Here is a 57,384-nt window from a genome sequence, read left to right as displayed (position 1 = left end):
GGCATGCCATTGACGAAACCTACTCCCGGGGTGGGAACTGCCGGGGTGGCCGCACGCGCATCTCATGGGCTCCCGCAGTGAGAACATTCTCGCGACCGTACCGGGCGAGGCGAGTAGGGCGAAGTGATTTGAGGCGCCCGCCTGGCCGGGCTGCTCCACGTCGGCACCACTCGATCCTCGCCGATGCGGGGAAGCCTCGTTTCATCCCGACTGCTCGCCGGCTGATTCGCGCTGCCGCCACACGCTTCAACGCGTGGTGACAGTGCGAGGCAGGAGCAGGACCACCGCCGCACCGACCGCCGCGAAGACGGCCCCAAGCGCGAACACGACGGTGAAGGCACCCTCGCCCGGCAGGGCCGAGCCGGCAACCGAGTGGGCGCTGAGGATCGCGATGGCGACCTGGGTCCCGATGACACCGCCGACTGTGCGGACGACGGTGTTGAGGCCGTTGGCGGTGGCTATCGCATGTCCTGGAGCGAAGCGGACCACGAGCGACGGCAGTGCCGCGAAGCTGAGGGCGGCGCCCGTTCCCAGCAGTACGGAATCGGCGAGCACCTGAACCGGCGTGGCATGCCAGCGTGCCAGCGCCAGGCTCCCGGCAAGTATGAGCAGCAGCCCTCCGAGCAAGGGGGCGCGGTGGCCGAACGTCCGCTCCAGCACCACTACAAGGGGTGCCACCAGGACCTGCAGAAGTGCCGAGGGGAGCATGAGCAGGCCGGCGGCGGTGACGGTGAAGCCGAATCCCGACGCGGCGCCTTCGGGCCCGTGCGCCGGCAGCTGGGCGAGCGTCGGCACGAGGAGGAAGAAGATCAGAGCCGCGGCGTAGAAGAGTGCCGCGGCGCAGTGGGTCAGCAGCATCGGCCGGTCGAGGAACACGCTCGGTTCGAGCAGGGGGTGCGGCGTGCGCTTCTCGGCCACCGCCAGGGCGGCCAGAAACACGGCAGCGGCGACGAAGAGGCCGAGCACGGGGGCGGAGAGCCATCCGGCGTGCGAGCCCTGGGTGATCGCGAGGAGAAGGGCCACCAGGGCGAGCGAGAGCAGGACAGTGCCCGCCACGTCCTGGGGTTCCTCCCGGCGCGCTGTGTCGTCGGGGGTCCACCGGGCCACCAGCAGGAAGGCCACCGCGATGACGCCGGCGAGCACGGCGAACATCCACCTCCATGACGCGTGGTCGATCAGGAGGCCGCCGATGACGAAGCCCAGCCCGGTGCCCGCGCCGATCATCGCGGACACCATCCCAAGGCCGCGGCCGATCCGCCGCGGGGGAAGCAGGGCGCTGATGAGGCCGAAGGACAGGGGAAGCGCGGCCGCTCCGGCGCCCTGCATCGCTCGCGCCAGGAGCAGGACCGGGAAGTTCCATGCGAGGGCCGCCAGCACGGTGCCGGCGCCGAAGACGGCGAGTGAGGCGAGCAGGACGCGGCGCTTGCCGCGCCGGTCACCGAAGCGGGCGAGCACCGGAGTGAGTACGGCGCCGGAGAGCAGGTAGAGGGTGAATACCCACGCGGCCCAGTCGCCGCTCACGCGGAAGTGCCGCTGGAACGTGGGCAGGGCCGGAGCGACCAGGGTCTGCAGCAGCCCGTAGGCCAGCACCGCGACGGAGAGCGCGGCAACCACACGGCCGGCGGGCGGGCCGCTGCCCGGGCCGGTGTCCGGGCGATCACCCGTGGGCGAGACCGGGGGAAGGGCAGTGGTTCGGTCTTCCTGGGACATTGAAGGACCTCTGGTAGGGGACGGGCGACCGGCAGGGCCGTCACCGCGCCGAGGAGAACTCGGCGCGACAACGGTGGTCAGCTCCGCGAGCGAGGGAGCGAGGGAGCGAGCGACTGGCAGAGCGGTCCGATCGGCGGAGTCACTGGCCGTGGGGAGCAAGCTCGTCCAGGGTCTGTACGCGCTGGACGATCTCCCACTTGCCGTTCACCTTGCGGAGCTTGTCGGTGTAGGTGCCGGTGGCGTAGACGGCGTGCTCCGTCTCGGTCTCCGCGACCCAGTACCAGGAACGCGCGGTGGCCGTCGTGCCGTTGACCTCGATCATGGCGGGTCCGGTCATGTGCCGCTTGCCCTTGGTGAAGCCCTTCTCGGCCAAGTCGATGAACATGGCCTTGATCTCGCTCCGGCCGTCGGCGGAGCCGAACGGGCTCCGGTATTCGCCGTCCTTGGCGTACAGGTTGGCGTAACTGTCGGCGTCCCTGAGATCGATGGACATCTGGTGACGGTCTATCACCTCGCGGATGGCGAATCGATCGTTGGGGCGGTCGCTCTCCGTGGCGGTGGCGTTCCCACCCAGGAACACGCCGGCGGCCGCAGCACCGGCAAGGACACCGATGACGGGGGCGGCCGCCCTCCGGATGGTCTTCATGTCGACCCCTCACGAGTTAGTCAAAGAACTTGATAGTCACAACTATGACTAACTCGATCGTATTCCGGCCTGGAGGGTGGCGTCCAGCGCCGGAGGAGCCGAGGGAGTCGGTGAGCGCGAAGCCGTGGGACGGGCGCCCCGCCGCGGACGACACGCTGCCGGACGGCAGGCACCCGTTGACGTCGCACAAGCGGCGGATGCCCTCCGCGGGCCGGTCGGCCGGGGGTGTCGTCGATCCGGGCACGGGCTTCCGGCAGCCACGGCGGCGGCAGAAAGTTGCACCGACGGCACCCGGCCGTCCGCGAGTCGCCCGCCGGTCGTCCGGTCAGCTCAGGGGAATGCGGCCCGCGACCCCGGCCACCCTCTCTGCGCCCACTATTATTACGGATGGTGACAGTCAATAACGCTTACGAGGGGAGTGCCGTAGTGCGGCGCAGCGAACGGAAGCAAAAGGATCCGGACCTCGGGAATCTGTCCACGCGCCTGCTCTTCTCGATCCAGAAGGAGCTCTTCGAGACGCTGGCCCAGCAGGGTCACCCTCAGCTACGACCACAGCACGGGGCCGTGCTGGGCTTTCTCGACGAGGAGGGCACCCGGGCGACGGAACTGTCCCGGCAGTCGGGCACTCACAAGCAGGTCATCGGCAACCTGGTCGATGAGCTGGAGGCCCTGGAGTACGTGGAGCGCCGGCCCGACCCCCGGGACCGGCGGGCCAAGCTGATCGTCCCCACCCGGCGGGGCCGGGACCAGATGGAGAAGTCGGACGCGATCATGGCCGCCATCGAGCAGCGGCACGCAGAGGCGATCGGCGAGCGGAAGTACGCGGTGTTCAAGGGCGCCTTCCGGGAGATCACCGCCCAGCAGCTGGCACAGTTCGACGAGGTCGCGGCCAGCAGGCGGCAACCGCGGAAGGGCACCGGCCGCTGATCCCGCCCCGCAGCGGGACCACTTCGAAGGCGACCGCCAGCGGCACGAGAGACGATCACGTCGGGGCGGTGACCGCGGATGACGCGGGCGAGGTCGCGGCGCAACGCAATGCCGAACTCGACCGTGCCGTCGGGGTGGTCCAGGAACTCGACCTGGTCCACCCCGACGATCCCGGCGGCGGCGACCTGCTCGGCCGACCGCACCGTGGCAGTGCGCTCGGGAGGCATGGACTCGATTCCAGCCTCACCACCTGCGACGACCACCGTCTTGCCTTGTGCGACCCGACGGGCGATCGCCGACGAGGCCGCGAACTCCAGGTCGTCCGGATGAGCCACCACCGCAAGCCCCCGGCACCAGTCGTCCGGCACCGGCTGCCGGAGCGTCCGAGCAGTGGTCATATCCGTGACAGTCACGATCCTTACTATATACATACTCGATCGAGCTGTCGCTCCGACCCCTCGGCGATCCTCGACGGTGAGGCGGGGGTGCCGGGCTCTGCGGGGGACAGGGCCCGGCACCCGGTGAGCTCCTGCGGCGCGGTACGGGGGACAGCGCCGCGGGAGCGGTTCCGAGGCCGGACGGGTCAGCCGTTCTTGGAGTAGGCGGAGGACAGCTGACCGACCAGCGTGGCGAAGGGCATGTCCAGCGCCCCATAGACCTCGTAGGCCTTCGGGTCGGCGTTGTCGGCGAGGATCTCGACCATCGTGGTGGCGTAGTCGGTGACAATGACGCCCGCCTGCTGCATGCGCAGCAGACCCGCCGTGCGCTTGGTCTCGCTGAAGGTGCCGGAGGCGTCGATGACCGCGTAGGCGTCATAGCCGGCGGCCGTGGCGGAGATCGCCGGGAAGGCGAGGCACACCTCGATGGAGATGCCCGCGATGATCAGCTTCTTGCGGCCGGTGGCCTCGACGGCCTGGCGCACGCGCGGGTCGCCCCAGGCGTTGACCGTGCTGCGGTCGATCACCGCAAGGTCCGCCGGGAGCGCCTCGACCAGATCCGGTACCAGTGGCCCCCACAGGCCGTCCGCCCCGGTGGTGGTCACCACGGTGGGGATGTCCAGCACCTGTGCGGCCTTGGCCAGGGCTGCGACGTTGTGCTTGAGCGTGGCGACGCCGATGTCGCGCACACCGGTGAGCAGGCCGATCTGGTGATCGACGAGGAGCAGGGCGGCGTTGTCGCGGGTCAGAGGCTCGTGGAAGCGACTGGTTCCGCGGAGGTTCTCACTCATGGGGGTCTCCTGTGCAGGGCGGTCACCCCGCCCACGATTTCGTCATAAGTTTGATAGTCAAGAATCTTGACCAGCTGCAGCCTATTCCAGCCTCGGCGGGAAAGACAAGGTCACGCCGTAGGAGACCCCCCAAGCCGCCCGGCACCCGCTTCCTGGCAGCCCGGAAAAGAGCGCGAGTGCGCGAGGTGGGCCCCGCTTGGTCCTGGCAGGTAGCCCCCACCGGGCCCGGTGACCACCCCTGCGGCGCGAGGCTGCCGCAGCCGGGGGCACGGAACGGCAGCCCGGTGCCCTCCCCCTCCAGGGGCCTGAGACGGAGCCCCCTCGTTACGGGGAACACCGGGCCGGCAGCGCTCGAGGTCTCTGCCCCCGGCAAGCGGTCCTGACCGCGGGAGGCCCGGCGCCGCGAAGCTGCCGCAGCCCCGGGCAGGGGGGCGGCCCCCCGGTGGCTCCCCGCAGAGGTCTGGGCGCGTAGCCCCAGTTACGGGAGGGGGCGTCACCACGGCGCCAAGCTGCCGCAGCCGGAGGCAGGGGGCGACACTCGAGGCCTTTGACCCGGCAGGGTTCCTGACTGCGGGAGACCCCGGGGCGCGGGGCGGTGGCACCCGTACCGCCCGAGAGGGGGCTGGGAGCGGAGCCCCCAGTCATGGGAAGGGATGGGTGGGGGAAAGAACCCCGGCTACGCCAGCACGTTGCCGCGGCGCGAGAGCAGGAAGCGCTTGAACGCTGCCACCGGTGGTGTGTCCGGGTGGCCGTCCAGCCAGGCCACGCCGATCTCGCGGACCGCCCGCGGCGCCGTGACCGTCAGTTCGACCACGCCCGGGCGGGCCACCGCGGGCGGCGGGAGGAGGGCGACTCCCAGGCCCGCCGCCACCAGTCCGCGCAGCGTCTCCGCCTCCTCACCCTCGAACGCGACGCGCGGTGTGAAGCCCGCCTGCGCGCACAGGTCGTCGGTGATGCGGCGCAGCCCGTAACCCGGTTCGAGCGTGACGAAGGCCTCCTCCGCGGCCTCCGCCAGGCGGACGCGCTTGCGCGCGGCCAGGCGGTGGTCGTCCGGGACGACGAGCCGCAGGCGCTGTTCGTCGAGGCGGCGCGCGACCAGGTCGGGCGCGTCCGGGACCGGCGAGGTCAGGCACAGGTCGAGTTCTCCGGCCCGGAGCCGTTCGATCATGGCCTCGCCGTAGTTCTGGACCAGGGTGAAGCGGATCCCCGGGTGGTCGGCGCGGAAGGCGCGGATCAGGCCCGGCACCGTCTCGGAGCCCATCGTGTGGAGGAATCCGAAAGCGACCTTGCCCGCACGCGGGTCGGCGTCCGCCCGGACCGACTCGGCCGCCCGCTCGATCTCGGACAGCGCCCGCTCCACCGAGGTGAGAAAGGCGCGGCCGGCCGGAGTCAGCGACACCGTGCGGCCCTTGCGCGCGAACAACGTGACGCCCAGATCCTGTTCGAGCCGGACCATGGCGCGCGAGAGCGTCGACTGCGGCACGCCCATCTCCTGCGCGGCCCGTGTCACATGCTCCTCCCGCGCGACGCCCGCGAAGTACGCGAGCCGTGGCGCGAGCAGCAGCGCTGTGTCTTCTCCGTATCCTTCGTAACTGCCTCGTGACAGGCGAGCCCCTGAACTGTGGTCATGCACCATGGGAACGATTATCCCCGTTTCATGCATTGGACGCATGAAAAAGAGCGGCCTACCTTCGACATATGCCTCCTGCCAGTACCAAGGCGCCCACCACCGTGGGCGCCGCCTCGCCGTCCCTCGTCACCGACACCGACACCCGGCTCTCGCCCGGCGCGCCCGGCTACCGCCGCATGAGCTTCGCGCTCTTCGCCGCCGGAATGGCGACCTTCGCCCTTCTCTACTCCACGCAGGCACTGCTCCCCGCCGTCTCCGCGGACTTCGGCGTGACCGCCGGCGCCGCCAGCTGGACGGTGTCCGCCGCGACGGGCGCACTGGCCCTGTGCGTCCTGCCGCTGAGCGCCCTGTCCGAGCGCTTCGGCCGGCGCACGGTGATGACGGTGTCGCTCGCGGTGGCGGTCGTCCTCGGCCTGCTGGTGCCGTTCGCGCCGAACCTGGAGTGGCTGGTGGCGCTGCGCGCCCTGCAGGGCGCGGCACTGGCGGGACTGCCGGCCTCGGCGATGGCGTACCTCGCGGAGGAGGTCAGGCCCAAGGCGCTGGTGGCGGCGATCGGCCTGTTCGTCGCGGGCAACAGCATCGGCGGCATGAGCGGCCGCATCCTCACCGGCTGGGTGGCGCAGCTCGCGGACTGGCGGGTCGCGCTCGCCGCGGTCGGCCTGATGGCACTGGGGTGCGCGCTCGTCTTCCGGGCGCTGCTTCCCCGGGCCCGGCACTTCACGCCCGGTTCCCTCAGCCCCCTCGCCCTGGCGAGGACGGTCCGCGGCCACCTGTCCGACCCGCTGCTGATGCGGCTGTACGCGATCGGCGCGCTCTTCATGACCGTCTTCGGCGCGGTCTACACGGTGATCGGCTACCGGCTGGTGGAGGCTCCCTTCCATCTTCCCCAGGGCGTGATCGGCTCGATCTTCCTGGTCTACCTCGTCGGCACGGTCTCGTCCGCCGCCGCCGGGAAGCTGGTCGCGCGGCTGGGCCGGCGCGGCGCGCTGTACCTCGCGGTCACCACGACGGCCGCCGGTCTGCTGCTCTCGCTCGCCGACTCGCTGGCCGCCGTGCTGCTCGGCCTGGTCCTGATCACCGCCGGGTTCTTCGCCGGCCACGCCGTCGCGTCGTCCTCGGTGAGCCGTACGGCGAAGACGGGCCGCGCCCAGGCGTCGGCGCTGTACCAGTCCGCCTACTACCTGGGCAGCAGCATGGGCGGCACGCTCGGCGCGGTCGCCTTCCACGCCGGCGGCTGGTCCGGCACGGTGGCCCTCGGACTGCTGGCGGTGTTCGGCGTCGTGTCGGTCACGCTGTACGGGACGCACGCCGCGCGGGCGCAGCAGCGGCGGCTCGCGGCGGCCGCGTAACGGCGCAGGCCACACCTTTCGGGTACCGGCCGGAGCACGGCGCGAATACGTCGCGAATACGTCCCACGTCCGTGCAACTACCGCCCCCCTTCGCGTGTCTCAACCGGCAGACCATCCCAACCGGAAGGCATGCGAAGGGGAGTTGGGGGACATGAGAGGCAAAATAGGACGTACGGGAGTGCTGCTCGGGTTGACCGGCATGCTGCTCCCGCTCGGCGTGGCGCTCGGCAGCGGCACCGCGTACGCCGCGTCGTGCACCACGTCGACGGGTCCGTACCAGAAGCAGGTCGAGAAGTTCCTCGGCCGCCCGGTCGACGGGCGCCAGTCGGCAGCCGACTGCAAGGCCATCCGCGCCTTCCAGGCCAAGCACGGCATCACACCCACGATCGGTTACGCGGGCCCGATCACCTGGCGCACGATGAGCACGATGCTCGCGCAGCGCGCGGCGGGGAACAACCCGAACAAGGCGGGCAGGTGCCCGACGAACAAGGGCCGTATCGCGTGCGTCGACCTGACCCGGCAGCTCAGCTGGATCCAGGACGGCAGGACGCTCACGTACGGGCCCGTGCCGGTGCGCACCGGAAAGAACGGCACCGAGACGCGCACCGGCGCGAAGAAGATCTACTGGCGCAACATCAACCACTGGTCGACGCTCTACAAGGTGTGGATGCCGTACTCCCAGTTCTTCGACGGCGGACAGGCGTTCCACTCCACGACGAAGTCCATGTGGAACCCGCCCGGCTCCGGCGGCTGCGTGAACATGCGCCCCGCGGACGCGAAGGCATACTGGAACCTGCTGAAGAACGGCGACGACGTCTACGTGTACGGGCGCAAGCCCGGCACCTGAGCCCGTCGGCCACACGCCCCTCCACGGTCCCACGGGAGCGGCCCGGCCGCTCCCGTGTTCGCCGGGTCGGACCTGATTGTCAGTGGGCTGCGGTAGCTTTCGAAACCGCTGGTACCGATGGGTGACAGGGATGGACCCGATGAGTGACCTCGCTGCGCAGGATCTCGACGCACGGCTGGAGCAGCACCGCAGGGAGCTGACCGGCTACTGCTACCGCATGCTGGGCTCGTCCTTCGAGGCCGAGGACGCGGTCCAGGACACGATGGTCCGCGCCTGGCGGAACATCGAGAAGTTCGAGGGCCGCTCCTCCCTGCGTTCCTGGCTCTACCGCATCGCGACCAACGTCTGCCTGGACATGCTGAGCGCGGGCAACCGCCGGGCGCGGCCGATGGACCTGACGGCCCCCACCCCGGTCGCCCAGGCCCGGCTCAACGCCCGTCCGGAGATCACCTGGCTGGAGCCGGTGCCGGACGGGCGCGTGCTGCCGTCGGTCGCGGACCCGGCGGAGACGGCCGTGGAGCGGGAGACGATCCGGCTGGCGTTCGTCGCGGCGCTCCAGCACCTGCCGCCCAAGCAGCGTGCCGTGCTGATCCTGCGCGAGGTGCTCGCCTGGAAGGCGAGCGAGGTGGCCGAGCTGCTGGGCACCACGGTGGCCTCGGTGAACAGCGCCCTCCAGAGGGCCCGCGCCACGCTCGCCGAGCAGGAGCCGACGGCCTCGGACGCGGCCGCCCCGCTCGACGAAGAGCAGCAGGACCTGCTCAACCGCTATGTCGCGGCCTTCGAGGGGTACGACATGAAGGCCCTGACGGCGCTGCTCCACGAGGACGCGACGATGTCCATGCCGCCGTACGACCTGTGGCTGCGCGGGCACGACGACATAGTGGGCTGGATGCTGGGCGTCGGCGAGGTCTGCCGCGGCTCCCGGCTCGTCCCGACCGTGGCGAACGGCGTCCCGGCGTTCGCGCACTACCACCCGAGCCAGGACGGCGAGGGCTACGAGCCGTGGGCGCTGATCGTCCTGGAGGTGCGGGACGGCAAGGTCGGCGGGATGGACTTCTTCCTGGACACCAAGCGCTGGTTCCCGCTGTTCGACCTGCCGGCGCGGCTTGACAGGTCCGGGGCGCCGATGACCGACCGGTGATCTTCCGCGCACCACCGGCGCCGCCCCGGCGGACGGCCCACCCCTCGGCTCGCGACCCCTCCACCTGGGGACGCGAGCCGATCACTTAAGATCACTTTCAGGACTGTTGATACCGGGGGTGTGACAGCCATTGCGTAATGAAGCGCAACACGGTTCCCTCGCCACCAGAGTGCCTGACCAGCACTCCAGGCGAAGGGACACGGCCCGTACGTGGCGGTCGGGGGTGCCTGGGTGTTCGGACTGACCGCCCCGGGCGTGCTGTTCGCGATGGACGGGTCGGCGATCTGGAGCAACATCGCCACGTTGCGTACGCGGGCGCAGGCCCGTGCCGAACTCCTGGGCAGGATGCTGCCGCAGATGGCGCTGATCGTGCCGTGGGTCACCGCGACGGCCGTGGTCGTCGCGCTGCTCACCGGTCGGGGTGATCAGCTCACGGCGGCCCTGGGGCTGACGTTCGCGCTGCTGGGGCTGACGTTCGCCATCGGCATGGTCGTCAGCGTCCACTGGCCCTACCCGTACCCGGAGGATCCCTTCGAGGTGAGTGCGCCCGGGCAGAACGGCGGCTATCACACGGCCAATTTCGTGGGCACCCTCATCGGCCTGCTCGCCCTCTCCCCGTTCGTCGTCGGCGCGGTCGTGCTGGAGGGGTCGCCGCGTTCCTGGCTGCTGCTGCCGCTGGGCACGGCGTACGGCGTGCTCGCGGTCGTGATCACGTTGCGGTCGATGGCCCGCCGACTGCACGCGCGGGCGCCGGAGGTCCTCACCGCGCTGCGGGCCTCCTGACCCGCGCCCTGTCCACCAGGCCCTGCCCGGCCGTGCCCGCGCGGCCGGGTCCGACGCTGATCGGATTCCTGCTCCGTCTCTTCGGGGCAGGGGCTTGCCCGGGGCCTCGGCCGGGTCCCTCCCGTCTTACGGGGGCGAGGTGGGCGTCCAAGGCGGCGGGCGGAGCGTACAACCTTTCGGCCGCCGGGCCGGTCTGGCGGGTGTGGCGCCCGGCGCCTCGCCCCGCTCGTCCCTCGCCCGAGGAGGCCCAGCGCCTTGTCCCGTTCCCACGCCCGTGTCCGCCCGTCCCGGCTCCGGCTGACCACCGCCCTCGCCGTCACGCTCGCCACCGCCGCCGTGGCCGTGCCGGGCGTCGCGACGGCCGCTCCCGCCGCCGTGGGGCAGGAGCGGACGGCCGAGGCCGCGCTCCCCGTGCTCGACACGTCGGACCGCGTGGACAGCGTCGGTTCCACCGGCTTCCTCACCTCCGATCACTACGTCGCCGACTGGTGGCGGTACGACGGCACTTCCACCCCGCTCCCGAGCGACGGGGGGTACACCAGGTACCGGGGTGCCTCCGAGACCGACATCGTGGTGGGGAGCAAGGGCACCCGCCACACCGTCCAGGACATGGCGAAGGGCGGCGACCCGGTCGTCGTGGACACCCCGGACTCGTACAAGCTGCGCCAGGTCAACGGCTCGACGCTCGTCATGGACGACACGGCCACCGACACCCTCCACCTCGTCAGCCGGGAGCCGGGCGGCCAGACCGTCGACCGCAGGGTGACCGGGCTCCCTTCCGGGAAGCTCTGGATCGTCTCCCCCACGGCCCCCGGCACGGTGGCGGTCCAGCTGGTGAACGCCGACTTCTCCGCGTACCGCCTCGCCGTGGTCGACGTCGCCACGGCCGCCGTCACCCAGACGTACGACCTGGGCGGCTACGCCTACGACGTGCAGGTGACGCCGGGTCACGTGACCTGGCAGTTCGGTGACGGCGGGACCAAGGTCATCGACCGGCACACCGGGGCGACCGAAGTCCTGCCCCACTGGGTGTCGTTCGCCTTCGGTGACGACTGGCACGTGATCAGGGAGGACACCCGGCTCACGTTCCGCTCGCTGAAGGACGGTCACACCGTCGAGCCGTTCCGGTTCGCGAACCAGGTGACGCCCGGCCCCGGCGGCACGCTCCTCGTGCGCGGCGGCACGGTGGCGGACGGCTGGGGGGTGTTCCGGGTCGCCCTCGACGCGGCCGGCGAGCCGACGGTGACCATGGTGGGGGACATCCCCGACGCCCCCGAACTCACTCTGAAGAGCCTGACGGTACCGAGCCGGATCACCTCCTTCGCGTACAAGTCGGCGAGGTTCGCCTGGGAGTTCAACGAGGAGTGGGCGAGCGTCCGCTTCGATCTGACCCATACCGCCACCGGCCGCACGGTGCGCCTCGACAACGAGATGAACCCGTTCCTCGACTGGGACGGAAACCTGGGCAACAGCTTCGGCGCCTACAACGGCACGTACACCTGGAAGATGACCGCCACCTCGGAGCAGCGCTTCGGCCCGGCCGTCGTACGGACGGGCAGCCTCACCGTGGCACGCCCGGCGCAGCCGCGCGACTTCAACGACGACGGCGGGGCCGACGCGCTCGTCCGCGACAGCTCGGGCAACCTCTCCGCGTACGGAATCGGCCAGCTGACCGCCATGAAGGAGGTCGAGTGCTACGACGCCGGCTGCTCGCCCACCGTCACCAAGCCGGACCCGGAGCGCCTCGGCACCGGCTGGAACACGTACACGCTGATGACCTCGCCCGGGAACGTGGCCGGCGGGGTCGCCGACGACATCGTGGGCCGGGACCGCGACGGCGTGCTGTGGCTGCACCAGAGCGAGAAGCAGAAGCTGCTGCCCCGCACGAAGATCGGCGCCGGCTGGCAGGTCTACAACAAGATCACCGGCGGGTCCGACCTGAACGCCGACGGACGGGGCGACCTGCTCGCCACCGACACCTCCGGCGTCCTGTGGTTCTACGCCTCCACCGGCGACGCCGCCAAGCCCTTCAAGCCGCGCGTCAGGATCGGCGGCGGCTGGCAGGTCTACAACCTCCTCACCGCCCCCGGCAACATCGCCGGAGCCACCGGCGGCGACCTCCTCGCCCGGGACAAGGACGGCGTCCTCTGGCTCTACCTCGGCAAGGGCGACGGCACCTTCACCGCCCGCCGCCAGATCGGCGGCGGCTGGCAGAAGTACACCCACATCATCCCGGCCGGCATGAACTACTCCTACGGCGTGGCCGACCTCTACGCCATCGGCCCCGCCGGCTCCGCGACCTACACCGGCACCAACAGCACCACCCGCCCCTTCGCCCCGGCCTACACCCTCCCCCTGCGCACCGACTCCACCACCTACAAGACCTTCTTCTAGGCCCCGCCGCCGCGCCCGCCGTGTCCCGGGTCACGTCGCGGGCCCGGCCCGCACGGTGGACTCCCCCAGCCCGGCCGGTCCGGACAGGCCGACCAGGCCGAGCAGGGCCACCAGGTCGGGCGGGGCGTTCCGCACGCGTACGCGGGTGCCGTGGCGGCGGGCCGTGAGCTGGAGGCGGGCGAGCGCGTCGACGACGGAGAGCGAGGTCTGGGCGAGTCCGCCGACGTCGCAGACGACCTCGGGCGGGCACCGCCGCGCCGCACCGTCCTCCGCCGCCGTGTCCGGGTCCGGCGCACTGTCCGCCGCCGCCGGGCTGCCGCCTGGCGCCGGGTCGTCTTCCCACGCCGTTCCGGGCGGCGACGCCGTCGCACCGGCGTCCCTCAGGAGAGCGGTCAACTCCTCGCACAGGCGGGGCGCATCGCCGGGGGCGACCCTCCCGGCGATGCGCATGACGATCGGCTGCATGGCGTCCACATGGGGATGACCGGCACCGCGGCGGGAACTCATCGCCGCGGCCCGCGGCGCGGCCTCGCCTCCTGGCCGGGCTCCGGTGGACCTGCGCGCTCAGGCGATGCGGTCGAGCACGATCGGGTTCGCCGTGAACTCCGCGCCCGCCGGGGCGATGTCGTACGCGCCCGCGAGGGACCGCAGCGCGTAGTCGAACTTCTCCGGCGTGTCCGTGTGCAGCGTCAGCAGCGGCTGGCCCGCCGTCACCGTGTCGCCCGGCTTGGCGTGCATCTCGACCCCCGCGCCCGCCTGGACCGGGTCCTCCTTGCGTGCGCGGCCCGCGCCCAGGCGCCAGGCGGCGATGCCGACGTCGTACGCGTCCAGGCGGGTCAGGACGCCCGAGGACGGGGCCGTGACGACGTGCTGCTCGCGGGCGACCGGCAGGGTGGCGTCCGGGTCGCCGCCCTGGGCCGCGATCATCCGGCGCCACACGTCCATCGCGGAGCCGTCGGCAAGCGCCTTCGCCGGGTCGGCGTCCTTGATGCCGGCCGCGTCGAGCATCTCGCAGGCGAGCGCCAGGGTGAGCTCGACGACGTCGGCGGGGCCGCCGCCGGCCAGGACCTCGACGGACTCGCGGACCTCGAGTGCGTTGCCCGCGGTCAGTCCCAGCGGCGTGGACATGTCGGTGAGCAGGGCGACGGTGCGCACCCCGCTGTCGGTGCCCAACGCGACCATGGTGGAGGCCAGTTCGCGGGCGTCATCGATGGTCTTCATGAACGCGCCGGTGCCGACCTTCACGTCCAGGACGAGCGAGCCGGTTCCCTCGGCGATCTTCTTCGACATGATCGAGGACGCGATCAGCGGGATCGCCTCGACGGTGCCGGTGACGTCCCGCAGCGCGTAGAGCTTCTTGTCCGCGGGGGCGAGCCCGTCGCCCGCCGCGCAGATGACGGCGCCGGTGGTGTCGAGGACGTGCAGCATCTCCTCGTTGGACAGCAGCGCGCGCCAGCCGGGGATGGACTCCAGCTTGTCGAGCGTGCCGCCGGTGTGGCCGAGCCCGCGGCCGGACAGCTGGGGCACGGCCGCGCCGCACGCGGCGACGAGCGGCGCGAGCGGGAGTGTGATCTTGTCGCCGACGCCGCCGGTGGAGTGCTTGTCGGCGGTCGGGCGGCTCAGCGAGGAGAAGTCCATGCGCTCACCGCTGGCGATCATCGCGGCGGTCCAGCGGGCGATCTCCGTGCGGTTCATGCCGTTCAGCAGGATGGCCATCGCGAGCGCCGACATCTGCTCGTCGGCGACCTCGCCGCGCGTATAGGCGTCGATCACCCAGTCGATCTGCTCGTCGCTCAGCTCGCCCCGGTCCCGCTTGGTGCGGATGACGGAGATGACGTCCATGGCATTCCTCCAGAGTCGCTCCACGCGGCAGAGTCGCCTCTACGCGCATAGAGCAAGGGTATGGGAGCGGCCCTTCCACCGGAGCGGAAGGGCCGCGGGAAACAAGGGGGCTACGAGAGATGGCCGGGTCCGAAGGCCTGCGGCAGCATCTCGGACAGCGGCAGGACCCCCGCCGGCGTGTCCAGCAGCAGATCGGGGCCGCCGAACTCGTACAGCAGCTGCCGGCAGCGGCCGCACGGCACGAGCAGCTCACCCCGGCCGTCCACGCACGTGAAGTGGGTGAGCCGGCCGCCGCCGGTCGCCTGCAGCTGCGAGACCAGCCCGCACTCGGCGCACAGGCCGAGTCCGTACGAGGCGTTCTCGACGTTGCAGCCGGTGACCGTGCGGCCGTCGTCGACGAGGGCCGCCACCCCGACCGGGAAGCCCGAGTACGGGGCGTACGCGCGGGACATCGCCTCGCGCGCCAGCACCCGCAGGGGCTCCCAGTCGAAAGCAGCCGTGGTCACTTGCCCTGGCCCCTGCGATAGGGCAGGCCGTCCGCCTTGGGCATCCTCAGCCGCTGCGCGGACAGCGCCAGGACGAGGAGCGTGGTGACGTACGGCGCGGCGTCGACGAACTGGCTGGGCAGTGCATCGGTCAGCGTGTACCAGCTGAACAGCAGCGCCGAGACCGCGGCGGAGATCACGGCCTGGAGGTACTTCTTCTTGTACAGCTGCCAGACCACGACGAGCAGCAGCAGGATCGCCAGCAGCAACAGCATCGCGTGGACGTTCTCCGCGCCGCCGCGCAGCTTGAGGCTGTCGGTGAAGCCGAACAGGCCCGCGCCGAGCGCCATTCCGCCCGGCATCCAGTTGCCGAAGATCATGGCGGCGAGACCGATGTAGCCGCGGCCGCCGGTCTGGCCCTCCTGGTAGATGCCGGTGGAGACGATGGCGAGGAAGGCACCGCCGAGACCCGCGAGCGCGCCGGAGACGACGACGGCGATGTACTTGTACTTGTAGACGTTGACGCCGAGCGACTCGGCGGCGACCGGGTTCTCGCCGCAGGAGCGCAGGCGCAGGCCGAACGCGGTGCGCCACAGCACCCACCAGGTGCCGGGGACGAGCAGGATCGCCACGACGGTCAGCAGCGACAGGTTGGTGATCAGACCGCCCAGCACACCGGCGAGGTCGGAGACGAAGAACCAGTGCTTGCCCTGGATGTCGGCCAGCCACTCCGAGAGCCCCGGGATCGTGATCCGGTCGATCGCCTCGATGCGCGGGGACTGCTTGGAGGAGCCGCCCTCGGCCCTGTCGAAGGTGAAGTTCGACAGGTAGCGGGTGAGGCCGGTGGCCAGGATGGTGATGGCGACACCGGAGACGATGTGGTTGACGTTGAAGGTCACCGTCATCACCGCGTGCAGCAGACCGCCGACCGCGCCGCCGGCGATGCCGAGCAGGACACCGGTCCACGGACCCCACTGGTAGCCGGCCCAGGCGCCGAACCAGGTGCCGAGGATCATCATGCCCTCGAGACCGATGTTGACCACGCCGGCCCGCTCCGCCCACAGGCCGCCGAGACCGGCGAGGCCGATGGGCACGGCGAGCTGCAGCGCGCCGGAGATCTGGCCGACGGAGGTGAGGTCCTCGGCCCCGCTGATCGTGCGGACCAGTGAGAACAGCAGCAGGCCGCCCGCGATGATCAGCAGGATGACGGGCAGGGACAGCTTGCGGCGGCCGCCGCCCTTCCTGGGCGCGGTGCTCGCCATCGAGACCGTGCTCGTGGACTCGCTCATGCCGCAACCTCTTCCTTGTTCTTGCGCGCCTGGGCCGCGAGTTCCTCGCCGACCTTCTGCTGCTGCCGGCGCAGTCCGTACTGGCGGACGATCTCGTAGGACACGACGACCGCGATCACGATCAGGCCCTGCATGATCGTGGCGAGTTCCTTCTCGTAGCCCGCAAGGCCCAGGCCCTCGGCCGTCTTGTCCAGGAAGGCGAAGAGCAGTGAGGCGAAGAGGATGCCGATCGGGTTGTTGCGGCCGAGCAGGGCGATGCCGATGGCCGTGAAGCCGACGCCCACCGGGAAGCTCAGGCTGTACGTGTGGGTCTGGCCGAGCAGCATCGGCATGCCGGCGAGACCCGCCATGGCGCCGGAGATCAGCATCGCGGTGAGGATCATCCGCCGGGAGTCGACGCCGCTCGCCTGCGCGGCGGACTCGCTGGCGCCGGTGGCGCGCAGGTCGAAGCCGAAGCGGGTGCGGTTGAGCACGAACCAGTAGACGATGCCGAGCGCGAAGGCGACGAACGTGAAGCCGTAGATGAACCCGCCCTGGCCCATGTCCAGACCGGGGAACCAGCCGGACTCGGCGATCTCACCGGTCGTCAGGTCGTTGGAGCCCGGCGGCTGCACGCCGAGGTTCTTGGGCAGGATCAGCCAGGCGATCAGGCTGGTGGCGATGGCGTTCAGCATGATCGTGGAGACGACTTCGCTGACGCCGCGGGTGGTCTTCAGGACACCCGCGATACCGGCCCAGAACGCTCCGACCGCCATGGCGACGAACACGATCAGCAGGATGTGCAGCGGCCCGGGCAGCTCGACCGCCGCACCGACGACCGCCGCCAGCATCACGGCGAGGCGGTACTGGCCGTCGACGCCGATGTTGAACAGGTTCATCCGGAAGCCGATGGCGACGGCGAGTGCGGCCAGGTAGTAGATGCCCGTCTGGTTGACGATCAGCACCTGGACGTCGGTGAACTCGAGCTGCTCCGCCATGAGCCGGTACGGCTCGAAGGGGTTGCGGTCCGAGAGGAGCAGCACCACGGAGGTGAGCAGGAAGGCCACGACCAGCGCGAGCACCGGGCCGGCCAGGCCCAGGATCAGCCGGTCCTTGTCGAACTTCTTCATCGGCCCTCACCGTTCTCAGGCTGCTCGTGGTGCTCGAGGTGGCCGCTGGCCGCGCCGGTCATGGCCGAACCCAGCTCCTCGGGGGTGATCGTGGCGGGGTCGGCGTCGGCGACCAGGCGGCCGCGGTACATCACCCGCAGGGTGTCGGAGAGCCCGATGAGCTCGTCCAGGTCGGCGGAGATCAGCAGGACGGCCAGGCCCTCGCGGCGCGCCTCGCGGATCTGGTCCCAGATCTGCGCCTGTGCGCCGACGTCCACACCGCGGGTGGGGTGGGCGGCGATGAGCAGCTTGGGCGCGTGGCTCATCTCGCGGCCGACGATCAGCTTCTGCTGGTTGCCGCCGGACAGGGAGGCGGCGGTGACCTCGATGCCGGGCGTGCGCACGTCGTACTCGCGGACGATGCGCTCGGTGTCCTTGCGGGCGGCCTTGAGGTCGAGCAGACCGCGCTTGCTGTTGGGACGCTCGGTGACGTGGCCGAGGATGCGGTTCTCCCACAGCGGGGACTCCAGCAGCAGTCCGTGCCGGTGGCGGTCCTCGGGGATGTAGCCGATGCCGCCCTCGCGCCGCCGGCGGGTGGGCGCCTGGGAGATGTCGGTGGAGTCCAGGGTGATGACGCCGCCGTCGGGCATGCGCAGGCCGATGAGCGCCTCGATGAGCTCGGTCTGGCCGTTGCCCTCGACGCCGGCGATGCCCATGACCTCGCCCTTGTGGATGGTGAAGCCGATACCGTCGAGGACTTCGCGGACGACGCCGTCGGGGTCCGTCTCGGTGAGCCGCAGTCCGTCGACCGTGAGCATCGGGATGTCCGTGACCGTCGACTCCCGGGTCTCCGGCGAGGGCAGCTCGCTGCCGACCATCAGCTCGGCGAGCTGCTTGGTCGTGGTGGCCTTCGGGTCGGCGGTGCCGACGGTCGTGCCGCGGCGGATGACGGTGATCTCGTCGGCGACCGACAGCACCTCGCCCAGCTTGTGCGAGATGAAGATGACGGTCAGGCCCTCGGCCTTGAGCTCGCGCAGGTTGGCGAAGAGCGCGTCGACCTCCTGCGGCACGAGGACAGCCGTCGGCTCGTCCAGGATCAGGGTGCGGGCGCCGCGGTAGAGGACCTTGAGGATCTCCACGCGCTGGCGGTCGGCGACGCCGAGCTGTTCGACGAGGACGTCGGGGCGCACGCCGAGGCCGTAGGCGTCGGAGATCTCCTGGATCTTCCTGCGGGCGCGGGAGCCGATGCCGTACAGCTTCTCGCCGCCGAGGACGACGTTCTCCAGCACGGTGAGGTTGTCGGCCAGCATGAAGTGCTGGTGGACCATGCCGATGCCGCGGGCGATGGCGTCGGCGGGGCTGGAGAAGGCGACCTGGTCGCCGTCGACGGTGATGGTGCCCTCGTCCGGCTTCTGCATGCCGTAGAGGATCTTCATCAGGGTGGACTTGCCGGCGCCGTTCTCACCGACGAGGGCGTGCACGGTGCCCTTGCGGACGGTGATGTCGATGTCGTGGTTGGCGACGACGCCGGGGAAGCGCTTGGTGATGCCGCGCAGTTCCACGGCAGCAGCCAACGGCGGTGACGGACTGGACGCGTTGATGACGCACTCTCCTTGGCGGGACAGGGAGCCGGCAGGTCGGGGCGGGCGGCTGCTGGCGGGCAGGCGGGAAGGGCGGAGATCGGCGGGCAGGGGATGGGGCGAAGTTATCGCGCCGAGGAGGGTTCTACGCGCGTAGCGATCCCGAATGAGGAAAACCGGTGGCCATAACTCGGCCCGGGCCCGCGGTGTGCGGGTCCCGGACCGAGTCCGGCTGAGGACCGGGTCGCCTCCGGCTCGTTACGGAGCCGTCTTGACCTTGATCGTGCCGGCGATGATGTCGGCCTTGGCCTTGTCGATCGCGGCGACGACGTCGGTCATCTTGGTGAAGGCCGGGTTGGACTTGGCCAGGGCGACACCGTCGTCCTGGAGGCCGTAGCGGATCTCACCGTTCTGCGGCTTGCCGTCCTGGACCGACTTGATCAGGTTGAACACGGCGCCCGAGACGTTCTTGGTCACCGAGGTCAGGATCTGGTCCTTGTAGGCGGCCAGGCCCTTCTGGTTGTACTGGTCCGAGTCGACGCCGATGGCCCACTTCTTGGCCTTGGCGGTCGCCTCGATGGAACCCGCACCGGCGAGACCGGCGGCCGCGTAGATCACGTCGGCGCCCGCGTCGAGCTGGCCCTGCGCCGCGGCCTTGCCGAGGTCCGGCTTCGAGAAGCCTCCGAAGTCCGGCGGCTGGGTCAGGTACTGGACCTTGACGTTGACGTTCTTGTCGGTGTCCTTGACACCCTGGACGAAGCCCGCCTCGAACTTCTTGATCAGCGGGGTCTCGACACCGCCGATGAAGCCGACCGTCTTGGACTTGGTCACCTTGGCGGCGGCGACGCCGGCCAGGTAGGAGCCCTGCTCCTCGTTGAAGACGAGGTTGGCGATGTTCGGGCCGGTCTTCGAGGTGTCGTCGATGAGACCGAAGGTGGTCTTCGGGAACTTCGGCGCGACCTCGGCGATGGCCGGGGCGTAGGCGAAGCCGACGCCGATCACCGGGTTGTTGCCGGCGCGGGCCAGGGCGGTGAGGCGCTGGACCTTGTCCGGGTCGCCCTCACCCTCGCTGGGCTCCTGCTCGGTGCCCTGGATGTCGAGTTCCTTCTCGGCCTTCTCCAGACCGGCGAACGCGGCGTCGTTGAAGGACTGGTCGCCGCGGCCACCGATGTCGTAGGCGATGGCGGCCTTGCCGCCCTTGTCGTCCGAACCTGCGGAGGACGACGAGTCGCTGCCACACGCGGTGGCAGACAGTGCGAGAGCCGCGGACGCGATGCCCACGGTGGCGATCCTGGTGATCCGGCGCACTGGGGGGCTCCTTAAACCTGACCGAAAGCGCCACTTCCGGCGCTGGGTTCGCGGCGATCGTAACGCGCGTAGATGTCAGTTAAGGACCCGTTCATCAGTCGTTATCGGATCGTCGCGAACAAGCCACGACACCTTGCACGGCGTGCCGGGGCGGGCGCACAGCGTCCGCGCCCCGGCGTGTCGTCGGCGGCCACCGGGCTCGGGCCTCCGTACGGAGTCCGAGCCGGGCGGATGCCTCAGCGGGCCCCGAGACCGTCCAGCAGCGCCGCGGCGGTGAACAGCTCGACACCGGCCGTGATGGCCTCCTCGTCGACGTCGAAGTCCCCGCGGTGCAGATCGCGTCGTGTGGTGTCGCCGGGGGTCCGCACGCCGAGGCGGGCCATGGCGCCGGGCACGTGCTCCAGGTACCAGGAGAAGTCCTCGCCGCCGAGGCTCTGCTCGGTGTCCTCGATCGCATACGATCCCCGGCGCGCGGCGTGCGCGTCCCGCAGCAGCTCGGTGACGGCCGGGTCGTTGACGACGGGCGGCACCCCGCGGATGTAGTCGATCTGCGACTTGGCCCGGTGCAGCGTGGCGATCTCGTCGATCGCGGCGTGCACCAGGTCGGGGGCCTCGCGCCAGCCCGCGAGGTCCAGGCAGCGCACGGTGCCGGAGAGCTCGGCGTGCTGCGGGATCACGTTGGGCGCGTGACCGGCCGTGATGCGGCCCCAGGTGACGGCCAGGCCGGAGCGCGAATCGACGCGGCGGGAGAGCAGCGCCGGGACCTCGATGGCGAGCTTGGCGGCCGCGGTGACCATGTCCGTCGTCAGGTGCGGCCGGGCGGTGTGGCCGCCGGGCCCGTCGAGGGCGACCTCGATCCGGTCACAGGCCGAGGTGATCGGGCCGGGCCGCAGTCCGACGGAACCCGCGTCGACCCGGGGGTCGCAGTGAACCGCGACGATCTTGCCGACTCCGTCGAGGACGCCGCATTCGATCGCGTCGGCCGCGCCGCCGGGCAGGACCTCCTCGGCGGGCTGGAAGAGCAGCCGCACCGGCTGCGTCAGCAGGCCCTGCCGGTCGAGCTCGGCGAGCACCAGTCCGGCCCCGAGGACGGCGGTCGTGTGCACGTCGTGGCCGCAGGCGTGGGCGCGGTCGGGCACGGTGGAGCGGTAGGGGACCCCGCTCTTGGTGTCCGGGATGGGAAGGGCGTCGATGTCGGCGCGGATGGCGAAAAGGGGCCGTCCGGGAGCGGAGTCCGTGCCGATGTCGCAGATGAGGCCGGTGCCCATGGCGAGGACCTGCGGCTTCAGGCCCGCCTGCTCGAGGCGGTCCTTGATCGCCGCGGTGGTGCGGAACTCCTGGTTCCCGAGCTCGGGGTGCATGTGGAGGTCGCGCCGGAAGGCGACGAGCTCCGTACGCAACGGCTCGGTCAGCCTGCCGGGCAGTACGGCGTCGCCCGGCATCGCGCCCGTGCGGGGCGCTGCGTCTGCGCCGGGCGTCTCGGCTTCTTCGGACTCGCGGGACATCAACTGGTTCACCCAGTGAAGGGTATGCCCCTCAAGCCCCCAACTGCCGTGCGATCAACAAAAGATCAGCCTCATAGGCGAAGGAAACCCGGTGGGACGTGCATAGTCGGTCACCGTTGTGGGTAAGCTCACTCGCCCTCTTTGTCAGGTCGGCTCTGCTGCCGGACGCCGGTCGCACCCCTTCAAGCGGGCGCGGGCAGCCGGTGCACATCCCGCGCCGTGCCCGTGACGACAGCGAGAAACCCCTGGGCACGCGGCGATGCGCTCGCCCTCAGCCACTCCGGCGCGATGTCGCAGACCGCGACCTTGATCCCCGTGCCCGCGAGGGCCAGCGGGAGGGTGTGCACGACCGTCGAGGGAAAACTCAGCACCGTTGAGCCTATCGGGCCCCTGCGGGCGATCAGCTCCAGCGGCAGGTCCGGGCGGACCACTTCCAGGCCCGTCTCGGCGGCGAGCCGGTGCAGCTTGTCGGCGCTCTCCCTGCGGTGGGCGAAGTAGCGGGTGGCGCCGTGGGCGCGGGCCAGCGTCGCGACCGCGTCCAGGTACTGCTCCAGGTCCACCACGCCCGTCTCCACCAGCGAGGTCCCGACCATGTCGGCGCCCCGCGTGAGGGTCGGCGGCCCGAAGCGCTCCCGCGTCCAGGCGAAGCCGTTCACCGTGACGGTGATCCCCGGCGCCGGCTCCACGGGCATCGACGTGAAGACCTCGACGGTGCGGGACCGCGACGGGCTCAGCCTGCGCCGGGCCATGAAGGTCACCGGTGCGAGCACCAGCTCGCGCGGGCCGCGGCGCCCGCCGCGGCGGTGCCAGCGCACCAGCTGCTCCCCGCGGGCGACCTGAGCGACGAACTCCATGGTCGCCGTGCCGTCGTCAACCACGGTGAGGTCCTTGCCCCCGACGAGCGTCAGCAGGAGCTGGACGTAGCGGGAGAACGGGTCCCCTATCACGATCCGCTCCGCCCGGCGCAGAATCGGGCCGAGTTCGCGGATGGTCCGCAGGGGAGCGCCGGCCCCGCCGCGCGCCTCCTGCCAGCGGACGGTGAACCCCTCGCCGCGTGCCAGCTCCGCCATGCGGCGCAGCTGGCCCCGTGACATGGGGTCGGTCGGGGACAGGACGACCACGGTGAGGTCGGCCGCGGGATCACCGGTCGGGGCGGCACCGGAACCGGCGTGGGCCCACTCCAGGACGTTCAGGAGCTGGACCGGGCTCTCGACGAACGCGAGATTCACTGGTTTCACCTCGTGATGCCGGATCGGCGCGCCCGGCGGGGCCGGGGGCCTGGATGGATACGGCCGCGCGCGCCGGGCCCCGCGGGGTCCACGCGATGCGTGCGTGGCCCGGCCTGTGCGGGCACCCCGCGTCGCCCGCGCCGGGCGCGAGCGGCCCGGCGCGGCGGGGGCGGCGCCGCCGTGGCGGCACGGCCGTCAGACCGCGGCAGGCTCACGGTCGTCCGCCTCGGCCACGACGCCGGCCACGCGGCGCAGCTTCTTCATGGGGCCGAGCTCGCTCTCGTAGACCTTCTTGACGCCGTCGCCGAGCGACTCCTCCACGACGCGGATGTCGCGGACGAGGCGGGTCAGGCCCTGCGGCTCCACGGAGGCGGCCTGGTCGGAGCCCCACATGGCGCGGTCGAGGGTGATGTGGCGCTCGATGAAGGCGGCGCCCAGGGCGACGGCCGCGAGGGTGGTCTGCAGACCCGTCTCGTGGCCGGAGTAGCCGATCGGGACGTTCGGGTACTCGGCCTGGAGCGTGTTGATCACGCGCAGGTTGAGCTCCTCGGCCTTCGCGGGATACGTCGAGGTGGCGTGGCAGAGCAGGATGTTCTCGCTGCCCAGGACCTCGACCGCGTGGCGGATCTGCTTCGGGGTGGACATGCCGGTCGACAGGATGATCGTGCGGCCGGTGGCGCGCAGGGCGCGCAGCAGTTCGTCGTCCGTCAGGGAGGCGGAGGCGACCTTGTGCGCCGGGACGTCGAACTTCTCCAGGAAGGCGACGGCCTCGGTGTCCCACGGGGAGGCGAACCAGTCGATGCCGCGCTTCTTGCAGTGCTCGTCGATCGCGCGGTACTCGTCCTCGCCGAACTCGACGCGGTGGCGGTAGTCGATGTACGTCATACGGCCCCAGGGGGTGTCGCGCTCGATGTCCCACTGGTCGCGCGGCGTGCAGATCTCCGGCGTGCGCTTCTGGAACTTGACCGCGTCGCAGCCCGCGTCGGCGGCCACGTCGATCAGCTTGAACGCGTTCTCCAGGTCGCCGTTGTGGTTGATGCCGATCTCGCCGGTGACGTAGACGGGGCGGCCGGGGCCGGCGGTCTTGCTGCCGAGGGTGCGCAGACGGGTGGTGCTCATGGGGGGTCTTTCCTTACTTCTCGGGGGACAGGGGGGTGGTTTCAGGGGTGTGGAGGTGCGGGCCGAGGAGCCAGGCGGCGATCTCGCGGATCGCGCCCTCTCCGCCCGGCGTGGCGGTCACGGCCCGCGCGGCGGCGCGTACGGAGTCGTGCGCGCTCGCGACGGCGACGGGCCAGCCGACGAGGTGGAAGCAGGGGAGGTCGTTGACGTCGTTGCCGACGTAGAGCACGCGCTCGGGCGCGATCCCCTTGTCCTCGCACCACTGCTTGAGCGCGAGGTCCTTGCGGTCGATGCCGTGCAGGACGGGGACCTGGAGCTTGCGGGCGCGGGCGGCGACGACCGGGTTCTGCTCGGTGGACAGGATCAGCAGCTCCAGTCCGGCCCTGCGCAGGTGGGCGACGCCGAGGCCGTCGCCGCGGTGGACCGCGACGATCTCGCGGCCGTCCGCGTCGATGAGGACCCGGTCGTCGGTCTGGGTGCCGTCGAAGTCCAGGACGACCGCGTCGACGTCCTCGCGGGCGGGCAGCGCGGCGGCGTCCAGCAGGGGCGCGAGCGCCCGGGCGCGGGCCAGGTCGTGCGGGTCGTCGACCTCGAGGACGCGGGCGGGGTCGGTGCGCACGAGGGCGGTGCGGCCGAAGAACCGGTGGCCGGCCTCGCGGAAGCCGGCGGCGTCCATCGCGTACGCGGCGCCGGTCTCCAGGAAGTCCTGCGGACGGTCCTGCCGGCGGGGCCGGAAGGACGCGTCATGGTTGACGCCGTAGCCGGATCCGGTGGCCGTCGCGGTGTCGACGAGGACGGCGGTGGAGCCGACGACCTGCGCCACGGCGGGGTCCGCCGCGTCGGCGGGCTCGCTCTCGCGCCACACGAAGCCGTGGAAGGGGGCGACGGTCACCGCGCTGTCCGCGCCGTCCTCGACGACCGCGCGGGCGACGCCCTCGATGTCCTCGCGGGCGATGAACGGGCTGGTGCACTGGACGAGCAGCACCACGTCGACGCGGTCGCCGTGCATGGCCTCGTGCGCGTCCATGGCGTGCAGGACGGCGGACTCGCTGGTGGCCGTGTCGCCGGCGATGGCGGCGGGCCGCAGCACGACCTCGGCGCCCGCGCCGCGTGCGGCCGCCGCGATGTCGGCGTCGTCGGTGGACACGGCGACGTGGGTGACCAGCGGCGCGTCGAGGCAGGCGCGCACGGCGCGCGCGACGAGCGGCACACCGGCGACGGGCGCCAGGTTCTTGGCCGGGACGCCCTTGGATCCGCCCCGGGCGGGGATCACGGCGAGAACGGTCATCGGGGCTCCTGAGCAGTACGGGTGCGGTTCGGCCCGGATCCGGCCGGGCCGGACGCCGGACGGCGGTTGGGGCTGTGCGCGGGGCACGTCGGGTTCGGCCCCGAACCGCCCGGACCAGGTGCCGGACGCTCTGTCCGGCTGTGCGCCGGGCGCGTCGCGTGCGGCCCGGCTACGGCCTGACGGGGCACCCGACGGCGGGGCGGGCCGGGTACCGGTCCGTGGGGTGCCGGGCGGGCGGCGTCGGCGCGGGTCACAGTTCGCCCATCCGGCGGATGACCGGGGCCACGCGCTGGACGCCGTGGCGGTAGGCGCCGCGCGCCGCCTCGCGGACCGCGTCCCGTACCACCCGGCGCAGGCCCGTGACCTCCGCCTTCGGGGTCGCGCCGGGCAGCGGGGCGCCGTCGGGGGCGAGGTGGTGGCGGGCGAGGATGGTCGGCAGGTAGCCGGGCGCCGTGCTCGGCGTGTAGTACGGGGTGATCGGCCCGGGCCCGTCGCCGAGCAGCAGCTTCGCGACCCGCGCCCGGGCCTCGTCGAAGGAGCTCTCGTACGAGCCGTCGGCCGCCACGCCCTGACGGGCCAGCCACTCGGCGTCGGGCACGGGACGGTGGCCGCTGTCGAGGCGGTCCCAGGACGTCAGCAGGCCCGAGCCGAGGAAGTGGTGGTTGCCGAGCACCTCGCGCACGCCGAGGTCGCTGAGGATCGCGGTGGGAATGCGGCGGTGCAGGGACTCCAGCGCGGCAGTGGAGGAGACCGTGACGAGCAGGTCCGTGCGGTCCAGGACCTCGCCCATGTTCCCGTAGACCAGGCGGAAGTTGGCCGGCAGTCCGCCGGGCAGCCGGTCCGCCAGCTTCTGGTACGGCAGCTCCTCCAGGTGCGTGGTGTGCTCGCCCGGCTTCGACCGGAGCTTGAGCAGGACCTCGCGCCGCGGGTGCAGCCGGGCGTGCTCGACGAGGCGGCGCAGCAGGTATGTACGGTCGGCGCGGCTGTCCGGCACGGAGGGCTGGGCGGCGAAGACGACGGTGTCGCGGCCCTCCTCCTGCCGGTACGGGGCGCCGCCGAGGAAGGGCAGCGCGGCCTCGGTGACGGCCGAGGCGTCGGCGCCCACACCCTCGTACACGGCGCGGAAACGGTCCGCGTCGTGGCGGGAGTTGGCGAGGACGACATCGGCGCCGTGGCGCAGCAGCAGCCCGTCGGCGAGCTTCTCGTAGACGACGCCCACGTAGCCGGTGACGACGACGGGCCGGCGCGTCAGGCCCAGCGCGGCGAGGCCGTGCAGCATGGCCTGCACACCGCCGCCGACGAGCGCGAGGACGACGACGTCGTACGAGCCGTCCTCGACCGCCCGCAGGAACTCGTTCCCCGTCACCTCGCGCATCGCGTCGGCGCGTACGCCCACCTCGGCGAGCTGGCGGGGCGTCGGGGTGGCCCGGCCGCGCAGCAGGAAACCGCTCAGCTCCATGGAGGTGCTCGGGGCGATACGGCGCGCGGTGAGCGCACCCCATTTCCACCGGGTGTCGGAGTCGGCGAGTACGGCTACCCGTACGGCCTCGCTGGTACGTGTTGGCACGTCGAGGACGCTAGGAAGGCATTTCGTTTCACGGCCCAACTCGACTGCAACAACGGGTTAACAGAGCGCCTACGGACGGGGAGAGCACCCCGGAAACGGGCGGGTTAACAAAGTCGACGCTCTGCGTTCACCTCCCATCCGTCCGACAGTCGATACGAATGCCGTGTGGCGACCTAGCGTCGCGCAGGTGGTTAAGCTCTCCGTCATCGTGCCGTTCTACAACGTGCAGACATACGCCCCGGACACACTGAAAAGCCTGCAGGCGAACGCCCGCGAGGACTTCGAGTTCCTTCTCGTCGACGACTGCTCGACGGATGGCACTCCGGAGATCCTGGAGCGGGCGGAGCGCTCGGTTCCGGGCGCTGTCCTGATCAGACATGAGCAGAACGGCGGGCTGGCCACCGCCCGCAACACCGGTCTGGACGCCGCGCGCGGCGAGTACATCACCTTCCTCGACGGCGACGACTGGCTGGCGCCCGGGCACTTCGAGGCGCTGCTCGCCGCCCACGAGAGCCTCGGCGTCGACTTCGTGCGCACGGACCACGTCCAGTGCACGGCCCGCGAGCGCAAGGTGCACCGGGCGCCCGTCGGCCGGCGCGGCGAGGTGCTGCGGCCCCGCGACTGGATCCTGCCCGCCGACCGCTCCACGGGCGTCGACTACCCCTACGCGTGGGCCGGGATGTACCACCGCAGGCTCGTCGACCAAGGGCTGCTGCACTTCACGCACGGGCTGCGCACCGCGGAGGACCGGCCGTGGATCTGGCGGCTGCACCGCGAGGCGGAAACGTTCGCGACGATCAGCCGGCTCGGAATCTTCTACCGGCGCGGAGTCGCTTCCTCGCTCACGCAGATCGGCGACATCCGGCAGCTCGATTTCATCAAGGCATTCGACCAGGTGCTCCAGGAAACGGCGAATGACCCGGAGGCCGACCGCCTTCTTCCGAAAGCCGTCCGTACATACTGTGCCGTCATTTCCCACCACTTGGGATCGATCGAAAGGTTCGAGCCCGCCGTGGCACGGAAATTGCGCACCATGAGTGCCGCCGCCCTGAAGCGCATGCCGCAGGACGTTCTCAACGAGGCGCTCGACTCGATGGACATCGAGCGTGCCTCCCGGCTCCGCCGGGTGCGCCGCCGCCCCGCCCCGCTCACCGTGGAGGCGGCGGCCTGATGCCCACCACCCAGATCTTCTACGCGTCCTCCCTGTACGGAGCGGCGACCGTGGCCGCCGCGATCGACAGCGGCTGCTTCGCCGCCGCGGACCGGCGGCTCCTGCTCGTCGCCAACAACGCGACCACGCCCGAGACCACGCCGTCCCTGGACCAGATGCCCGGCTTCGAGCGGCTGCGCGGCCGCTTCGACGGGGTGCTGTCGTGGAACGAGGCCATCTCCCCCTTCCACCCGGGCGGCTGGTCGCCGCGCCAGGACGACATCCCCCTGTGGGAGAGGTATCTGCGGCAGCTGTGGGACCTCGGCGACGACCGGGTCGAGCTGGCCGTCGAGTCGATCCAGGTCGCGCCGGCCCTGGCGATCGCCCAGCTGTTCCCGGACGCGGCGCTCGACGTGTACGCGGACGGGCTGATGAGCTACGGCCCCACGCGCAACAAGATCGACCCACTGGTCGGCGAACGGGTGCGGCGGCTGTTCCACCTGGACCTGGTGCCGGGGCTCCGGCCCATGCTGCTCGCCGAGTTCGGGGCCGAGCCGCAGCTCGTACCGACCGAGGCGTTCGTCAAGATCGTCGCGGAACTGTCGGACGGCCTGCCGGAAGCCGTACCCGGTGTCGGCGAGGGGCCGGCGCTTCTGCTGGGCCAGTACCTCGCGGCACTCGGCATCCTCACGCCCGCGGAGGAGGAGGCGCAGCACCTGCGCATGCTCAGGGCCGCGGTCGAACGGGGCCACCGCGACGTCGTGTTCAAACCGCACCCGACGGCCCCGGCCTCCTGGACCCGCACGCTGGAGCGCGAGGCGCAGACGCTGGGCGTCGACCTCACGGTGGTGGACCGGCCCCTGCTCGCCGAGGTGCTCTACCGGCAGCTGCGGCCGAACCTGGTCGCGGGCTGCTTCTCGACGGCGCTGTTCACGGCGGCCACCTTCTACGGCATCCCCGTCGCGCGGCTGGGCACGGAGCCGCTGCTCGACCGGCTCACGCCGTACCAGAACAGCAACCGAGTGCCGCTGACGGTGGTCGACGCGCTGGTCCCGGACCTCGCGGAGGGCGCGGCCGGAGCGCCGGCCGAGGCGGACGAACGGCTCACGGGTCTGCTGAGCGCGGTGGGCTTCGCGATGCAGCCGCAGATCCGCGCGGATCTGCGGCCGGCGGCGGAACGCTTCCTCAGCACGGCGCTCGACGCGTCGACGGCGCGCTACTTCAAGCGCCGCCGCCTTACGGTTCTGGGCCTGCCGGGCGGCCTCCCGGTCCCCCGCCACGCGGCGGTACGCCGGGTGGTGCGCCGTGCGCGCCGCCTGAAGCGCGCGCTGACCTGACACCGGGGCACGCGGCGCCTGCGGCGGGCTGGTCCCCTTCCCGCCCTCCGCCTACGGCCTGCGGCCCTGCGCCCTGGCGGGCGCGGGCGTCCCGGGGCGCAGCCCCGGGCCCCCCACCCCACTCCGCGCGGTGCCCTCACCCCTACGGCATGGCGGCCGTAGAAGGAATCCCCCCGGACCCCGGGGACGTCCGGGACTTCGCCCTGGCCCCGCATCCCACTCCGCGCGGTGTCCTCAGACACCCGTACGGTCTGGCCGCCGCGGGAGGCCCCCGCCTCAACGGGGGCATGCCCCCGACTCCGCGGCCCTGCGCCCCGGCGGGCGCGGGCGTCCCGGGGCGCAGCCCCGGGCCCCGCACCGCACTCCGCGCGGTGCCCTCACCCCCACGGCATGGCGGCCGTAGAAGCGCCCCCTGGACCCCGTGCCCTCGCGCCTCAACGGGCGCGGACGTCCGGGACTTCGCCCGAGGCCCCGCACCCCACTCCGCCCGGTGTCCTCAGACACGTGTACGGGCTGGCCGCCGCGGGAGGCCAACCCGCGGACTCCCCGGCCCTGCGCCCCGGCGGGCGCGCGCCTCCAGAGGCGCAGCCCCGGCCCCACGAGAAGAGCCGCCGTCGGCGCGGTGACTGCGCCGACGGCGGCTGTCTTCACCCCTGCGTCAGAACAGGCCCTTGAACCCGTTCCAGCCACCGGTGCCGATCAGCACCCGGCCGCCGTACGTACCGGCCCCCGTGGAGGCGTACCGCCACAGCTTCCCTGCGGTGTCCCGCGCCAGCAGATCGGCGCGTCCGTCACCGGACAGGTCGCCGACCCCGACGAGAGCGGAGTACACGCCCCACCCGCTGCCGACCCGCACGCGCGGGGTCACGCCACCGGTGGAAGTCCCGTAGTACCGCCAGAGCACCCCGGCGGAGTCGAGCCCGAGCAGGTCGCCACGCCCGTCCCCGTTCAGGTCCCCGGCCCCGACGATCCGCTTGTACAGCTTCCAGTTGGTGCCGATCCGCACCCGCGACTTCAGCCGGTGATCGGCCGTACCGGCGTAGAAGTACACGTCACCGCTGGATGCCTGACGGGCAACCAGGTCGACGAACCCGTCGCCGTTGACATCGCCGGATGACGTCAGCTGGTCGTACTGCCCCCAGCCGGATCCGATCAGCGTGTAGGGCGACGAAGCGGTGACGACCTTTCCGCACCCGGGCCGATACGCCCGCAGCTGGTCCCCGACCCGCACCAGCACGTCCCCGCACCGGTCGCCGTTCACGTCACCGAAGGGCACGAGCACCGAGTTGGCGGCGAACGTTGCGCCGGATCCGGCGACACGGGAGGACAACGCGCCCGTACCCGTCCCCCGGTACAGCGACACGGCCCCGACGGAGTCCGTCACCAGCAGGTCACCGAACCCGTCGTCCCCGGCCATGTCCCGCCACACGGGGGCGCCACCGCTCACGGCCAGGGTCCCGGACGCGGCGAGATCTGCCCCCTGCCCGTCGGCCGGCTTGACGGCCAGGCTCCACGTGTAGGCCCCGTTGACGACGAGCTTCCCGTTCGCGTCCTTCCAGTCCCACGACGGCGCGACCAGACCACGGGCCTCGCCCCCGGTCAGCGTCCGCACGACCTTGCCGGTCGCCTTGTGCTTCAGCACCAGCGACCACGAGGCCCCCGGCTTCGAAAGCCACCACCGCGGCTTCCATGCCCCGGCCTCGATGTCGGCGGCCGGGGTGTCGGCGTCGATGACGGCGATCCGGGAGGCGGGGACGCCCGACGGGACGATCCGCACCCGCCGGTCCTCGCCCGTGTAGGCGACGTGGCCGCCGAAGCGGTCGACGGTCCACCCGGCCCGTCGCGCGGTCCGGTCCCCGAGCTCGGCGGCCGTGGCGACCACTCGCTGCGGAAGGTCCGCTTCCATACCGCTGGCCGGGAGGCCGTTGTGCAGGTCGACGAGGGTGAGGCCGGCCGCGTCCGAGCGGCGGACAAGGTAGCCGTCGCCGAGGAGCGTCGCGTCGGGGCCGAGCTTCAGGGAGCGCTTGGCCTGCCGGTCGTAGACGCCGGCGCCCTTGAAGTCGTGCCAGTAGTCGCTGCAGCGCCAGTACACCCAACGGCCCACGGCCTGGAGGTCGCTGGGGACGCAACCCGCGTCGAAGGACTCGCCGGCGGCACCTGTCGACAGGTTCTTCGCCGCCACCTGTGTCGTCACGCCCGAGCTGGTGTCGTCCCACCGGCCGAGGGCGCTCCACAGCGTGTTGCCCCAGACGGAGGCGGCCACCGGCTTCCGCTTCACCAGCACGTTCCCGGTGTCGGCGTCCTTGAAGTGCAGGACCGCCTGCTCACCGCCCGACGCCTGGTTCACGACACCGAACCGGCCGGAGAGGTCGACGAGTTGCGGGCTGCTGAGCCCCGAGGTCACCCTCGGCCCCCACGGGGCGGCGCCGTTCCGGTAGAGCATGGTCACGTCGTGCTCGGTCGCCGCCTTGCGGCCGTGGTGCCCGTCGCCGCTCGCGAACATGGTGACGCAGTAGGTGCCGTAGACCGGGCTGCACGAGTCGTCGTCCCGGCCGGACACGAAGCCGTCGACCGTCGAGTTCAGCTCCTCCGGACGGCCCGAGGTCTTCAGCCAGGTGCTGCGATAGCCGCCGATGGAGGTGCCGGGGCTGTAGTACTTCGAGTCGTCGGCCGTGGTGAGGATGCCGCTGCCGAGCGAGATGCCGGCCGGCTTGGCCTCCCGGTCCTCGATGTCCGCGAGGCGCTTGCGGGTGACGGTGCCGTCCGAGGCGGGGGTGAAGAGGTAGTACCCCCAGTCGAGGGCGCCGTAGGTGGTTCTCTCTTCTGCGCCGGCCACCAGGAGCGAGCCGTCGGGCGTACGGTGCACCGAGGGCGAGGCGACGGCCAGCAGGGACTTGTTCCAGCTCCCGGTGACGTCGCGCAGGACGAGATGGTTGCCCCGGTACTCGTTGTCGCCGGGGTTGGGCGGGGAAACGGTGACCAAGTCGTCGCCGAGGCGCCGGACGACGTCGCTATGGGCCACCTCCCGCAGGTCGAGGGTGGTCGGCTCCGCATCCAGGTCGTCACGGCGGTACACCTGGGCCGCGTAGCTGGACGGGGCGCCGAGGTGGAAGACGGTGTCCCGGTCGAAAGAGACGCTCTCGCCCTCCGTGGAGAGGGCCTTCACGCTCCCGGTGGCGAGGTCGACGACCCACCACCCCTGGGACATCGTGCTGTCCTCCCACTTGATGCCGCGGACGGCGACGGACCGGGCGTCGCCTTCGCTGATGGTGAGGGTCCACCCCTCCGGCAGGCCCTCCAGTGCCTGGTCCCGCACCTCGCCGTTCTCCAGGTGCAGGAGGTGCAGGCTCGTCGCGGCCCTCTCGGTACCGGTCCGGGTGATGACGGTGTCGCCGTAGGTCGCGACGTACGTCTGGCCCTCCGGGATCGGGACCGTGGTCGACGTTCCGCTGCCGGCCCGCTGCTGGAGCGTCACATGCGGCGTCGGGGAGTCCGTGTAGAGGGCGATGGTGTCGGAGCCGTTGCCGAAGCCCCCCGGGTACCGGGCGAAGCGGAACTCGTCCACGTCGTAGGCGAGCGGCTCGGGCAGCCGGTGGTCGAGGACGGTGGTCGCACCGGTGGCGTAGTCGATCCAGCGGAGGCGGTCGTCACCCTCCTGGGCGGTGAGGAAGCCGGTCTCGCCGGCGTTCAGGACGATGGTGGCGCGGGGCACGAAGCGTGCGCCCGGAGTGATGACGACGGGATCGGCGGACGCGCCGGGGGTCTCGGCGACGGCCGTCCCCGCGGCGGTGCCGATTCCGGCGGTCACGGCAAGCGTGACGGTGAGAGCGATACGGCCGAGCGCGCGCTGGCGCGTGGCCCGCCTGTTCAGCGGACGAATCACGAAAAAGTCCCTCCCCAGGGCGATCGACACAGGGGGGGCGCTCAAGGAACCGCCGCTCGTCCCTGCGCGAGCAGGGCGACAGTAGCAGGAGCGATCAGCGCACGACATCCGGTTTCGAACCTGTTCAAGGGCCAACCGCGGTCCGCGTCGGGCCGCATGCCGGATCCGGGCCGCGGGCCCCACCCGGGCGGGCCGCCTGCCTCGCGCAAGCGGTCACGCGCTGCTGAACGAGAGCTTCACCGCGAAGCCGAGGAACAGCGCGCCTGCCGCGGACGTCGCTCCGGCCGAGAGCCGCCTGCGCCGGCGGAAGGCGGCGGCGAGCCGTGTGCCGCCGAAGATCAGGGTCGTCAGGTACAGGAAGCTGCTGAGCTGCAGCAGCGCGCCGAGGACCAGGAAGGACACGGCCGGGTACGCGTACGACGGGTCGACGAACTGCACGAAGAAGGAGATCAGGAAGAGGATCGCCTTCGGGTTGAACAGGCTGATGATCAGCGCGCGGCGGTACGGGTTCTCCCCGGAGCCGGCCGCCGTCTCCGCCGGCTCCTCCCCGAGCGCCTCGCCGCGCGCACGCCACATCGCCCATGCCGCCCGCAGCATGCCGATCGCCATCCAGGTCAGATAGCCGGCGCCCGCGTACTTCACGATCATGAACAGCAGCGGAGTCGTCTGGAGCAGCGAGGCCGCGCCGAGCGCGGCGAGCGTCATCAGGACCGTGTCGCCGGTGAAGACGCCGGCCGCGGCCTCGTATCCGGTCCGGGTGCCCTTGCGGGCGGCGACGGACAGCACGTACAGCGAGTTCGGCCCCGGCAGAAGGATGATGAGCACGAGCCCGGCGAGATAGGTCGGCAGATCGGTGACACCCAGCATGAGGCGGAGTGTCGCACGAGGGTGCGGCACTCCGCCTGCGAGTTTCGTATGCCGGAACCCGGTCCCCCGAGCGCGTCAGCCGTGCCGCCACCGCCGCCACTCCGCCCGGGGTCGCCCGTGCGGGGTGCCCGGGCTCAGAACACGTCGCTCGGCACGTACGTGCCCCACACCTCCCGCAGCGCGTTGCACACCTCGCCGACCGTGGCCCGCGCCCTGAGCGCCTCCTTCATCGGGTAGAGCACGTTGTCCGTGCCCTCGGCGGCCTTCTTCAGCGCGGCGAGGGCCTCGTCGACCGCGCCCTGATCGCGCTCGGCGCGCAGCCTCGCGAGCCGCTCGGCCTGCTGGGCCTCGATCGCCGGGTCGACGCGGAGCGGCTCGTAGGGCTCCTCGGCGTCGAGCATGAAGCGGTTGACGCCGACGACGACGCGCTCGCCCGAGTCGGTCTCCTGCGCGATGCGGTAGGCACTGCGCTCGATCTCGTTCTTCTGGAAGCCGCGCTCGATGGCGTTGACGGCGCCGCCCAGGTCCTCGACGCGCTGCATGAGGGCCACGGCCGCCGCTTCGACGTCGTCCGTCATCTTCTCGACCACGTACGAGCCGGCGAACGGGTCGACGGTGGCGGTCACGTCCGTCTCGTACGCGAGGACCTGCTGCGTGCGCAGCGCGAGGCGGGCGCTCTTGTCGGTCGGCAGGGCGATGGCCTCGTCGAAGGAGTTGGTGTGCAGCGACTGCGTGCCGCCCAGGACCGCCGCGAGACCCTGCACCGCGACGCGGACCAGGTTCACCTCCGGCTGCTGGGCGGTGAGCTGCACACCGGCCGTCTGCGTGTGGAAGCGCAGCATCAGCGACTTCGGGTTCTTCGCGCCGAACTCCTCCTTCATCACCCGCGCCCAGATGCGGCGGGCTGCCCGGAACTTGGCGACCTCTTCGAGGATCGTCGTCCGCGCGACGAAGAAGAACGACAGGCGGGGCGCGAAGTCGTCGACGTCCATGCCCGCGGCAACAGCGGTACGGACGTACTCGATGCCGTCGGCGAGGGTGAACGCGATCTCCTGCGCGGGCGAGGCACCGGCCTCCGCCATGTGGTAACCGGAGATCGAGATGGTGTTCCACTTCGGGATCTCGGCCTTGCAGTACTTGAAGATGTCGGCGATCAGCCGCAGCGAGGGCTTCGGCGGGAAGATGTACGTGCCGCGGGCGATGTACTCCTTGAGCACGTCGTTCTGGATCGTGCCGGTCAGCTTGTCGGCCGGGACGCCCTGCTCCTCGCCCACCAGTTGGTACAGCAGGAGGAGCAGCGCGGCCGGGGCGTTGATCGTCATCGACGTGGAGACCTTGTCCAGCGGGATCCCGCCGAACAGCACGCGCATGTCGTCGATCGAGTCGATCGCGACGCCGACCTTGCCGACCTCGCCGTGCGCGATGGGGGCGTCGGAGTCGTGGCCCATCTGGGTCGGCAGGTCGAAGGCGACGGACAGGCCCATCGTGCCGTGGGCGATGAGCTCCTTGTAGCGGGCGTTGGACTCGACGGCCGTGCCGAAGCCCGCGTACTGGCGCATCGTCCAGGGCCGACCGGTGTACATCGTCGGGTAGACGCCGCGTGTGAAGGGGTACGCACCGGGCTCGCCCAGCTTCTCGGCCGGGTCCCAGCCCGCCAGGTCCGCCGGTCCGTAGACCGGCTCGATGGGCAGTCCCGACTCGGACTCGCGCGCCATGTGACTGTGCCTCCCGCTAGAACTTCCTGAGCTGCCGGCTTTTCGTTGCTACTGACTGGTAACGACCTTCGGACGGACTGTAGCGGTGCGGCGGGCGGCGGGTGGAGGGCCCCGCGCTGGGACCTTCCTCACAGCCCGCTGTGTCGTCCTCGTCCCCCAACTGTTACCCCCATGATGCGCGGGATCGCGCAACCGGGCGGGAGGTGGATCTGTCTCACCAGGCACAAGACAAAGAGGGCGATCACGCTCAGGGGGGCGATCATGCTCAGGAACGACGTTGCGGTCAGAACGCTCGCGGCGGCGGCCGCTATGGCCGTGGCCGTGGTGACGGCCGGCTGCACTGCTCAGGCCGCGACCAAGGAGCGGCAGGCCACCGCCACGCCGAGTGCGTCGCCCACGACCGCCGCACCGTCGGCGACGACGACGCCCGAGCCGTCGACGACGCCCTCGGCGTCGGCCGGCACCTCGGCTCCGGCGCCGAAGATCCTCATGGCCGCGGGCGCCAAGGGCGAGCAGGTGCGCGAACTGCAGGCCCGGCTCGCGCAGATCGGCTGGTTCGACGACAGGCCCACCGGGACGTACGGACCGGTCACCACCACGGCGGTCAAGGGCTTCCAGGGCAAGCGCGGGCTGCCCGCCAGCGGCAGCACGGACGAGGTCACCTGGCAGAAGCTGCTCGGCATGACCACCGAGCCGACCCGCGACGAGCTGGACGGCAAGGAGGTCGAGAAGCCGAAGGCGAAGCCGGACGCGCGGTGCATGACGGGCCGCGTGATGTGCATCAGCAAGACCACCCGGACGCTGTCCTGGATGATCGACGGCAAGGTCCTGTCGACGATGGACGTCCGCTTCGGCTCGCAGTACACGCCGACCCGCGAGGGCACGTTCACCGTGGGCTGGAAGTCCCGGGACCACGTGTCGACGATCTACCACACGCCCATGCCGTACGCGATGTTCTTCAGCGGCGGCCAGGCCGTCCACTACTCGTCCGACTTCGCGGCCCGCGGCTACAACGGCGCCTCGCACGGCTGCGTCAACGTCCGGGACAAGGGCATGATCGCGGCGCTGTTCGACCAGGTGCGCACGGGCGACAAGGTCGTCATCTACTGGTGAGCCGCCTCGCACGGACGAGGGCTTCCGGCGGAAGAAGATCCGGAGACGACCGGAGAGGATCCGGAGCAGGAGAGAGGGCGCGGGCGGGACCGGGGGAACGTGTCCCGCCCGCGCCATGTGCGCTGAGCCGTGGGTACGGGGGGAACCCCGGCTCTTCGCGCGGCCGATGACCAGTCGGCTCACTTCTTACTGCGCCATCGGCCGGAAAAACGTCACACCGCCTCCGCGCGGGCGAAAAACCGCAGGTCACAGGAGGCTGCTGGCCAGGCCGGCCGGGGCGTCACCGGGCGCGGAAGCGGTCGGGATCACGGTGGCCGACGGGTCCTCGGGGAGGACCGTCCAGGAGACGGGCGGGATCTCGACGGGATCGGCGTCCTCGGAGCCGGTGCCGCCGGACTGCTCGCCGCCCGCGTCACGGTCGCCGTCGCCCTTGCCGTCCCCGTCGCCGGAGCCGTCGTCCTTGTTTGCGCCTTCGCCGGCGCCGTCGCCCTTGCCGTCGCCGGCCTTCTCGGGGCCGAGCAGGCGGTCGCAGAACCGCTTCACGCCGTCCGCGCCCTTCGCCAGCTCCTCCAGGCGCTGCTTGCGCTCCGCGGCGAGGGTGCCGTTGCGGTAGTCCTTGCACGCCTCGACGGAGTCGCGCAGCTCCGCCTCGCTGCCGGCGCCCCCCGCGCCCGGCGTCGCCCAGCCGCCGTCACCCGGACTGCCGGAGCCGGTGCCGTCGGTCCCGTAGGACGGACCGGTGGATCCGCCGCTGAGCGACGGCGATGCCGGGGGCGTGGTGACGCCGGGAGGCGAGGACGTGCCGCCGGTGGCACCCGGCGTCTCGGACCCGAGGGGGCCGGGCGTCTCGGCGGCCGAGACGGAGGAGGCGGGCAGCGGGCGCTCGTCGCCGCCGAAGGGTGTGGGCAGGACGCCCGTACCGGCCGCGACCGCCACCCCGCCGAGCGCGAAGGCGGCCACCGCGGCGGCGAGCCCGACGCGTACGGGGCGGCCGAAGCGCAGCCCGGAGACCGGCACGGCGGGTCGCTTCACCCGTACCGTGCCGAGGAAGTCACCCGCGGGTGCCGCCGCATCGGCCCTGGCCTTGCGGAACGCGGCCATGGCGGCCGCCTCGCCGGGCAGCTCGCCGTCGTCGTGGCGATATCCGGGATCGGCGGCGCCGCCCAGGACCTCGAAGAGCCGTGCGGCCTGCATACGGGCGTGTTCGTCGTGGGCCTCGACAGACTCGCCGCGCAGCAACCGCTCCGCCGCGTCCCTGTCAAGCCACTCGTACCGCTCGTCGGCCATCACATGTCCTTCTGCGTCCGCGAACGGGAATGCGTCACACCGGCCGGCGCTGTCGCGCCACGCCGACGGCCACGCTGCGGGGGCACTCCGTCGAGATCCGGAGGGGATCCTTCCTCCGACGCACCGGCCGAACGACCGTCGGCGACCTGCGGTTTCGCTCCGGCCTCACCGAAATCGCCGCCCTCGTGCAGCAGTTCGGCGAGCCGCTTGAGACCGCGGTGCGCGGCGGTGCGCACGGCACCGGGGCGCTTGCCGAGCGTCTGCGCGGCACTCTTCGCGTCGAGCCCGACGACGACCCTGAGGACGACGGCCTCGGCCTGGTCCTGCGGCAGCTGGGCGATCAGTGCCATGGTGCTGTTGGTGGTGATCGACTCCAGCGCCTCGGCGACGGTGTCGGAGTCGGCGGGCTTGCCCGTCAGCTCCGTCTCGTCGCCGCCGACGGCGGGCCTGCGGCCGCGCATCCGTATGTGGTCCAGCGCGCGGTTGCGGGCGATACGGGCTGCCCACCCCCGGAACCGGTCGGCGTCGCCGGTGAAGCGGTCGAGATCGCGTGCGATCTGCAGCCACGCCTCCGACGCGACGTCCTCGGCGTCCGTCTCACCGACGAGCGTGCGCACATAGCCGATCAGCCGCGGGTGCACGGTGCGGTACACAGTCCGGAAGGCGCCTTCGTCCCCGTCCTGAGCCGCGAGCACCGCGGCGGTCAACTCCGCGTCGTCCCCCAGCACTACCTCAACCTGTCTGAATCGCAGCTGGTCACCACTGCCGCGCCACCCTGCGCGAACCAGCACGCTACGTCGTCGTCCGGGTGCACGTCCATGCCTAGTACAAGCGGCAACAACCTAACAATGCAGCGCGCTGTGACAGAAAACGCACGCACGGCGCTGAGAGTAGTGCGGGGTACCACTGCGACCCCGCCCGAAGCGACGACCGGGGCCTCTCCTGTGGGGGGTGGCGGCCCCGGTCGTCCTTCTTTTCGCCCCTGCCCGGGGTTCTCGACGCGATGGCCGGGGCCGCGATCCGTAATCGATTCGATACGCAAGGCGGCGCCCACCACGCCGCGCGCCCACGCATTCCTCACACATCGGCCACGTGCTCAACACGCTCTGCGCGTCGGGCGAGCGCCGCGTCCGCCCCGATCCGGATGTGTCCGCCCCGCCGATATGGTCTCCGCATGACACAGGAGTTCGACCTCGTCCGGTCGCTGGCCGCGGCCGTCGACGACCGCGGCGCCGCATGGGAGTTCGTCCGGGGCTTCGCGGCCGACTGGACGACCGAGCCGCTCGGAACCGGCGACGGGTGGTCCGAGGGGGACCTCGCCGCCGCGGAGGAGCGGCTCGGGCTGCGGCTGCCCGCCGCGCTGCGTGAGGCGTACGCCCTCCTCGGCCGGCGTGAGGACCTCACCGGCAATCACGACACGCTGCGCGCCCCGCAGGAGCTCGAGGTCGACGAGGCGGGCGAGGCGCTCGTCTTCCGCGACGAGAACCAGGGCGCCGCGCGCTGGGGCATCCTGCTCGCGGACCTGGCCCAGGAGGACCCGGCCGTGCGCATACGGCCCGACCTGGCCGACAAGAGCAGGGAGAAGTGGGAGGACTGGCTGGCCCGGACCTCCCTCGCCTTCGTGGAGATCGTGCTGTCGGAGTCGCTGCACGCGCCCGACGATCTCGTGGACGTCCTGGACGGGCTGGACGAGCAGGATGCCGAGGAGCTCGAACAGCACGGTGTCAGGCTGCCGTTCCCGCCGTATCCCCCAGGGGAGGAGCCGGGCACCCGCTGGTTCCTGCGCGACGACGTGCTGCTGCGTGAAGACGCCGGGGCCTGGCTCATGGCCCGGGGCCGTACGGAGAAGGTGCTGGACGCGGTCCGGGAGGCGATACCGGGCGACTGGCTGAACGGACAGCGGCGGGGCGGGATCTGAGCGGGGCGCGGCTCGCGGAGCCGCGCCCCGGCATGCGTCAGCCGATCGCGATCCGCGGGTTCGCCGACGGCTTGACCCACCCCATGAACCGGTCCATCGTCGCGCGCGGCACCGACACACAGCCGGCCGTCGCGCCCTTGCCGTTGACGTGCAGGAAGATGCCCGCGCCGCGGCCCGGGACGGCCGGCCAGCGGTTGAAGTTGATGACCAGCGCCTTGGCGTACTGCGTCGGGTAGTTGATGAGGTGCTCGCTGCCGCGCTCACCGGACTCGGTGAGCGGGAAGTCCGCGCCCTCGGCCGTGTGCATCTGGTTGTAGTACTTCGACTCGGGGTCCTGCACCCACCAGTGGCTGTCGTTCACCTTCGTGTACGGCATCGCGGTGCCGCTCGACTCGACGCCGAAGCCCTCGGTGATGGTGTACGTGCCGGTCGGCGTGGTGTACGTGCTCTGCCTGCGCGTGGCCCCGTCGGTCACGCCGTTCGACCCGACCCGGCCCGCGCTCGTGGAGAACTGCGCCTTCCAGCCCGCCGAACCCTTCTGCCACGCGGTGACGGTGGCGTACGAGCCGCTGGCCTTCACCGTGATGATCTGGGTCGCGTTGCCCACGTTCACGGGCACGGGGAAGTCGGGCGCGGAGGGCGCGGTCGTCTGCTCACCGGATCCGCTGCCCGAGCCGCCCTTGGCGCCCGAGGCCGTCGCCGTGGGGGTCGCACTGCCGGACGCCTTGGCGGAGGCGGACGCGGAGGCCGAGGGCGACGCCGAGGCCGACGCGGAGGCGGAGACCGAGGGGGACGGGCTCGCCGACGCGGACGCGTCCTTCGACTCGTGCTCCCCCTGGCTCGCACCGGGCGCGACGGAGGAAGCGGAACCGGCCGGCTCCTGGTCCCCGCACGCGGACAGCAGGGACATCGCGCCGACCACGGCGAACACGGACGCATACCTACGGGAAGAACGCAGCACGAAATGATCCTTGGCTCGTCGGAACGGCGCGGCAGCGGACGGGCCGCGCCCGTCAAGGCGGCCGGTTATACCCGGCCGTGGCCTCTCAACGCCAGGCCGCGGACAATCCGGGCAGGAGTGAGCGCCGTTGTCAGCGCCCCAGGATACGTTCCCGGATCATGAGCTACCACATGCACCTGCGCGCCACGGAGGAATCCGCGCTCGACGGGCGGGACTTCGCCTGGCTGCTGGACTTCATGAGTGCGGCGTGGGACTGGGACGTGCGCCGGGCCGAGTACGCCGCCGGCGTCGCGACATCCGTCGAGAAGGACTTCGACACCGTCCACGACCTGTGCCGGGCGGGCGCGGACCTGCCCGCGGGAGCCGGCGGAGCCTGGGAACTGCCGGTCTTCGGCGGCCACGTGGTGCACGACCCGGCCGACGGCCAACCGCCGTTCGCCCTGCTGACCGCCGCCGGGACGCGAAGGGCGGCGGCGTTCCTCACGGACGTGCCGTTCGAGGCCCTGTGGGAATCCGCCGGTCCCAGGATCGAGGCCTGGTTCGGCCCAGGCTGGGACGAGGGCGAGGTCCAAGACATCTACGCCGGGCACCACAGGGACCTGCGCGCGTTCTACGGCCGGGCGGCCGGGGCGGGGCAGGCGGTCGTGAAGGCGTTCTGGTACTGAGACGCCTCGACCGCGCCACGGAGAACGGGAAGCCGGAACGGCGCCCGAGCCTCAGTGCACGTCGAACTCGACACCGTGCCGGATGTCCGCGGTGCACCGGAACACCCGGAGGTCGCCCCACCTGCCGATCGTGATGATCGCGTCGACGGACGGCCTGGTCGAGTAGGGCAGCATGGCGGGATCCTAGGGTGCCCGCAGGCCCACCCGAGGAGGGCCTTCGCGTCGGCCAGTAGCGGCCGCGACCGGCGCAGGCAGTACAACGGCCGTCGCGGGCAGGCCGTCGCCGTCCCGTGCGGTCAGCACACTGAAGCCCGCGTCGGGGAAGACCAGTTCCGCTTCCCGGTCGAGCACGCGCAGCCCCCGCTCTCCCGTCAGGGGAACGGTCTCCACGTCAGCGCACGCCCGCCGGGAGCTCGATCTTCCCCTCGTACGTGCCCTGGTTCTCCTCGGTGACCCGCTGCTCGAAGGCGATGTCCTGGCCGTTGTACGGAACCAGGAAGCCGAAGTCGAGGCGGTGGCTCTTGATCCGGTACGTCTTCGCGTCCAGCACCAGCACCTCCTCCAGGCCGGAGAGCGTCAACTGCCCGTCCTGGACGGGGATGCCCGCCTTGCGGAGCTGGGCGGCCGTGGGGTCGAACTCCCGCTTCGCCTTCTTCGCCCACGCCCGGCCCTGGACGGCGCTCAGCTTCTGCCTGCCGCTCACGACACGGAGTTCGACCGTGCCGCCGCCGTCCGTCTCGGTCACCTTCACGTCGCCGCCGGCGGCCTGCGCGTAGATCCGGAACTCCTGGACGACCGCGACCGGGTCCTCGGCCTTGTTCCGCATCTCGGGGTCGGCCGGGGAGACGGCCTTCCAGGCGGCCCCGCCCTCCTTCAGGTACCCCTTCTCGCCGACGACATAGAGCTCCTCGCTCTTCTTCGTCCCCTTGCTGCTGGTGCTGACACCCTGCGTGTGCAGCGCCGCAGGCTTCATGCCGCGCCGGACCGTGCCCTCGTAGGTGGCGGAGCTCTGCTGCCCCTGGAGCGTCAGGCCCTCCTCGCCCTCCACGGAGAACGTCCAGCCGCTCTCGTCCCTCATGGCCTTCTCGGCGAGGTCCAGGTAGTCCTCGGGGGACTCGGGCGCGGCGGGCGGTGCGGCCGCCGGGTCGGACTGCTTGGCCTCGGGACTGTCCACCGCGGCCGGCTCCGCCGCCCCGCCGTCCTGCGTCGTGCCGCAGGCGGCCAGCGAGAGCGCGAGCGGAAGAACGAGCGCGGCGGCGTATCCGAGTCGAGTTCGCATGGAGCGGTTCCTTACGTCACGGCGGGGCGGGCGCGCGGACTGTACAGCAGCGATGCCCCTGTGATCACGCCACCGGTCATTCTTCGCATACCGCCGGGCCCACCAGCCCGTCCTCCGGCCCGGGCTCGTGGCTCTCGAACCAGTGGATGTCGAAGTAACGAGCCGTCGAGAACGGGTGCTCCCGCTCGGTGAGCATGCGGCGGACGAACTCGGCGGTCGTCCCGTCGAACCGCACCCAGGAGTCGGGGATGTCCTCCGTCACGAGGACCGGCCACGTGTCCGGGTCGGGTCCCTCGGTGAGCCAGTAGAACTGGGCCTGCTCCGATGTCCCCCACCTCAGCAGCCCGCCGGGCGCCGGGTACACCTCGTACGGCTCCCACAGCCGGCCACCGTGCGTCCGGGCCCACTCCCCCAGCCACTCGGTGTGCCGGACGATGTCCCCGCTCTCGGACGAGGCGTCCGGGATCTGGAGCTGGAGGAACCCGTCGAAGGCGCCGGCCCCGAAGATCTCGACCAGCCGCTTGTAGTCGCCGGGCAGCGCGGTCCCGAGCCGGGCCTCGACCCCTGCCCAGTCGACCGTGCGCACACGGCTCGTGTCCCACCCCGTGACGGCGACGACCCCCTCCACCCAGGAGGTCTCGTCCGCCATGTCCGCGGCCGGGTCCTCCCGTTCCGCGACCAGCACCACGAGCCGGACGCCGTCACCGCCCCCGTCGGTACGCGCGACGCCGCAGCCGATCCAACTCCCCCCGTACGCCCAGCCGCGCATCTCCACGATCCGGTCGCCGAACGGGGCAAGAAGCGGAAGCCCGGTCCGCACGGTCACGGTCGGGTCGGCGTGCCCGCCCATGGCGAGGTTGCGCTGCTGCCCGTACCGCCCGCCGAGCGCCTCCTGGAGCGCGGCGAGACCGATCTCCGCCGACGGCGACAGACACACGTGCCCCGCCGGGTGCCCCGTCCTCTGGCACACGAGGTCGCCCGCACCGGGGGCGGCGGTCAGCCGGTGGACCACCGAAAGCAGGTCGTCCCGGCCGAGTGCCTCTCCTTCATCCATGCCGTCAAGTGAAGCTGACGGCACCGACATCGACCTCGGCGGAGCAGGCGATGACATCGATCGGGGTGCCGACCAGCCCAGACCTGCTCCCACCTGGATACCCGGTCACGACGGCGGCCCCCTCGCTCACCGCCCGAACTCCTCGACGAGAGGCTGTTCCGGCCCGGGCACCTCTACCACCCGCACCCATGACGAGGAGGGCGGGGAGCTGCTGTCCGGCGCGGACCTCGACGACTGCCACGTCGCCAGCTCGCACCACACGGTCTTGCTGCCGGGCCCCTGTTCCACACCCCACCGCAGGGTCAGCGCGTCGAGCAGCGCAAGACCCCGGCCCGACTCGTCGTCATCGGCGGCCTCGCACAGGACGGGCAGGGCACGCGGGTCGGGGTCCGTGACCTCCAGGCGCGTACGGCCCTGCTCACAGCCCACCCGAACGGTCACGGGCACGCCCTCACCGAGATGCCGGACGACGTTCGTCAGCAACTCGCTCGCGCACAGCTGGAGATCGGCGCAGGGACCGCCCATGTACGCCCGCAGGGAGCTGCGCACCCCGGCAACGGCCTTCGGGGTGGCGAGCAGCTCCAGCGTCAGGGGCCGTCGCATCACGCCACCCCCTTGCGGAGGGCGGCGACCAGCGCGCGGGCCGTCAGCAGGTTGCAGTTGCCGAGCGCGACGAGCGGCCGGTTCGGGTAGCGAGCGGCGAAGGTCGGCAGGTCGACGCCGAGGGACGGCAGCGTGATGCCGTGTGCGGCGAGGGCGGCCCTCAGTTCCTCGGCGCAGGTCTGGGCGTCGGGCTGGTCGTGCATGGGTCACACCTTCCAGTGCGCTCTGTGACGAATCACTCACACACTGCCCACCATGCGCGTAGGTTGAAAAGTGTTCAGGCTTCCGGCTCTGAACTGCACGGATGCACGGCGCAGTTGGTACGGGCCGGGGAACGCCGGGAACCGGGCGGTAAACGGCACCAGGGACGGTGGACGATGGGGCAGCGCAAGGACATCGACGGCTCGGCGAGCGTCCCGACCTTCTACGGCAGCGAGTTGCGCTGGAAACGGGAGGAGGCGGGCCTGACCCTCCAGCAACTGGTCGAGGGCAGCTTCTACGGCCCCAGCCACCTCAGCGAGATCGAACGCGGCACGCGCCGGATGCCGGCGGAACTGGCCGAGCACGTCGACACCGTGCTCGGCACGGACGGCTTCTTCAAGCGCCGCTGCGAGGACGTGCGGAAGGCGAAGCGGCGGGGTCACGCGAGCTACTTCGAACGGGTGCTGGAGGCGGAGAAGCACGCGGAGACCATCGAGGAGTGGTGTCCGACCCTGATCCCGGGGCTGTTGCAGACGGACGCATACGCGCGGGCGGTCGTGCGGTCGGCGCACCCGTTGGCCCCCGACGAGGAGGTGGAGGAAAAGGTCAGCGCCCGGATGGCGCGGGCCCACCTCTTCGAGGACGACCACAAGACCCCGGAGTATTGGGCGATCCTGCCCGAGTCCCTGCTGCGCCAGCCGATCCTCCCGCCGGAGAAGACGGCCGAGCAGTGGGAACGCATCGCGGCTCTGGCGCGCCGCCGTCGGATCGTTCCCCAGATCCTTCCGGCGAACTGCGGACCGCATCCCCTCATGATGGGCATGGCCAAGGTCATGGCCTTTGTCGATGCCCCGCCGCTGGTCTACTTGGAGTCTCAGTACAGCGGGGACACAGTCGATGATCCGGCCCTCGTGAAGCAGTACCGCAAGGCATACGATCGGCTCAGGGCCGCCGCACTGCCGCCGGAGGCGTCCCTCGCCCTGATCGAGCAAGCGGCTGAGGATGACCGACATGGCAAGCAACGGGATTGACTTGAGCACCGCTGCATGGCGCAAGAGCACCTACAGCAACGGTGACGGCGGGGACTGCGTCGAGGTCGCCGAGGCTTTCCCCGGCGCCGCCCAGTGGCGCAAGAGCACGTACAGCAACGGCAGCGGCGGCGACTGCGTCGAGGTGTGCGACGCCCACACAGGCGTCGTCCCCGTCCGCGACTCCAAGGTCCCGAGCGGCCCGGTCCTCACCGTCCCGGCCCCGGCCTGGACGTCGTTCGTCAGCGCCTTGAAAGACAGGGCCGTCGGGACTGCGTAAGCCGAGGGCAGGTCAGCCGAGGGGCTGGAAGAAGGGACCCTCCGGAGCGAAGGTGCGCGAGCAGACGCCCACGTCCTCGCCCCTCAGATACGCCAGCATCCAGTCGCCGAACGACATGGCGTACTCCAGGAACTCCCCTTCGTCGCTCTCGTAGACGAAGACCGACCATGCCTCGGACGCGTCCTTGGGGACCCGGAAGAACATGGTCTCCCCCGATGCGGCAGACCCCCAGGGGAACAGCTCCCCCGGGGCCGTACCCACCGGCTGGGTGACCATGTCCTCCGGCGCGTGCGCCCAGGCCTCCATGTCCGACCTGATCAGCTGTCCGAGGTTTCCTCGCGCCACACTCGGATGAGTCGTGTGCACCTGATTGTTGATCCGCACCGGCCCGTAGGCGTCGCAGAACTCACGGAAGTCGTCCGGAAACACGATCCCGAGCTCTGCCTCGAGCCGGTGCCAGGGAGCCGGGTCGGACCACCCGAACCGCGGATCACCCAGCAGCGCCCTGATGTCCTCAAGACTGGCCATGCTTCGCTCCCGTCGATGGTGTTCCGCGATCGGGCGGGCCGGGCCCGCGCCGATGCGTACTACCTGCCGGCGCTGATCGCGTACGCCACGATCGCGGTCGCCGCGGTCGTGAAGAGGACGACGACCAGCCGAGCCGTCCAGTTGTCCTGCTCGATCGCCATCTGGATCGTTCGCCAGAACTGACTTCCCATGACGCCCCCATGGCATCGTGCGGTCTGTTTCCGCGCGATGACCAGTCGGCTCACCCGCTACTGCGCCCAGACCCGGAAAAACGTCACACACGCAGGCGGAGCACCGCCACCGCCTGACGTCTTCGACTCCGGTCGCCTACGGCCGCGCCGTGTCCAAGTGGCCTTCGAGGACCGTGTGGGTGATCAGGGGACGGCCCCCACAGGGTGAGCAGTTCGTTGGCGAGGGCCATGATCGGGAGCGGGTGCCGACGGCCCTGCACCTCGATGGCAGCGGCGGACAGACCGCGCGGAACGGCGTCGGCGTCGAGCAGGACGCGCCACTCCTCGGGCGCGAGGTCCAGGTACTCGAGACCGGTCAGCTGGGCGTCTCCAGCGGGTCGGCAAGCGTACCCGGGTAGGCGCTGAGGTCAGGGCGCCCCGGTACGGAGACGCCCGCGATGGCGTGATCACGACGGCACGGTATCTTCCTCTCGCGGCGCGTCGAGCGTCTCTCCGCGCCGCATCAGGGAGGGAAGAATGCGCGTATCTCTGCTTCGGCGCCTGGCCGCGATGGCCACGACGCTGGGGCTCACCTCGCTCGGGCTCCTCGGCGCGGGCGCGGCGCCCGCACAGGCCGCGATCAGCGACTGCCCGTCGGGCTATTTCTGTGCCTGGAAGAGCGACAACGGCACAGGCACCATGTTCAAGACGAACACGAACAAGGCGACGCTCGGGACCTGGGACAACACGTTCCAGACCGTCGTGAACCACACCTCCAAGTTCGTCTGCCTGCACCAGGACCCGAACTACGGCCAGGCCGGCGGCGTCGACATCTGGGCACCCGACCCCGCGGGAACCGAATGGGGCCACTCGGCTCCGTCCATCAGCTCGGTGAGGTTCGTCCCCACCGAGCGGGAGTGCATCCTCCCGCCCTACCCGCAGTGGTACGCCACGACCGCGCCCCAGGCGGCGGGCTTCGGTGACATGAACGCCGACCTCCGGGCCGACGTCCTCGTCCGGGACAAGGCGGGCCGTCTGTGGTTCCTGCCCGGCGACGGCACCGGGAGGCTGGTCGGCACCGGCGGCTGGAACGCCATGAACGCCCTGGCCCGGCACGGCGACTTCAGCGGTGACGGCCGCGAGGACGTGATCGCCCGCGAGGCGTCCACCGGGAAGCTGTGGCTGTACCCGGGTGCCGGCACCGGCAGCCTCGGTACGCGCAAGCTCATGGGCACCGGCGGCTGGAACGCCATGAGCCGGATCGTCGCCTACGGAGACCTCTCCGGCGACGGCCGCTCGGACGTGCTGGCCGTCGAGAAGTCCACGGGCAAGCTGTGGCTGTACCCCGGCACGGGCGCCAGCACCCTCGGTGCGCGCAAGCTCATCGGCACCAGCGGCTGGAACGGCATGAACGCCCTGGTCGGGGCCGGTGACATGAACAGTGACGGCCGCCCCGACCTGATCGCGCGCCAGGCCTCCACCGGCTACCTGTACCTGTACCCGGGCAGGACCGGGGCTCTCGGGTCCCGTGTACTGATCGGCAACGGCGGCTGGAACGTCATGGACACGCTCCTGGGCCTGGGCGATGTCACCGGCGACGGCCACAGCGACCTCGTCACCTCCACCAAGAGCAGCTATGTCGGCGAATCGTGTCGTGGCGTCGGCTGCCAGCTGGTGTACCCGGGCCGCGGCACCGGCGCGCTGGCACCGCGCGTGGAGACGGGCGACGACTGGTGGAACCTGAACGGCTTCCTCTGATCCAACGGCTCCTCCAGGGAAAGGGCCTCCGCTTCCGGGCGGAGGCCCTTTCGTCATGCGCGGGCCAGGCCGCGCCTCGGCCGGCCGCGTCCTAGTCGCCCGAGTAGCCGAAGAAGCCCAGGCGGGTCGGCTCCGGCTCGTCACCGCCGTGCCGTTCCTCGAAGACATGCCATCGCGCGCCCCTCCCGGTGACCTGTGAGACCGGCACGACCTTAGAGATGGGCACTGACAGCCGTCCTGCGTCCCGCCGTTCACGGAACATGCGGCGCGACGAACGGGCTCGGCACCTGCGTCCAGACGACCACCAATGAGCCCCAGGTGCACGAGACACAGCACCCAGGCGCTGCGCCACCTGCGCGCCACGGCCGCCGTGGCGGCGAGAAACACCGCCGACAGGACCAGACAGAAGAAGGCGCCGGCGGCCGTGTCCGGGTCGCTCGTCGGGGTCGTCTCGACGCCTACGGCAGGAAGGGCGAGGGCCAGCATGCACAGCGCCACGGCGTACAGACCCACTGCGCAGACCCCCGCGCAGCCACAAGCGCGCTCTCCCGCCCAAAGACGCAGGCCGAGCGGCTGTACGGGGCGGGCGCGCTGATGGACGACGGGCCTGGGGAACGAGAACGCCTCTACCTCCACGATCGCGCTTGCATAATGCAAGCAATGCGACTATTTTTGTTGCATGGCCACTCTCTATGTACGGGACCTGCCCGAGGAAGTCATCACGGAGCTGAAGGTACGGGCGGCCCGCAGCCACCAGTCGCTACAGGCGTACGCTCGGTCCCTCCTCGAACAGGAGGCGGCCACCCCCGCCCTCGAAGACGTGGTGGCCCGCATCCGCGAACGCGCCACAGCACGCCTTTCCACGGACGAGGTGCTCCAGGAGATCGACGGCGGAAGGCGTCACGAGTGATCGCCATCGACGCGGGGGCGCTGGTGATGCTGCTGGCCGACGCGGGACCTGTGGGAGAAGCGCTGCGCGACCGCGTCCAGGGCGAGCGACTGCTCGCTCCCTACCTGGTCGACATCGAGGTGACGTCGGCACTGCTGGGACGCCATCGCGGTGGCAAGCTGACGGACCAAGAGCTGGAAGACGCACTTGCCGCGTTCGACGACCTGCCGATCCGACGCCTTGAGCACGTACCTTTGCTGCCCCGGGTGCGAGATCTCTTCGCCAACCTGTCTGCTTACGACGCCACTTACGTGGCTCTGGCCGAAGGGTTCGACGTGCCGCTCGTGACCAGCGACGGGCGGATCAAGGACGGCGCGCGGGCGAAGCAGGCGAAGTGCGCGGTCGAGGTGTTCAACGAGAGGACGCTGCCCCGGGCAGAGAGCGGCTGAACCACCCCACCACCTCCGCCACAGACTTCAGGAACGGAACCCTGATGTCTCGTCCCAAGGTATTCCGTGCCATTCCGTCAAGGCGTAAGCCATGAGGCGGTCATTGAACTAGTTGGAGCCGGGTTCATCCAACAGGGGCTTGCCGCAGGTCCTCCGGTAAGAGCCAGGTCTTGAGGGAGCCACGGACAGGGAAAAGCCCCGCCGGAGACCGGCGGGGCTTCCCGTTCCATCACTGTGACGCTAACGATCCCGACCGGCACCGATGCACGGCTGCGACGCGCAACTCACTCGATCACCCGATCGAGTTTGTGGACTCGCGCGCAGGTGCCCGTGTCCGACTCGATGTCCGCGGTCCTCAGTCGATAGACCGCGGGCTCGACGTCCACCAACAGAAGTTCGTCCGCGCGGGCGTCCGTCCCGGGCAGTGCCGCGTCGAACATGGCCAGTCGGCCGTTCACCTGCACGACCGGGCCGTCCTCCCACTCGTTCACGAAATCGATGCCCCCACGCACGACCTCGACGAGTCGAGAATCACTGGGAGCCGCGATCCACTGAACAATGGCATGGAACTCGTCCATATAGGTTGTCGGAGCGGGAATATCGTTGATCGCCAACGCCGGGGAGGGTGCTGACGGCTCTCCGAACGGCACCATCCCGGTGTAGCCATCGACCTCACAGGCGTTGTCGTAGTCGGAATTCGTGTAACCACCCCAGAGGCGCCTCAGCGATTCCTCCACGACGATCACCGGTCCGCCCTCCGACTCAATCCATGCGAGGCCCATGACGTACTTCCTCCTAATATCCGAGTTCCTTGGCGATTCGATCGTAGATCGGCCTCATGATAGGCGCCAACTGCCTCGCCCATCCAGCCTGTTCCCTGCTGCACTTGAGGCACTGCGGATAAAGCCGCTGCGGGAAACCGTCGGGCACCCAAGAACTGATGGGCTGATGGTCAGGAACGTACCCCTTCTTCGAGCCGAAGGGGAAGATGATTCCGCAGGTATGGCACCCGAATCGGCTGCCGATCTCGTTGATCTGGTCCCTTTCCCCGCCCGGAGATTCGTCGAACTTCTGCGACTTGCTCTTCGCCGGGATCGATTCGGCCGCGTAGGGACCGATGGGACAGACGACTTCGGGATCGGACCGGTCCTTCTTCTTCTTGGCATTGTGCACCAGAACCGGCGCATCGCCGGCCATCACGTAGTACGTGTGCTGGCCTTCCACGGTGATGTTGTGGACGCGCTGCGTGCGGTGTGTCTCATCCACTGCTGTGACCTGCGCCCAGACACCGGAAGCCGTCTGGAGCCACATGCCGGGCTCGAGTTCACCCGCATCGGCCCACGTGCCGAAGTCAGGCAGCCAGAAGGGGTGCTCGTCCGTCGCAGTAACGGTGGTGGGCTCGGCGCCACCCTCCTTGCCATCGGGGTCGATGGTGAGAGTGACCAGGTGCTTGACACCATCACCGGTGATGGTGTCGGTCACCTTGCGGGCCTGCAGTTCGCCGGTCTCCGGGTCGGAGGCCACAACGTACTCGCCCTGCTTGAGGTCCTCGATGTTCTTCGTGGACCCGTCGACCATCAGGACCTTGGTGCCAGGCACGAAGCTGTTCTGCGTCGCAGGCTTCTTACAGGACCCCCTCTCGCCGTCCTTGGGCTTGGACTCCTTCTTGTGCTTGGGCTTGGACTTGGGCTGTGCCTTCGTCTCGTCCTGAGGCTTCTTGTGCTTCGGCTTGGCATTGGACGCCTTGTTGCTGCCCTTGATCGCGTCCGCGGCCTTCGCGCCCTTCTTCGCGTACTTGGCCGCCGTCGCCGCCGCGCCGATGCCCGGGATCGCCGCCGCCATCGACAGCGCCGCGTCCTCGTAGTTGCCCTCAGCTGCGTACCACACGCCGTTCGCGACGTCCGCTACCTCACCGATCACCGGCACCATGCCCGCCACGTCCAGGGCCGCGTGGCCCACGTCCGAGAGGGAGATGTCGATGCCGAAGAGGTGGCCGTCGAGCTCCACGAAGGAGATCGGGTTGCCGCCGGCGAACGCGTAGCGGTTGCCCGTGTACGGGTCCGTCGCCAGGCCCATGTCGTCCAGCGCGCCGCCGTACATGTCACGCGTCAGGAACCGGTTGAGGCCCGGGTCGTAGTTCCGGAAGCCCATGTCATAGGTGCCGGAGCCGTCGTCGTGACGTGCCGCGTTGTAGCGGTAGTCGTTGTACTGCTCCTTGTCCGGGTTCGAAGCGTCCGGCTTGTCCGCGCCGGTGAACTGCTTCTCGTCGTCGGAGCCGTACGCCGAATACCCGTACGTCGCCCTGGTGTTGCCGTCGTCCTTGGTGATCGCCTCCACGTCACCCTTGGGGTGGTAGAGGAACTGCGAGTACTCCTTCGTCGCATCCGAGTTGTGCTTGATCTGGGTCAGCTTCTGGCCCCACGGCGAGTACTGGTAGGACTTGGTCGCCTTGCCGGCGACCTCCTCCCGCAGCACCTTCGACTCCATGCCCAGGTACGTGAAGAGCGTCGTCTTCCCGCCCGTCCCGGACGTGGTCTCCTGCGCCGTGCGGTCGAACGCGTCATACACGTACGACGTCGTCTTCGCCGACGCACCCGTGCCCGCCGTGTGCTTGGCGATCCGGTCGAAGCCGTCGTAGGTGTACTTCTCCTGAACCGACCCGTTCGACGACACCGTGTCCAGGCGGCCCAGCGGGTCGTAGTTGTACGTGGACGCGACACCGCCCGCGGACGTCTTCAGCAGACGGTTGCGGTCGTACGTCGACGTAGACGGGACCCCGCCCACCGTCTGCTCGACGATGTTGGAGTTGCCGTCGTACTTGTACGTCTCGGTGCCCGCCGCGTCACCGGTCTTGGTGACCGTCTTGATGCGGTCCTGCGGGTCGTAGGCGAACGTCGAGACGGTGTCCAGGTAGTCCGCCGCGTTGTCGGCGTTCATGACCTTGGACGTGTCCTTGGAGCGGTTCCCGTTCGGGTCGTACTCCAGGTCGTGCGAGGCGACGAGGGTGCCGCCGCTCTTCTTCTCCACCTGCGACTTGACCGCGCCGTTGAGCCAGTACGCGTAGTCGACGGTGTTCCCGTTCGGCTTCGTCTGCTTCAGCGGCTGACCGCGGTCGGTGTAGGTGAAGGTGGTGATCTGCTGGTTGCCCGCCGTCGGCGAGTCCGCGTTCGTGATCTTGTTGATCATGTCGCGGATGTCGTACTCGGCCTTCGACCACGTCACGTCGTGCGTGGTCTCGACCGGGTTGCCGTTGACGTCGTAGGCCAGCGCGGTCGTGTTCTTGACCGTCGTGCCGAGCTTCTCCTCGACCTTCGTGAGCTGGTTGAGCTCGTCGTAGGTCATCGTGTACGCGTCGGCCTTCGCGCCCGGCGAGAGGTCCTTGACCTCGGCCAGCAGGCCGTTGACGTCGTACCGGTAGGTGAAGTCCTTCTTCTCGTTGTCGGTCTCGCCCGTGTTGGAGCGGACGAGCTTCAGACCGTCGGCGACGACCGTGCCGTCGGCCAGGTCGGACAGCGTGACCTTCTGAGTGCCGGACTCCGTGAAGGAGTACGAGCCCAGCGAGACCCACTCACCGGAACGGGTGGTCTGGTTCACCGGCTTGGTGACCTCGCCGCCCGCGTGGGTGATCTTGAACGGGGCGTTGGTCGCCGCGCCGGTCACGTCACCGTGCCGGACGAAGACCTCGTACGTGCCGTCCTGCGGGATGTTGAGCTGCCAGGTGAAGGAATCGAGGCCGAGTCCCTTCGGGTGCGTACGGACGTCGTAGCCCCACTGGCCCATGGCCTGGGAGGCGTTCCAGCTGCCCTGAGTCGCCGTGTTGTTGACGTCGGTGGAGTCGACGACCACGACGTGGTTGCCGACCGGGATGCCGTCGTCGGAACGGGCCTTCTGGTTGCCCGAAGGGTAGAAGTCCCACGTCATCGTGCGCTGCGACGAGCCGCCGGCCGAGGTCAGCGTGTTCTTCGTCTGCTGGCCGAGCGCGTTGTAGTCGTACGACGTGGTGATCTCGAACGGGTCCTTCGCGGACTTCGTCCACCCGTTGTCGTAGTAGGTGTACTGGGTGTCGTTGCGGACCGTCTGCCCCTGCGACGGCGGCGCCGAGACACGCTCCAGCTGGCCCACCGAGTCGTAGAAGAAGAAGGTCTTGTCCGGGGTGCCGTAGTCGGCGTCACCGGAATCGAACGGGCGGAGCTGCTCCTTGACCCGGTTCAGCTCGTCGTAGACCGTCTCGGAGGTGAAGTCGGTCGCGTCGTCCGTGGTCGCGACGCCGCGCGGGCTGATCTCCTTCGTCTGGTTGCCGACCTCGTCGTACTCGAATCGGGTCGTCCGGTAGGTGATGACACCGGAGGCGTCCTTCGAGTACGGGACCTTGATCTCCTTGACCAGGCCGCGCCGGTCGAAGACCGACTCCGTGGTGTTGCCCTCGGCGTCCGTCGCCTTCGGCGAGCGTCCGTCGAGGTCGTACTCGACCGTCGTGAACTTGCCGGCCGCGTCCGTCGTCTTCGTGACCCGGTGGTTCAGGTCATAGGTGTACTTGGTGGTGAAGTCGGCGGTGTCCGCGGTCGCGTTCTTCTTCGGGTCGACGACGGTGACCACGTTGCCGACGTTGTCGTACTCGGTGGAGACCTTGTCGCCCTTGGCGTTGACCACCGAGACGGGCTGGTAGATCTCGTCGTACGTGTAGGTCGTGGTGTAGTCGCCGACCGTGGCCGTCAGGTTGCCCTTGGGCTCGGTGACGGTCTTGACGTTGCCGACCTTGTCGTACGTCGTGGTCGTGCGCCGCTCGGGATCCGTCGTGAGGTCCTTCGGCGCGAGCGAGTCGGTGACCTGGTCGGCCGCGTCGTACACCGAGGACGACTCGGCGCCGCTCGGCGTGAAGACCTTCAGCAGGTTGTTGTTGGCGTCGTACTCGGGCGCCGGGGTGGTGATGTAGACGCCTGCCGCCTGGTCCTTCGGCTGCTTCTGCTCCAGCGGGCGGCCGAAGTAGTCGTAGGACTGGGTGACCTTGGCGCCCTTGGCGTTGATGACCTCCTTGGTGTTGCCGCGCTCGTCGTAGACGAAGTTCGTGGAGTTGTTCAGCGCGTCCGTGATCTTCGTCGGGTAGCCGTGCGGGCCGAAGCCGAAGTACGTGGTGGCGTGGCCGTTCGCGTCGGTCTGCTTGGTGGGCTGGCCGTACGCGTCGTACTCGGTGGTCGCCGTGTAGTCACCGGCGGTCGCCGAGGCGACGCCCTCCGGGTCCGTCACCGACGTCTGGTTGCCGAACTGGTCGTAGCCGAACTCCCAGATGTTCCCGAGCGGCGAGGTCTTGCGCCACAGATCGGCGGAGTAGCCGTCGACCCGCGTCGTGTACTCGAACTTCGTCGCGTTGGCCGGGTAGGAAGCCGGGTTGCAGTAGTCCGTGGGGTTGAACTGCGTCCAGGACTTGGTGACTTCCGCGTCCCACATCCGCAGCGGGTAGCCCGTCTTCGGGTCGTAGCAGGACGCGGTCTTGGCGCCGTTGGCCGCCTCCATGTAGACGACGTTGTTGTCCGCGTCCCAGCTGAGCTTGGTGGTCTGGGACTTGGCGTTCGTCATCTGCACCGGGCGCGCGAAGTCGTCCAGGACGTGGTCCGTGGCGCGCGACTCGGCGTCGGTGACCTTGGTGTCGGTGAACTTGGTGTTCAGGACGTTGGGCTTGTACGCGAAGTTCGTGGCGAAGTTCCGGCGATCAGTGATCGTCTTGGTCCACCAGTGGTACTTCGGGTCGTCGCCCACCTGCGGCGCGTAGTACGCGAGGGAGGTCGCGTTGCCGCGCGGGTCGGTCGCCTTGACCAGCTTGACGTTCTTGTTGCCCTGCGTCGCGTCGTAGGTGAACTTGAAGACCTTCGGCTGCGTCGAGAGCTCACCGTCGATGATCTGACCGAGCAGACCCTTGTCGGTGTAGTAGAAATTGATCTTGCGGCCCGAGACGTCCGTCATGGACTTCACGTGGTCGTAGATCTTGGAGTTGGTCAGATTGGTACCGCTGACCTTCGCGCCCGTGGCGTCGATGTACTGGTAGGACGCGTCGCCCTTCTTGTAGTACTCGACGGTGAGCGACTGCCGGCCGGCCGGGTCCGTGATGTAGGTCAGGAACTTGGTCGGCTTGTTGTTGGACCGGCGCTCTTCGTAGGTGAACGTCTGCGTGTTGCCGTCGTTGTCGACGACCGACGTCATGTAGCCGTCGCAGCCGAACAGGAACCGCGTGCCGTCCGGGCGCGTGAGCGTCCACGCGTCGGGGACCGGGTCGTTGGTCGGCTTGCAGTCCAGACCGGCCTTGGCCGTCAGCTTGAAGTGGACACCCGCGGGGGCCTTCCACACGCTGTTGGTGGCGTCCCAGCGGAAGACGTGCGTGGTGCCGTCGCCGTCGGGGAGCCGGACCTCGGTCGGGTTGGGGTTCGGGTGGAAGTCCAGCGGCGCGCCGAGACGCGTCGGACCGGAGACCTGAGCCGACCAGCCGTGACCCAGGACGGTGTCCGAGGTGTCCAGGCTGTTGTAGGCCAGGCGCGCGAAGGTGTTGAGTCCGCGGCCCGGGTTGTTGATGGCGTTGTACTGCCACACACCGTTGCCGGACGCCAGGTTGTTCATGAAGGTCGACCCGGCACCGGTGTTCTTTCCGGCGTACGAGTAGAACTTCTCCAGACCCAGCGTGTTCGACGTCGGGTCCTCGACCGCCACGTTCTGCTTGAGCGGTGGGATGCCGCCGGTGCCGGCGGAGAGCCAGGTGCCGTCGGCGATCTTGCGGACGTCCCAGCCCAGTACGTACTCGTTGCGCTTGTTGCCGGAGTCGGAGTTGATCGGGGTGGCGACCTTGGCCTGGATGGTGGCGGACTTGCCCGGCAGCAGGGCCGGGATCGCCGTCTTGAGCTGGTTGCCGCCGGTGGTCACGTCCGTGCCGTCGGGAAGCTTCCAGGTGTAGGACAGCTCCCGCTCACCCGCGGCCCACGCCGTGGCGGTGGTGTTGGTGACGGTGAACTCCACCGTGTAGGTGGTGTTCGGCGTCATCCGCGCCGGGGTGGTGGGCGCGTAGTACGTGTCCTCCGTGGTGGAGTCGACGTAGATCACGCGCAGCAGCGGCCGCAGCTGCGGGTCCGGTGCGGCCGAGGACAGGAAGATGGAGCGTTCCTGCGGGCCGGCGGTCGACTCGTCCTTCAGCTTGATCAGGGTGCCCTTGTTGCTGATGGGCGTCTTGACCCAGCCCTGCGTGAGGCTGGTGGCGTCCCACCAGTGGCGGCCCAGGTCGGTGTTGAACGCCGGCACGTAGTCGGAGACGACC

General features: G+C 70.5%; 49 protein-coding genes and 2 pseudogenes (1 of these 51 only partly in view). 16 read left to right on the top strand and 35 right to left on the bottom strand.

Features of this window, described 5'->3' with window-relative positions:
• The 3 genes from AB0K02_RS20330 to AB0K02_RS20320 all read right to left on the bottom strand — a co-directional run.
• Positions 1–10: the 5' end (the start) of a VOC family protein gene (locus AB0K02_RS20330; protein WP_365993849.1), read on the bottom strand. The gene continues 371 nt to the left of window position 1, outside the view; the window shows 10 of its 381 coding nt (coding positions 1–10); it begins with the start codon at positions 8–10; its stop codon lies beyond the left edge, outside the window.
• 236 nt (positions 11–246) lie between these two features.
• Entirely contained in the window at positions 247–1,710 is a 1,464-nt protein-coding gene (locus AB0K02_RS20325; protein WP_365993848.1) for an MFS transporter, read from the bottom strand.
• Positions 1,711–1,849: 139 nt separating this feature from the next.
• Positions 1,850–2,356, bottom strand: coding sequence for a nuclear transport factor 2 family protein (locus AB0K02_RS20320; RefSeq protein WP_365993847.1), 507 nt, complete (start codon positions 2,354–2,356; stop codon positions 1,850–1,852).
• Between the two features lie 426 nt (positions 2,357–2,782).
• Here AB0K02_RS20320 and AB0K02_RS20315 point away from each other — a divergent pair, with 426 nt between their 5' ends.
• The gene (locus AB0K02_RS20315) at positions 2,783–3,283 is read left to right on the top strand and encodes a helix-turn-helix domain-containing protein (RefSeq protein ID WP_365993846.1); all 501 of its coding nucleotides are present in this window, start codon (positions 2,783–2,785) and stop codon (positions 3,281–3,283) included.
• Between the two features lie 53 nt (positions 3,284–3,336).
• Here the strand turns inward: AB0K02_RS20315 and AB0K02_RS20310 are convergent.
• From AB0K02_RS20310 to AB0K02_RS20300, 3 genes and pseudogenes are all read right to left on the bottom strand, one after another.
• Positions 3,337–3,681, bottom strand: a pseudogene (locus AB0K02_RS20310) (PIG-L family deacetylase); the annotation flags it as partial.
• 185 nt (positions 3,682–3,866) lie between these two features.
• Positions 3,867–4,511: an isochorismatase family protein gene (locus AB0K02_RS20305; protein WP_365993844.1), complete on the bottom strand. Its 645-nt coding sequence runs from the start codon at positions 4,509–4,511 to the stop codon at positions 3,867–3,869.
• Positions 4,512–5,187: 676 nt separating this feature from the next.
• A complete protein-coding gene (locus AB0K02_RS20300; RefSeq protein WP_365993843.1) occupies positions 5,188–6,147 on the bottom strand; it encodes a LysR family transcriptional regulator in 960 nt (319 codons plus the stop codon).
• 62 nt (positions 6,148–6,209) lie between these two features.
• Between AB0K02_RS20300 and AB0K02_RS20295 the strand changes: the two genes are divergently transcribed.
• The 5 genes from AB0K02_RS20295 to AB0K02_RS20275 all read left to right on the top strand — a co-directional run bounded on the left by AB0K02_RS20295 (position 6,210) and on the right by AB0K02_RS20275 (position 12,655).
• The gene (locus AB0K02_RS20295) at positions 6,210–7,490 is read left to right on the top strand and encodes an MFS transporter (protein ID WP_365993841.1); all 1,281 of its coding nucleotides are present in this window, start codon (positions 6,210–6,212) and stop codon (positions 7,488–7,490) included.
• A 199-nt stretch (positions 7,491–7,689) separates the two neighbouring features.
• On the top strand, positions 7,690–8,337 hold the full coding sequence (locus tag AB0K02_RS20290) for a L,D-transpeptidase family protein (protein ID WP_365993932.1): 648 nt from the start codon (positions 7,690–7,692) through the stop codon (positions 8,335–8,337).
• 139 nt (positions 8,338–8,476) lie between these two features.
• A complete protein-coding gene (locus tag AB0K02_RS20285) occupies positions 8,477–9,478 on the top strand; it encodes a sigma-70 family RNA polymerase sigma factor (RefSeq protein WP_365993840.1) in 1,002 nt (333 codons plus the stop codon).
• A gap of 231 nt (positions 9,479–9,709) precedes the next feature.
• A complete protein-coding gene (locus tag AB0K02_RS20280) occupies positions 9,710–10,261 on the top strand; it encodes a hypothetical protein (protein WP_365993839.1) in 552 nt (183 codons plus the stop codon).
• 255 nt (positions 10,262–10,516) lie between these two features.
• Entirely contained in the window at positions 10,517–12,655 is a 2,139-nt protein-coding gene (locus AB0K02_RS20275; RefSeq protein WP_365993838.1) for a hypothetical protein, read from the top strand.
• A 30-nt stretch (positions 12,656–12,685) separates the two neighbouring features.
• Here the strand turns inward: AB0K02_RS20275 and AB0K02_RS20270 are convergent, their stop codons facing one another.
• The 12 genes from AB0K02_RS20270 to AB0K02_RS20215 form a co-directional block, all read right to left on the bottom strand.
• Positions 12,686–13,120: an STAS domain-containing protein gene (locus tag AB0K02_RS20270; protein ID WP_365993837.1), complete on the bottom strand. Its 435-nt coding sequence runs from the start codon at positions 13,118–13,120 to the stop codon at positions 12,686–12,688.
• A 99-nt stretch (positions 13,121–13,219) separates the two neighbouring features.
• Positions 13,220–14,497, bottom strand: coding sequence for a thymidine phosphorylase (locus AB0K02_RS20265; protein ID WP_365993836.1), 1,278 nt, complete (start codon positions 14,495–14,497; stop codon positions 13,220–13,222).
• A gap of 110 nt (positions 14,498–14,607) precedes the next feature.
• On the bottom strand, positions 14,608–15,003 hold the full coding sequence (locus AB0K02_RS20260; RefSeq protein WP_365993835.1) for a cytidine deaminase: 396 nt from the start codon (positions 15,001–15,003) through the stop codon (positions 14,608–14,610).
• Positions 15,000–16,271 (bottom strand): ABC transporter permease, encoded by a 1,272-nt coding sequence (locus AB0K02_RS20255; RefSeq protein WP_365993834.1) that lies wholly within the window; start codon positions 16,269–16,271, stop codon positions 15,000–15,002. The genes AB0K02_RS20260 and AB0K02_RS20255 overlap by 4 nt, the downstream gene beginning before the upstream one ends.
• The gene (locus AB0K02_RS20250) at positions 16,268–17,380 is read right to left on the bottom strand and encodes an ABC transporter permease (RefSeq protein WP_365993833.1); all 1,113 of its coding nucleotides are present in this window, start codon (positions 17,378–17,380) and stop codon (positions 16,268–16,270) included. Before AB0K02_RS20250 ends, AB0K02_RS20255 begins: the two co-directional genes overlap by 4 nt.
• Positions 17,377–18,960: an ABC transporter ATP-binding protein gene (locus tag AB0K02_RS20245; RefSeq protein WP_365993931.1), complete on the bottom strand. Its 1,584-nt coding sequence runs from the start codon at positions 18,958–18,960 to the stop codon at positions 17,377–17,379. Before AB0K02_RS20245 ends, AB0K02_RS20250 begins: the two co-directional genes overlap by 4 nt.
• 237 nt (positions 18,961–19,197) lie before the next feature.
• Positions 19,198–20,247, bottom strand: a complete 1,050-nt coding sequence (locus tag AB0K02_RS20240) for a BMP family ABC transporter substrate-binding protein (RefSeq protein WP_365993832.1) — start codon at positions 20,245–20,247, stop codon at positions 19,198–19,200.
• A 236-nt stretch (positions 20,248–20,483) separates the two neighbouring features.
• Positions 20,484–21,752: an amidohydrolase gene (locus tag AB0K02_RS20235; RefSeq protein WP_365993930.1), complete on the bottom strand. Its 1,269-nt coding sequence runs from the start codon at positions 21,750–21,752 to the stop codon at positions 20,484–20,486.
• Between the two features lie 182 nt (positions 21,753–21,934).
• The gene (locus AB0K02_RS20230; protein WP_365993831.1) at positions 21,935–22,981 is read right to left on the bottom strand and encodes a hypothetical protein; all 1,047 of its coding nucleotides are present in this window, start codon (positions 22,979–22,981) and stop codon (positions 21,935–21,937) included.
• Between the two features lie 195 nt (positions 22,982–23,176).
• The gene (locus tag AB0K02_RS20225; protein WP_307713824.1) at positions 23,177–24,100 is read right to left on the bottom strand and encodes an N-acetylneuraminate synthase family protein; all 924 of its coding nucleotides are present in this window, start codon (positions 24,098–24,100) and stop codon (positions 23,177–23,179) included.
• A 13-nt stretch (positions 24,101–24,113) separates the two neighbouring features.
• Positions 24,114–25,388 carry an acylneuraminate cytidylyltransferase gene (locus AB0K02_RS20220; RefSeq protein ID WP_365993830.1) on the bottom strand — a complete coding sequence of 425 codons (1,275 nt, stop codon included), beginning with the start codon at positions 25,386–25,388 and terminating at the stop codon, positions 24,114–24,116.
• Between the two features lie 250 nt (positions 25,389–25,638).
• Positions 25,639–26,955 (bottom strand): DUF6716 putative glycosyltransferase, encoded by a 1,317-nt coding sequence (locus AB0K02_RS20215; protein ID WP_365993829.1) that lies wholly within the window; start codon positions 26,953–26,955, stop codon positions 25,639–25,641.
• Positions 26,956–27,142: 187 nt separating this feature from the next.
• Here AB0K02_RS20215 and AB0K02_RS20210 point away from each other — a divergent pair, with 187 nt between their 5' ends.
• Together AB0K02_RS20210 and AB0K02_RS20205 are read left to right on the top strand one after the other, a co-directional pair.
• The gene (locus AB0K02_RS20210) at positions 27,143–28,126 is read left to right on the top strand and encodes a glycosyltransferase family 2 protein (protein ID WP_365993828.1); all 984 of its coding nucleotides are present in this window, start codon (positions 27,143–27,145) and stop codon (positions 28,124–28,126) included.
• A complete protein-coding gene (locus AB0K02_RS20205) occupies positions 28,126–29,442 on the top strand; it encodes a polysialyltransferase family glycosyltransferase (protein ID WP_365993827.1) in 1,317 nt (438 codons plus the stop codon). Before AB0K02_RS20210 ends, AB0K02_RS20205 begins: the two co-directional genes overlap by 1 nt.
• 658 nt (positions 29,443–30,100) lie before the next feature.
• Here AB0K02_RS20205 and AB0K02_RS20200 read toward each other — a convergent pair.
• From AB0K02_RS20200 to AB0K02_RS20190, 3 genes are all read right to left on the bottom strand, one after another.
• A complete protein-coding gene (locus tag AB0K02_RS20200) occupies positions 30,101–33,325 on the bottom strand; it encodes a VCBS repeat-containing protein (RefSeq protein WP_365993826.1) in 3,225 nt (1,074 codons plus the stop codon).
• Positions 33,326–33,538: 213 nt separating this feature from the next.
• Positions 33,539–34,192 carry a leucine efflux protein LeuE gene (gene leuE, locus AB0K02_RS20195; protein WP_365993825.1) on the bottom strand — a complete coding sequence of 218 codons (654 nt, stop codon included), beginning with the start codon at positions 34,190–34,192 and terminating at the stop codon, positions 33,539–33,541.
• A 134-nt stretch (positions 34,193–34,326) separates the two neighbouring features.
• Entirely contained in the window at positions 34,327–35,907 is a 1,581-nt protein-coding gene (locus AB0K02_RS20190) for a methylmalonyl-CoA mutase family protein (RefSeq protein ID WP_365993824.1), read from the bottom strand.
• 261 nt (positions 35,908–36,168) lie between these two features.
• Here AB0K02_RS20190 and AB0K02_RS20185 point away from each other — a divergent pair, with 261 nt between their 5' ends.
• Positions 36,169–37,020, top strand: a complete 852-nt coding sequence (locus tag AB0K02_RS20185; RefSeq protein WP_365993823.1) for a L,D-transpeptidase family protein — start codon at positions 36,169–36,171, stop codon at positions 37,018–37,020.
• A 246-nt stretch (positions 37,021–37,266) separates the two neighbouring features.
• On the opposite strand, the gene AB0K02_RS20180 is transcribed toward AB0K02_RS20185, so the two are convergent.
• Positions 37,267–38,307 carry a hypothetical protein gene (locus tag AB0K02_RS20180; protein ID WP_365993822.1) on the bottom strand — a complete coding sequence of 347 codons (1,041 nt, stop codon included), beginning with the start codon at positions 38,305–38,307 and terminating at the stop codon, positions 37,267–37,269.
• Positions 38,307–39,035: an RNA polymerase sigma factor gene (locus AB0K02_RS20175; RefSeq protein ID WP_365993821.1), complete on the bottom strand. Its 729-nt coding sequence runs from the start codon at positions 39,033–39,035 to the stop codon at positions 38,307–38,309. Before AB0K02_RS20175 ends, AB0K02_RS20180 begins: the two co-directional genes overlap by 1 nt.
• Before the next feature lie 446 nt (positions 39,036–39,481).
• Between AB0K02_RS20175 and AB0K02_RS20170 the strand changes: the two genes are divergently transcribed.
• On the top strand, positions 39,482–40,225 hold the full coding sequence (locus tag AB0K02_RS20170; RefSeq protein WP_365993820.1) for an SMI1/KNR4 family protein: 744 nt from the start codon (positions 39,482–39,484) through the stop codon (positions 40,223–40,225).
• A gap of 37 nt (positions 40,226–40,262) precedes the next feature.
• Here the strand turns inward: AB0K02_RS20170 and AB0K02_RS20165 are convergent, their stop codons facing one another.
• Positions 40,263–41,186, bottom strand: coding sequence for a L,D-transpeptidase family protein (locus AB0K02_RS20165; protein ID WP_365993819.1), 924 nt, complete (start codon positions 41,184–41,186; stop codon positions 40,263–40,265).
• 158 nt (positions 41,187–41,344) lie between these two features.
• Between AB0K02_RS20165 and AB0K02_RS20160 the strand changes: the two genes are divergently transcribed.
• Positions 41,345–41,851: a DUF1877 family protein gene (locus AB0K02_RS20160; RefSeq protein ID WP_365993818.1), complete on the top strand. Its 507-nt coding sequence runs from the start codon at positions 41,345–41,347 to the stop codon at positions 41,849–41,851.
• 51 nt (positions 41,852–41,902) lie between these two features.
• On the opposite strand, the gene AB0K02_RS20155 is transcribed toward AB0K02_RS20160, so the two are convergent.
• The 5 genes from AB0K02_RS20155 to AB0K02_RS20135 form a co-directional block, all read right to left on the bottom strand.
• Positions 41,903–42,025, bottom strand: coding sequence for a hypothetical protein (locus tag AB0K02_RS20155; protein WP_365993817.1), 123 nt, complete (start codon positions 42,023–42,025; stop codon positions 41,903–41,905).
• Between the two features lie 217 nt (positions 42,026–42,242).
• A complete protein-coding gene (locus AB0K02_RS20150; protein ID WP_365993816.1) occupies positions 42,243–43,130 on the bottom strand; it encodes a hypothetical protein in 888 nt (295 codons plus the stop codon).
• Between the two features lie 76 nt (positions 43,131–43,206).
• Complete coding sequence (locus AB0K02_RS20145) at positions 43,207–44,184, bottom strand: hypothetical protein (protein WP_365993815.1); 978 nt, start codon at positions 44,182–44,184, stop codon at positions 43,207–43,209.
• Positions 44,185–44,310: 126 nt separating this feature from the next.
• Positions 44,311–44,787 (bottom strand): ATP-binding protein, encoded by a 477-nt coding sequence (locus tag AB0K02_RS20140; RefSeq protein ID WP_365993929.1) that lies wholly within the window; start codon positions 44,785–44,787, stop codon positions 44,311–44,313.
• The gene (locus tag AB0K02_RS20135) at positions 44,787–44,990 is read right to left on the bottom strand and encodes a hypothetical protein (RefSeq protein WP_365993814.1); all 204 of its coding nucleotides are present in this window, start codon (positions 44,988–44,990) and stop codon (positions 44,787–44,789) included. The genes AB0K02_RS20140 and AB0K02_RS20135 overlap by 1 nt, the downstream gene beginning before the upstream one ends.
• 174 nt (positions 44,991–45,164) lie before the next feature.
• Here AB0K02_RS20135 and AB0K02_RS20130 point away from each other — a divergent pair, with 174 nt between their 5' ends.
• Positions 45,165–46,019 carry a helix-turn-helix transcriptional regulator gene (locus tag AB0K02_RS20130; RefSeq protein ID WP_365993813.1) on the top strand — a complete coding sequence of 285 codons (855 nt, stop codon included), beginning with the start codon at positions 45,165–45,167 and terminating at the stop codon, positions 46,017–46,019.
• A 1-nt stretch (position 46,020) separates the two neighbouring features.
• Complete coding sequence (locus tag AB0K02_RS20125; protein ID WP_365993812.1) at positions 46,021–46,296, top strand: DUF397 domain-containing protein; 276 nt, start codon at positions 46,021–46,023, stop codon at positions 46,294–46,296.
• 12 nt (positions 46,297–46,308) lie between these two features.
• On the opposite strand, the gene AB0K02_RS20120 is transcribed toward AB0K02_RS20125, so the two are convergent.
• The 3 genes and pseudogenes from AB0K02_RS20120 to AB0K02_RS20110 form a co-directional block, all read right to left on the bottom strand.
• Positions 46,309–46,824, bottom strand: coding sequence for an SMI1/KNR4 family protein (locus AB0K02_RS20120; RefSeq protein WP_365993811.1), 516 nt, complete (start codon positions 46,822–46,824; stop codon positions 46,309–46,311).
• A gap of 59 nt (positions 46,825–46,883) precedes the next feature.
• Positions 46,884–47,015 (bottom strand): hypothetical protein, encoded by a 132-nt coding sequence (locus AB0K02_RS20115; RefSeq protein WP_365993810.1) that lies wholly within the window; start codon positions 47,013–47,015, stop codon positions 46,884–46,886.
• Positions 47,016–47,151: 136 nt separating this feature from the next.
• Positions 47,152–47,421, bottom strand: a pseudogene (locus AB0K02_RS20110) (SMI1/KNR4 family protein); the annotation flags it as partial.
• Between the two features lie 110 nt (positions 47,422–47,531).
• Between AB0K02_RS20110 and AB0K02_RS20105 the strand changes: the two are divergent.
• Positions 47,532–48,752 (top strand): FG-GAP-like repeat-containing protein, encoded by a 1,221-nt coding sequence (locus AB0K02_RS20105; protein WP_365993809.1) that lies wholly within the window; start codon positions 47,532–47,534, stop codon positions 48,750–48,752.
• A 91-nt stretch (positions 48,753–48,843) separates the two neighbouring features.
• Here the strand turns inward: AB0K02_RS20105 and AB0K02_RS20100 are convergent, their stop codons facing one another.
• Entirely contained in the window at positions 48,844–48,978 is a 135-nt protein-coding gene (locus tag AB0K02_RS20100) for a hypothetical protein (protein WP_365993808.1), read from the bottom strand.
• Between the two features lie 453 nt (positions 48,979–49,431).
• On the opposite strand from AB0K02_RS20100, the gene AB0K02_RS20095 reads away from it, so the two are divergent.
• Both AB0K02_RS20095 and AB0K02_RS20090 read left to right on the top strand, forming a co-directional pair.
• Complete coding sequence (locus AB0K02_RS20095) at positions 49,432–49,662, top strand: antitoxin (protein WP_365993807.1); 231 nt, start codon at positions 49,432–49,434, stop codon at positions 49,660–49,662.
• Positions 49,659–50,090 (top strand): type II toxin-antitoxin system VapC family toxin, encoded by a 432-nt coding sequence (locus tag AB0K02_RS20090; RefSeq protein ID WP_365993806.1) that lies wholly within the window; start codon positions 49,659–49,661, stop codon positions 50,088–50,090. The genes AB0K02_RS20095 and AB0K02_RS20090 overlap by 4 nt, the downstream gene beginning before the upstream one ends.
• Positions 50,091–50,374: 284 nt before the next feature.
• Here the strand turns inward: AB0K02_RS20090 and AB0K02_RS20085 are convergent, their stop codons facing one another.
• Both AB0K02_RS20085 and AB0K02_RS20080 read right to left on the bottom strand, forming a co-directional pair.
• Positions 50,375–50,872 carry an Imm21 family immunity protein gene (locus AB0K02_RS20085; RefSeq protein ID WP_365993805.1) on the bottom strand — a complete coding sequence of 166 codons (498 nt, stop codon included), beginning with the start codon at positions 50,870–50,872 and terminating at the stop codon, positions 50,375–50,377.
• Between the two features lie 13 nt (positions 50,873–50,885).
• Positions 50,886–57,368, bottom strand: a complete 6,483-nt coding sequence (locus tag AB0K02_RS20080; RefSeq protein WP_365993804.1) for a polymorphic toxin-type HINT domain-containing protein — start codon at positions 57,366–57,368, stop codon at positions 50,886–50,888.
• Between the last annotated feature and the right edge of the window lie 16 nt (positions 57,369–57,384).

The organism is Streptomyces sp. NPDC049597 (assembly GCF_040675505.1).
GTDB lineage: Bacteria > Actinomycetota > Actinomycetes > Streptomycetales > Streptomycetaceae > Streptomyces.
The sequence above is the reverse complement of the archived record's forward strand: the minus strand, read 5'-3'. Positions and strand labels throughout refer to the sequence as shown.

Bases quoted from the DNA above. Each gene is read 5' to 3' on its own strand.
- AB0K02_RS20325 (WP_365993848.1), bottom strand. From the start codon at position 1,710: ATGTCCCAGGAAGACCGAACCACTGCCCTTCCCCCGGTCTCGCCCACG.
- AB0K02_RS20320 (WP_365993847.1), bottom strand. From the start codon at position 2,356: ATGAAGACCATCCGGAGGGCGGCCGCCCCCGTCATCGGTGTCCTTGCC.
- AB0K02_RS20305 (WP_365993844.1), bottom strand. From the start codon at position 4,511: ATGAGTGAGAACCTCCGCGGAACCAGTCGCTTCCACGAGCCTCTGACC.
- AB0K02_RS20300 (WP_365993843.1), bottom strand. From the start codon at position 6,147: ATGGTGCATGACCACAGTTCAGGGGCTCGCCTGTCACGAGGCAGTTAC.
- AB0K02_RS20295 (WP_365993841.1), top strand. From the start codon at position 6,210: ATGCCTCCTGCCAGTACCAAGGCGCCCACCACCGTGGGCGCCGCCTCG.
- AB0K02_RS20290 (WP_365993932.1), top strand. From the start codon at position 7,690: ATGCTGCTCCCGCTCGGCGTGGCGCTCGGCAGCGGCACCGCGTACGCC.
- AB0K02_RS20285 (WP_365993840.1), top strand. From the start codon at position 8,477: ATGAGTGACCTCGCTGCGCAGGATCTCGACGCACGGCTGGAGCAGCAC.
- AB0K02_RS20270 (WP_365993837.1), bottom strand. From the start codon at position 13,120: ATGCAGCCGATCGTCATGCGCATCGCCGGGAGGGTCGCCCCCGGCGAT.
- AB0K02_RS20265 (WP_365993836.1), bottom strand. From the start codon at position 14,497: ATGGACGTCATCTCCGTCATCCGCACCAAGCGGGACCGGGGCGAGCTG.
- AB0K02_RS20255 (WP_365993834.1), bottom strand. From the start codon at position 16,271: ATGAGCGAGTCCACGAGCACGGTCTCGATGGCGAGCACCGCGCCCAGG.
- AB0K02_RS20250 (WP_365993833.1), bottom strand. From the start codon at position 17,380: ATGAAGAAGTTCGACAAGGACCGGCTGATCCTGGGCCTGGCCGGCCCG.
- AB0K02_RS20235 (WP_365993930.1), bottom strand. From the start codon at position 21,752: ATGTCCCGCGAGTCCGAAGAAGCCGAGACGCCCGGCGCAGACGCAGCG.
- AB0K02_RS20225 (WP_307713824.1), bottom strand. From the start codon at position 24,100: ATGAGCACCACCCGTCTGCGCACCCTCGGCAGCAAGACCGCCGGCCCC.
- AB0K02_RS20220 (WP_365993830.1), bottom strand. From the start codon at position 25,388: ATGACCGTTCTCGCCGTGATCCCCGCCCGGGGCGGATCCAAGGGCGTC.
- AB0K02_RS20205 (WP_365993827.1), top strand. From the start codon at position 28,126: ATGCCCACCACCCAGATCTTCTACGCGTCCTCCCTGTACGGAGCGGCG.
- leuE (WP_365993825.1), bottom strand. From the start codon at position 34,192: ATGCTGGGTGTCACCGATCTGCCGACCTATCTCGCCGGGCTCGTGCTC.
- AB0K02_RS20190 (WP_365993824.1), bottom strand. From the start codon at position 35,907: ATGGCGCGCGAGTCCGAGTCGGGACTGCCCATCGAGCCGGTCTACGGA.
- AB0K02_RS20185 (WP_365993823.1), top strand. From the start codon at position 36,169: ATGCTCAGGAACGACGTTGCGGTCAGAACGCTCGCGGCGGCGGCCGCT.
- AB0K02_RS20180 (WP_365993822.1), bottom strand. From the start codon at position 38,307: ATGGCCGACGAGCGGTACGAGTGGCTTGACAGGGACGCGGCGGAGCGG.
- AB0K02_RS20170 (WP_365993820.1), top strand. From the start codon at position 39,482: ATGACACAGGAGTTCGACCTCGTCCGGTCGCTGGCCGCGGCCGTCGAC.
- AB0K02_RS20160 (WP_365993818.1), top strand. From the start codon at position 41,345: ATGAGCTACCACATGCACCTGCGCGCCACGGAGGAATCCGCGCTCGAC.
- AB0K02_RS20155 (WP_365993817.1), bottom strand. From the start codon at position 42,025: ATGCTGCCCTACTCGACCAGGCCGTCCGTCGACGCGATCATCACGATC.
- AB0K02_RS20150 (WP_365993816.1), bottom strand. From the start codon at position 43,130: ATGCGAACTCGACTCGGATACGCCGCCGCGCTCGTTCTTCCGCTCGCG.
- AB0K02_RS20145 (WP_365993815.1), bottom strand. From the start codon at position 44,184: ATGGATGAAGGAGAGGCACTCGGCCGGGACGACCTGCTTTCGGTGGTC.
- AB0K02_RS20140 (WP_365993929.1), bottom strand. From the start codon at position 44,787: ATGCGACGGCCCCTGACGCTGGAGCTGCTCGCCACCCCGAAGGCCGTT.
- AB0K02_RS20135 (WP_365993814.1), bottom strand. From the start codon at position 44,990: ATGCACGACCAGCCCGACGCCCAGACCTGCGCCGAGGAACTGAGGGCC.
- AB0K02_RS20130 (WP_365993813.1), top strand. From the start codon at position 45,165: ATGGGGCAGCGCAAGGACATCGACGGCTCGGCGAGCGTCCCGACCTTC.
- AB0K02_RS20120 (WP_365993811.1), bottom strand. From the start codon at position 46,824: ATGGCCAGTCTTGAGGACATCAGGGCGCTGCTGGGTGATCCGCGGTTC.
- AB0K02_RS20115 (WP_365993810.1), bottom strand. From the start codon at position 47,015: ATGGGAAGTCAGTTCTGGCGAACGATCCAGATGGCGATCGAGCAGGAC.
- AB0K02_RS20105 (WP_365993809.1), top strand. From the start codon at position 47,532: ATGCGCGTATCTCTGCTTCGGCGCCTGGCCGCGATGGCCACGACGCTG.
- AB0K02_RS20095 (WP_365993807.1), top strand. From the start codon at position 49,432: ATGGCCACTCTCTATGTACGGGACCTGCCCGAGGAAGTCATCACGGAG.
- AB0K02_RS20085 (WP_365993805.1), bottom strand. From the start codon at position 50,872: ATGGGCCTCGCATGGATTGAGTCGGAGGGCGGACCGGTGATCGTCGTG.